The organism is Bacteroides sp., assembly GCF_029057325.1.
Classification (GTDB): Bacteria; Bacteroidota; Bacteroidia; order Bacteroidales; family Bacteroidaceae; genus Bacteroides.
This window is the reverse complement of sequence record NZ_JAICZW010000131.1, coordinates 1-45,431: the sequence shown is the minus strand read 5'-3', so window position 1 is coordinate 45,431 and position 45,431 is coordinate 1. Positions and strand designations below refer to the sequence as shown.

The window sequence follows — 45,431 nt, the reverse complement described above, 5'->3', positions numbered from 1 at the left end:
TTATTTAATAAAAAAAAATATGTCAGACGACTTTTTATTCTTTATTGACATTTACAATATACTTCTGGAGAAAGCCCCGAAGCAATCAAAATACATCCCAAAGTTCGTAGTTTCTTATTTGAAACACATCGTTCATCAGGAAGAATTGAATGTCTTCCTGCGGGAGTCGAAGGATAAGGTAGGCGTGGACTTCCTGGAAGCCTGTCTGGATTTTCTGGATGCCAAGCTGGTGGTAAAAGGAAAAGAGAATCTCCCCCAAGACAGGTTATGCACGTTTGTATCGAACCACCCCCTGGGCGGTCAGGATGGAGTGGCGCTGGGCTATGTTCTGGGAACTTTCTACAACGGCAAGGTGAAGTATATGGTGAACGACCTGCTGATGAACCTGCACGGGCTGGCTCCACTTTGTATTCCTATTAACAAAACGGGAAAACAGGCGAAGGATTTCCCGAAAATAGTGGAGGCCGGCTTCGCATCGGACAATCAACTGATCATGTTTCCTGCCGGGCTTTGTTCGCGCAGGCAGCATGGGGTTATCCGGGATTTGGATTGGAAAAAGACGTTTGTCGTGAAGAGCGTAGAAGCTCACCGCGATGTGGTTCCCATCCATTTCGAAGGGCGTAACTCCAACTTTTTTTATAATCTCGCCAATTGTTGCAAGATACTGGGCATCAAGTTCAACATCGCCATGCTCTATTTGGCAGACGAGATGCTGAAGAACCGTCATAAGACATTTACCATTACCATAGGGAAACCCATTCCCTGGCAGACTTTCGACAAGTCGAAAACGCCGGCCGAATGGGCGCAATATGTAAAGGATATCGTATATAATCTGTAGAAAGACTGAATTTATAGTAAGAAGAACTGCTAATAGAAGAATATGGAAGATGTGATTGCACCTATAAGCAAGGAGCTGCTGAAAGCGGAGCTGACAGAGGAGAAGCGCTTGCGCATGACCAACAGGAGTCATAATAAAATATATATTATTACAGCACAAGATTCTCCGAACACCATGAAGGAAATCGGGCGTCTGCGCGAAATAGCTTTCCGTGCAGCAGGAGGAGGAACGGGCAAATCCATGGATATCGACGAATATGACACCATGGAGAATTCCTATAAGCAGCTGATTGTCTGGAATCCCGAAGCTGAAGAAATCTTGGGGGGATATCGTTATATATTGGGAACGGATGTGCGCTTTGACGAACAGGGGGCACCCATTCTGGCGACTGCGCACATGTTCAACTTCTCCGATAAATTCTTGAAGGACTATCTTCCTACCACCATCGAGCTGGGGCGTTCGTTCGTCACGTTGGAGTATCAATCTACACGTACCGACAGCAAAGGATTGTTTGCTTTAGACAACCTGTGGGATGGGCTGGGTGCCTTGACGGTAATCATGCCCAACGTGAAGTACTTTTTCGGGAAGGTGACCATGTATCCCAGCTATCACCGCCATGGGCGCGACATGATACTCTATTTCCTCCGAAAGCACTTTGCCGATAAGGACAACCTGATTACTCCGATGAAGCCGCTCCTGCTGGAGTCGGACGAGCAGGAACTGGCTACCCTCTTCTGCAAAGATTCTTTCAAGGAAGACTATAAGATACTGAACAGTGAAATCCGTAAGTTGGGCTACAACATTCCCCCTCTGGTGAATGCCTACATGAACCTCAGTCCGACGATGCGTATGTTCGGCACAGCTATCAACTACGGTTTCGGCGATGTGGAGGAGACCGGCATCCTGATTGCTGTGGATGAGATTCTGGCGGAAAAGCGTATCCGCCACATCCAGTCGTTCATAGAGAGCGAACCGGAAGCGTACAAGCTCACATCAGGGGCGAACAAGGTGATTTTCTAATACCTTGTTCGTCCGCAGACATCAGTCAATGTATTTGATTTTCGTCGCGTTGCGTGGTTTGGCCTCAGGCGCTTCGTCCGGATATCCGAAGGCAATGCAGTAGAGCAATTGATAGCCTTCGGGGAAGTCGAGCCGTTTCAGGTATTCGGTCGCCGCCGGGTTGGAAGTCATGAACCGTGTAGGGCTGGCCAGGCAACAGGAACCTATTCCCATAGACCAGGCGGAGAGTATCATGTTTTCGCCCAGCAGTCCGCAGTCTATCTGCGAGCAGTCATACGAGGTGTCGTTGGCAATGAACACCACGGTGGGGGCGTTGCGGAACATGTTCTTGAAATTCGGGTCTTCCGCCATCTTGGGGTTCTCCTTCTTGAAGATTTCGCTGACGCCGTTGATGAACTCCGGGTTGTCCACCACGCGGATTTCCCATGATTGCTTGTTCTGCCCGTTGGGGGCGTTGATACCGCAATTCAAGATAATTTGCATGGTGTCGCGGTTTACTGCTTGCGGTTGATACCGGCGGATGCTGCGGCGTGACAGGATGGTTTCGATTACGGTGTTCTCTTTCTTCTCGCTTCCATCTGTGGACGAGGATTCCTGCTTGGCCGGTGCGTTGCAACCGCAAAGTAGCAACAGGGCTGCGCCGGCAAGCATTGTTCTGATTTGTTTCATTGTTTTGGAATATGATTTGATTGTTGTTCCCTGCAAAACTACAAAAAGTTTCATTAAATATTGTTTTTATTCTTCATTAATCATTCGGCAGATGGCTGCTCTTATATCATTTTTTCTACCTTTAGGCGTGAATAAAATCTTTTCAGAATATGAAAGCCGAAAGAATAATAGGAGTATGGCTGCTGTGCCTGTGTGCATTCGGGTTTGCGGGTTGCGGCAATGACGATGATGCCGGCGGGCAAGACCCCGGTGAGGTCATTGAAATGGAGTACGACTGGAAGTTGGTGGGGGACTGGGAACTTGAGCGGTTTGCTGATTCCCAACAAGAAAACCAGGCGTGGAAACTTTCATTGAAGGCGGATGGAACAGGCACATCGGATGACGGTGGGCTGAAGTGGCATACCGCTGACGGCAGGTTGGCGATTTCCTTTGCGGACGGTACGGAGCTGGACGCTGTGTATGCTACCCGTGGCTCTTTGCTCTCCATTAAGGATTATGCGGACTATGCGATGGAACTTCCTGTCGTGGGCAATTGGCACGCCTCGGAAGCGGGTAAGGCGTTTGCAGGGACAGACTTCTTGTATCGGATATACCCGGATGGCGTTATGAATATTTTCAGTTTCGGTTCAGACGGCTTTTTGAGATGCGAGGAGCTGCAATGGGAGCGTTCGCAAGAGGGCATCCGGCTCATCCGGCAGAACAAGGCACAGGATTGGGCATATCAGGTGACCGATGATGGCACGCTGTCTGTTGAGGGAAACGTTGTCAAGTATGTACACACGCCGTTGTCCTACGAAGGCGTGTGGAAGTCGGTCGCTTCATCGGAAGGAAGCATTCGTCCCGAAGATGTCTCTTTCTCTACGGTGGAGATTCGGAATACGTTCGGCAAGCCTCATTTCATCTGCAAGTATTTATCACAGAGCAATCTGAATTACCAGTATTATCCGGCCACGTTCGAAGCAGTGATACGCGAAACGCTTTTCAGCAAACAGCAGCAGCAATTCTTGTTGAAACCTGTCGATGGCGCTTTAGATGCCTGTTGGATGGACTTCCGCTTCTATTTTTCCAAGGAGGAGAAGAAGGTCTATCTTGATTTAAGTATGGAAAGAACTTTCAAAGAGTATGTGCGTTATGAGTACCAAGAGCAATCATAGTATGAAGAGTGTTTTTGTTTGCCTGCTGTCACTGCTGCTGCTTGCTGGTTGCGGCAATGATTCTGCTCCTTGGGCAGAAGAGCCTGAACAACCTGAACAGCCGGATAAGAAGGTGTTGCCATTTTCCTTGAAAGCGGATGTCACGGATGTTCATTTGCTGGAGATGATGAAGTTTTCTATTACATTCGATATAACGATGACGATGGCTGAAGTTCGCGACTGCTACGACCATCTGGAATGGGTAGTGACGGATGACGATGGAAAGGAATTGACCCACTCTCTGTTGGGCGAAAATAGTTTCATGTTTTCTTGGGGACATTGTTTCCATTATCCCGGCACATTCACTTCTTATCTGAGAGGAAGCAAGGAGGACAAAGTGGTCTATCAGAGCAAAACGCTCACCCTGAACGTTGCGGCAGACAGGGACTTCTTAGGCTGGAACTGGAATGAATTGCCCGGCAATACCAATGTTGCCAATGGGTATGTCAATATCCTGAATCCGGATTTCGAGTTGTGTTCCGTAACATTGGCGCAGGAGGGCAAGCAGGGAATTTACGTCTCCCTTTTCAATTCGAAAGCAGAAGAGGAAAATGCATTCTGCAAGCGCTCTTCCGAGAAGTTGTATCGGTATATGACGGACATCTATGGCAGTCCGGTTGTTGATAAGGACGGTGCGGATTTGGACGAGACCTATCGAGCCGAGTTTGCCTATTGCCTCTCCGATGCCAAGCCTTTGGCTATTTGGAAGACGGAAAGCAGCCGTATGGTACTGCTTGAAGTGCCAGTGGAGGATTGGAAGATGGCCCGGATATTTGCGGAGCCGTTGCTTTCTAAAGAATGAATTTATGACACGAGCAGGTGATAGAATTTTTGTCCGCATAATTGCGTTCACACCAGCGGGCATACAATATCTACTCTAAACCCAAGTGCGTCTATAATGCGGAAAAATAAGCCTACGCCCGGTTGTATCGTACTTTTTTCGATACGAGAGATGTAGGTTTTATCTAAAGAAACGCGAATTACACAAGGAACAAGCAAAAGAGTCACCGACAGCCGGTCGTTTCTTTCAATCTTGTTTGTGCAATTCGCGTAATCCTGTCCACGAATCTTTAGTTCGACTTTGCACATCCCTTTTCTGATGTGCTCTTAAGATTTAGATAAAAGGCGAAGAATCGTGCTTACTCATCCGCATCCGGAGCTTCCGGGTCTTCAATCGTGACGGAATAGAACTTGAATTCGGACATTGTCCAGAATACACTGCCGTTGTTGGTCTCATTCACCATGATACGGATTTGGCTGAAAGGTCTTTCCACACGATATACTTCCGAGGTGTACTCACCCGTAGAGGTAGTCGGTAGCCCATCGGCCTCTTTCGTGAAATTCTTTATCAGGAACCACTCATTGCCGTCTGTGCTTCCCATCAAATCAAAGTCCGTCGGCTTATTGTTTGCATTGTTGCGTGGGGCGTAGTAAAACTTGTAAGAGTCTGTAATCTCTCGTTTCAAGTTGGCCTGCAACCAGTGGGGACCCGGAATGCCCACACTCCATGCCGTATGGAAGAAAGTGCTTTTGTTTCCGTCCAGCAGGTTGGCAATGGGACCTTCACTCGGTTCCTGTGCGTTGGTAGAGAGGTCGGCCGCCGTCAGTGCAATCTGTGTGTTGACATAAGTCGGTTCTGCCGGTTCCGAAATCATGGAGATATTCTGCACGGCACTTCTGTCGCCTGTGGAGCTGACTGTTTGCACCGTAAAGTTATATTCTCCATATTTGCGTCGAGTATTCGGAATTTCAATGCTGTTTGCATAGGCGCTTGCGGCACGCATCACGTCCTTTTTCAACAATGGGTCGTAATAATTTACCTCGATATGATGAAAGTTGGCTCCCTCAGGAGTGTTCCAGTGCAGAATGATGCAACCTGGAGTACTTTCTGCTGTCAGACCGGTGATTTCGTCCGGAACAATACCGTTTTCGTCGTTGCACCCGGTGAGCAGGACTAATCCGGACAGGAGTATCCCGACCCAATATTTAACTGTATTCTTCATTTTTTCTGTTGTTGTTTGTTGTTAATAACCAGGGTTCTGAACCAAATTCTGATTTCGGTTGACATCTGTCACGGGGATAGGCATCAGGTATTGAGTCGGGCTTTCGAACTTACGCTCAAAAGTTACTTCTGTTTCTTGTGCAAACTCATCAATGTTCGTACCAAGAATGTTCATGCCTTTTGCCTTTACGCCGAAGTGACGTTCTGCATCCTTCCAGCGGCGCAAGTCCCAGAAAGTGTGGTTCTCCAGATAAAATTCGATGGTACGCTCCTGACGGACAATCTCACGCATCTTGTTTTGATCCAATGTGGCGATACCGTTCCAAGAAGTCTCCACGTCAGGTATGCCGGCGCGTTCGCGAATCTTGTTCAGATAAATTTTCGCTGTGGGCAACTCATTGCATTCCACACAAGCTTCGGCATATCCCAAATAGAGCTCCGACAGACGGATTACCGGCCATGGATAGAACGGGGGATTATATAAGGCTGTGCGTACATTATAACCCGGCACTACGCCTTTCTTGTTCAGGTAGCCGGTGGGAGAATAGTTGTTCGTGCGCAACGTGCTCCCTGTTGGCTGACGTGAGGTGTTGCCACCAATTACGAAGTCGCAGACCAGCTTGCCTTGGTTGACTGCCTGGTTGTATTTCTGGTAGCTTGCATCGTTGTCATAGGCACCGTTACCGTCTGTGGCGCTCATTATCTCATAAAAACCTCCTTGGAAAGCCACCCAAGCGTAGAAACGGGGTTCACGATTCAGGTTGAACCGGATGGTCTGCGCGTCCGGGTCGCCGATACTTGCATTTTCTTCACCTACGGTAGTCGATTCGTAGATGCTGTTGCCTTGTGGGAAATCCGGGTCTGCATCAATCGGCAATCCTCTCTTTGTATAGAAGCGCTTCAGCATGGTAAGTGTCGGAGACACGCCATTGTATGCCGAACCGTTGCAGAAAGGAAGCGACTTATTCTGTATGCTGTAAGCACCCTCCGAACGGCAATCGGCCCAGATTATTTCATTGTTGGCCGGTTCGATTACCGTGTAGCGCAGTGTGTGCTGCACCGGATCCACCGGCTCTACGTTGTCGTAGCCGTCCAGCATGTAATCCGTTGTCTTGTAAAGCCCATATCCGGCAGATTCTGCCAGGCGGATGGCTTCTTCGTATGCGCTTTTGGCTTTCTGCCATTTGCCGGCATCGTATGTGAGAGGCATCAGCGGATTTCCGTCCTTATCCTTGAAATTGGCATAGAATTCGTTGTTTCCGTTGAACAAGGGTGAGGCCGCATATAATAACATTCTGGCTTTGATGGACTTGGCAGCCACGCTGGTGGCCAACCCGTAATGCTCGTTGACACGGGTGGCAGGCAGTCCTTCTGCTGATTCGTCCAATATCCGGCATACATAATCCACGCATTCGTCATAGGAAGAACGGGCAGCATACTGGTCGGCGGGCGTAGTCAGCAAGGGCTCTTCCTTCACCAAGATGACCGGGCCATAGCTGCGAATCAGCAGGAAGTGGTAGTAGCCTATCAGGAACTTGGCCTGAGCGATGTAATCAGCCTTGACGGATGCTTCCAGTGCAGGCACATTGTCAATGTTGTTCAGCAGGATGTAGCACTGCTTGATGCCTTGGAACAGAGAGTTCCAATAAGAGATGACCGGATTGGAAGCGGAATAGTTTCCTTTCGGAAAAGCTGCAAATGTTTCGTGCTCAAATGCCGTTACCACTTCGTCGGAAGTGAAAAGGTCGAGGGAACTGGTGCCGTTTCTTGGGTTAGGGATATAGGCGTAGCATGAATAGATGAAACGCCGGGCCGCTTCCTTGTCTTCAAACGCATCTTTTTCTGTCGCTTTTTCATCGGGAACCACGTCCAGATAGTTGCAAGAAGACAAAACGCCTAATAGCGAGCACGCCATTACGATAAATATTTTATAGAACTTTTTCATATCTGTTCGTTTTATCAGGTTATTTAAATGACAATTGGAAACCTACGTTGAAAGTACGCTGTGTAGGATAGCTCAAGCCTTTTCCTCCACCCATTTCCGGGTCCCAAAGCTTAAACGGAGAGAATGTCAGCAGGTTGATGCCGCTGATGTAGAATCTGGCTTTCTTGTAGGTGTAGCCTATCTCCGCATTTTTCAGTTTCAGGAAAGCGCCGTTGCGCAACCAGTAGTCAGACGACTGTGTGTTGTGGTTGTTGTCATTCTTGGTCAGACGCGGATAGCTGGCATTCGGGTTTTGGTTGGTCTCGGACCAATAGTCGTCGGCAATCCAAGACAATACATTGCGGTTGTATTGGGTTCCGAAAGGCGCGAAGCCGGACATCATCAGTGAGGTATGCGCCACTCCCTGGAAGAAGAATGAGAAGTCCCAGTTCTTATAAGAGATAGAGGGACCGAAGCCATAGACTATTTCCGGTACTGTAGGATATCCCATGGCGACACGGTCGTCGCTGGTAATTTTCCCGTCATAATTGCCGTCTTTGTCGGGTTGGTCCAGATACTTGATGTCACCCGGTGCGATGGCGATATTGCCCAGTGTGGAGGTCGGGCTGTTTTCGATGTCTGCCCTGTCTATATATAATCCGTTGGAGACGTAACCGTAGATGGTGTTCAGTTTCTTGCCGATGTTTGAAAGTGCGGGACGCACGCCCGGTGCTTCGTCATACTCCAGAATCTTGTTGTGTGCGTAGGTAAACGTACCTTTGAACTGGATGGCAAGGTCTTTGTTGAACTGCTTTCCATAGTCTATCGACAGGTCGAAACCGCTGTTTTTTACCTTCGCCAAGTTACCGTAAACGGCAGTGCTTGCCGTACCGAGGTAGTTGGGGATGGAGTAGCGTTGCTGGAAAATGTCCCGGCGAATCTCCCGGAAGATGTCCATGTTGATATTCAGTGAATTGAACAGCTGCATGTCGAAGCCCACGTTCAGCTTTTCACCCACTTCCCAAGTCAGGTCATTGTTCTGATAGCGTGTATATACAGGACCGTTCAGGGTTGTCTGCTGCTTGTCGCCGGTGGTGAAGCTGGCCCCACTGCTCTGCAGCGTGATGTCCGACATATAGATGAAGCGGATGATTGCCCCACTTGAATCCAGTAGCTGGTCATTACCCACCAGACCGTATGAAGCGCGGAGCTTCAAGCTGGAGATAATATCTTTCATCGGTTCGAAGAAGCTTTCTTGGCTGACGTTCCAGCCCACGGCCACTGACGGAAAGAAGCCCCATTTATGACCCTTGGCGAAGTTCTCGGAACCGTTGTAACCGGCATTCACTTCCATCAGGTAGCGGCCGCCATAATCGTATGACAATCGTCCGGCGAAACCCATTTTGCGACGAGGAAGGGAGGCTACCAGGTCACCCGGTGCGTTGTTGTCGTATTGGTCGATGTTCCACAATGCCATTCCGCTGACATTATGGTCGCCGAATTTCTGATTATAGTCTAAGTATGACTGAAAATAGATACGGCGGTCTCCGGCTACTGATGACGAAGTGCTCAGCACCGGTTTGGTCGGATTGGATGAACCGAACGGAGAGATTACCAGGTTGTAAGTACCGTCCGGATTCTGCTCATATCCTGTCAGCGTATAGCGGTTGATGCCTTGGCTGCGGGAAGTGGTGGTCTTGTTATAATTCTTGAAGGAGAACAAGGCTTTGAAACGAAGTCCTTTCAGCAGGAAATCCAGTTTCTGTTCAAAGTCGATATTCGCCATCACGGTGCTCTCGAAGATGTCCTGATAACCATTGGTCAAACTTGCCATGGGATTCACCGCTCCCTGGTCGTTGCCGCCGGCGTATGCACCCCAGTACACCCAGTTGTTCACTCCATCTGCCGGATAGGCGATGGGGAAGTCCACCGGATTCGAGTTCATCACGGCTCCATACAAGTTGCCCACGGAGGTGTTCGGTTGTGTCAGGTCGTTCAGCTGTACGTTCAGGTGCAAGGAGATAGTAGAACTTTTGGACATGTGGAAGTCAATATTGTTTTGGAAAGTATATTTCATCAAGTCAATATTGTTCTTGTAGGAGAAATACTTGGATGCTTCGTTTTTCAGCATACCGGTTTCGTGGTTCACGCCTACGTTCATGAAGTAAGTAATCTTTTTCGTACCACCACGAATGTTGAAGTTGGCTTTTTGGTTGAAAGCCAAATCGTTGAATAGTGATCCGTACCAATCTACATTCGGCCAGATATAGGGATTCACGCCATTGCGCGTATTGTTAATCTGCTCTTGCGTGTACAGGATATTTCCGGTCTGTTCGCTGGTTACGGCTTCATTGTAGAGTTCCATGTAGCGGTATCCGTCCACAAAACTTGGAATCTTGGTTGGGGTAGTGATGTTTGTTTCCACGCGTACGCCAATGATGGGCTTTTCCGTGTCCGCACCGCTTTTGGTGGTGACAATCATGACACCGTTTGCACCGCGCGTACCATACATGGCCGTGGCCGTAGCGTCTTTCAGGATAGAGAACCCTTCGATGATTTCAGGGTCGAGAGCATTGAGGTCGGCGGAGCTGACTTCCACACCGTCCAGAATAATCAGCGGTGAGGTCATACCACTCAGGGTGGAGATACCGCGAATGTAGAAATCGGAGCCGTTGCTGCCCGGCTGTCCGCTACGCTGGTAGGCAATCACACCGGAGAGACGGCCGGCAAAAGAGTTGGACAAGTTGGACGACGGTACTTTCAGGTCCGAAGGGCGTACGGTCTGTATGGAGCCTACCACACTCTCCTTTTTCTGTCCTGTTCCAAAAGCTGTCACTACTACTTCGTCCAGCATCTCATTGTCTTCTTTCAGTTTGATGCTGAGCAACGTCTGGTTTCCCACTTTGATTTCCTGCGTCACGAAACCGATGAACGAAACTGTCAGGACATCTTTCGGAGAAACATTGATAGAGAATTTGCCGTCAACATCGGTAATGGTGCCCAGATTGGGCTTGCCTTTTACTTGAATGGTTACGCCGATTATCGGCTCTCCTGTCTCATCTACCACCGTACCTTGTATTTTGCCTGCTTGTTGTACAATGGCTGATTCGTTGATAACAGGAACTTCTACTGCTTGTGTCCCAAGGAAATATCCTCCTAAAAGGGCCACCAATAGTGTTTTTTTCTTCATAATACTTCTTGCTAATTCAAAGTTTTGCTTAAAAAATGTTTTGCTAAACTGGTTTACTTTTCACGTGTGCATCAAGATGTTTCCATTTTTTTGTAATTAGGGTTAATAAAAAATGTTACTATTAATTTAAAGTTATTGGAATTTATCTTCTAAGTCCTGCAGGAACTTAGTAAGATTGTTATAAGAACATTTCATTAGATACCAAAAACTTTTCAAATATATGCACGATTATTTTTAAAAAACGACAAAAGGTGTCTTTTTTAAAAAAGATTAACTATCATGGGCTATATGGAAAATCAATAGGGAACTCACCCGAAAAAAATTTTCTTTTACATATTTAACGTGAATTCGATATAACTTAAAACTATATCAGTTGCCCGTCATTGACAAAACTGACATCAATGAAAGGTTTCTTCTCAGAAAAGCAATATGCCGCAATTGCGGATTTAAATATCGTCCCTCCCATCCCAGTTTTTATTTTGTAACGTTTTTTTCAAAGAACCATCCATACCATTTCCCCGTCCGTTCCTTCAACGTCAATCCCCCATTCAGAATACCTTCTGGCAGGGGGGTATCTAAGTCATATACTTAGGGTACCTTAGTCGTATAATGAGGGTACCTTAGTCGTATAATAAGATACCCTAAGTATAGACTCACTACGGAAGTGTGGAACGATGTCTCCTGACGGCTCCACAGAAGGAAAAACAAATCATTCTTTTTTTGTACAGATATTTTAATAATAAAGCATTTGAATCTTTCGACATTTGGGGTGATGGCATACGGTCATACGGTAAACGAACAACGATATCGTTTATATCGAACTCGCGTTATTTACGTTTTGTGTGGGATGAGTCTGAGCATTGCCGGTGTCGGACGGAAGACAGACAGAGCGCTCTTCATGATGTTATATCAGGCATATACACTTTATATAACTTACTGATTATAAACAAACAACAAATATCATTCTTCAATCGTATAGTGAAGCGCCTTAGTGGAACAGCCGCTATTCATAACAAATAATTTGTTACATGAAAGAATGCCATGCCCCACCATCTCATCCTAATACGGCAGGCGAAAGAATAAGTTCCTGCAGAACTTAGTACATGAATTCTTCCAATTTCGAATATAGATAAAAAAAGGCGGCTCCCGAAACGGGAGCCGCCTTGCATGTAATCAATCGATAGGGTTTAGAGCTTCGGACCAGCAGCAACCAGAGCCTTACCGGCTTCGTTGCCTGTGAACTTAGCAAAGTTCTTGATGAAGCGGCCAGCCAAGTCTTTGGCTTTCTCTTCCCACTGGCAAGCACATTCGTAAGTGTCGCGCGGGTCGAGGATTTTCGGGTCAACACCCGGCAACTCTGTCGGAACAACGAAGTCGAAGAAAGGAATAACCTTTGTCGGAGCCTTGTCGATAGAACCGTCGAGGATAGCATCGATGATACCACGAGTATCTTTGATGGAGATACGCTTGCCGGTACCGTTCCAACCGGTGTTCACCAAGTATGCCTTAGCACCTACTTTTTCCATCTTCTTAACCAGCTCTTCTGCATATTTAGTAGGATGCAGGCTCAAGAAAGCAGCACCGAAGCAAGCAGAGAATGTCGGAGTCGGTTCAGTGATACCACGTTCAGTACCTGCCAACTTAGCGGTGAAACCGGACAGGAAGTAGTACTGAGCCTGGTCGGGGTTCAGGATAGATACCGGAGGCAATACACCGAAGGCATCAGCAGACAGGAAGATTACCTGATGAGCGTGAGGACCTTTGGAAACCGGCTTAACAATGTTGTTGATGTGGTAGATAGGATAAGAAACACGAGTGTTTTCAGTCACGCTCTTGTCAGCGAAGTCAATCTTACCTTCTGCGTCAACAGTTACGTTCTCCAAGAGAGCGTCCTTCTTGATGGCAGCGTAGATATCGGGTTCGCTTTCCTTATCCAAGTTGATAACCTTAGCGTAGCAACCGCCTTCGTAGTTGAATACACCTTCGTCATCCCATCCGTGTTCGTCGTCACCAATCAGCAGACGTTTCGGGTCGGTGGACAAGGTAGTCTTACCTGTACCGGACAGACCGAAGAAGATAGCGGAGTCAGTACCTTCCATGTTAGTGTTTGCAGAGCAGTGCATGGAAGCGATACCGCGCAACGGGTTCTTGTAGTTCATGATAGAGAACATACCCTTCTTCATTTCACCGCCGTACCAAGTGTTCAGGATAACCTGTTCGTTGGTCTTCAGGTTGAATACGGTAGCTGTTTCAGAGTTCAGACCCAGCTCCTTGTAGTTGTCAACCTTAGCTTTGGATGCGTTGAAGCATACGAAGTCGGGTTCACCGTAGTTGGCGAGTTCTTCTTCCGTGGGGCGGATGAACATGTTAGTCACGAAGTGAGCCTGCCATGCCACTTCCATGATGAAACGTACTTTCATACAAGTAGCGGGGTTGGCGCCACAGAAAGTATCAACAACGAACAGACGCTTTCCGCTCAGCTGGTTCACAGCCTTAGCCTTCAGGTCAGCCCAAGCCTCTTCCGAACAAGGTTTGTTGTCGTTTTTGTACTCTTCAGAAGTCCACCATACAGAATCCTTGCTGGCTTCATTCATAACGAAGAATTTATCTTTAGGAGAACGTCCGGTATAGATACCTGTCATTACGTTTACAGCACCCAGTTCAGTTACCTGACCTTTTTCGTAGCCTTCCAGCTCCGGTTTGGTCTCTTCTGCGAACAATACATCATAAGACGGGTTGTGGAGAACTTCCTTCACGTCTTTGATACCGTACTTGCTTAAATCTAAATTTGCCATTTTTTTTAATGATTTAAAATGTTGGTATTTGGTTTATAATCTCTTTCTAACCTTTAATTGGCAAGGGGAAAGCGGGAACGGAAAAGTTTTTCTCCTCTATTTCCGACAAGTCCCTTGTCTTTCGCTTACAAAAGTAATACTTTACTTTTTAAAGAAAAGCTCTATTAGAGAAATTTTTCTGCAATAAGAAACCTTTTATAATACGGTAACAATATCTGCTAACTGAATGTTGCAAATTGGGGGTATTGACGTAACAAGTGTACAAATAAACAAGTGTACGAGTAAACAAGTGAACAAGTGTGCAAGGCCCTTCTGTCTGCTTTTTTGCGAATGGGATATCGGTCGGAATCCGAACCGCTTTTCCTTGCACCCTTGTCAACTTGTTCACTGAAAGCAAGTTCAAGAACTTGCGGAACATGGGTCAGTGCTTTACGACCCCTTGAATCTCTTCCAACGTGAGCCGGCCGTTGAGCAGGATGATGGTGAATTCGTCCGGTTCATCAACCAGCAGTACGTATTCGTTCTCTTTTGCTCCTTCTTTGGTGTAGATGGTGACGCGCTCGCTCTCTTCCTTGATGCGCATCAGCTCTTCGTAGCCGTTGTCGCGCCGGATGTGGGCGGTCTCCTTGCGCAGTTCGTCGGCCACGGCCTTGTTTTCGCACGAGAGGATTTGCAGGCTGTTTATCTTGTCGGCTATGCCGGCAAGGTTGATTTCCTCGTTGTCGATGTTCTTCATCATGCTGAACATCTTTTTGGAGATATAGACGGAGGTGACTCCTTTGCGGTCGGCAAATTTATCGAAGAAGCTCTCTTGTGCATGCAGTCCTGCGCTTGCCAGCAGGACGATTATCGATATGATAATTGTTTTTTTCATAATCAGTTTGTTTTTTTTGAGTGTTATGGTTTTCGGTTTTTGGGGGTATCGGCAAGGGTGTTGCGACATTTGTCCAGTTGCTCCTTTATGCGCAGTGTCTGGCTTTCGGCCTTTGAGAGTTGGTTTTGCCCTTTGTTCAAGGCCGTGGCGAATCGTTGCAGGGCTTGTTGCGCTTCCACATACGCCAGTTGCGGGTTGTCGAAGGTGTCGTGCGGCCGGTCGGTGGTTTTCTGTATGTACAGTCCGGCACCGGTGGCTATGAGCAGTGCGGCGGCTATGCCTGTGCACCATCTCGTGAGGCGGAAAGCGGGCTTGCCGGCTTTCGGGCGCGGTTGCCGCGTGTCGGCTGCTTCCCATCGGCTGATGCTTTCCGCGAGGCGTTCTTGCAGGCCCGAAGGGAGGGCGGTCTCCTGTTGGGACAGGTCGGAAAGGAAGAGGAAGGTCTTGCGGTCTTCCTCCAGCTCTTCCGGCACGTCGTTCTGCAGGAGGAGGCTTTTCAGCAGTTGTTCTTCCGGCAACGTGGTTTCTCCGCGATAGTAGCGTTCCAGTAATGATTTCAGTTCTTCTGTTCTCATCATTCTATTTTGTTTCTTTTCCGGTTATGCGATTGAATTGTTCTCTGATTCTTTTGCGTGCCCTCGAGAGGGTGACGCGGATGTTGACGGCGTTCAGCCCGGTGGCCTGTTCTATCTCCTCAAACGAGCATTCGTTGACATCGCGCAGCCACAGCACCTGTCGTTGTTGCAGGGGCAGGCCGGTGATGAGCGCCTTGAGCTGTGCCTGTTCGTCCCGCTTCTCTAGTTGCAGTTCCGGGTTGTCGGCCTCGCTCCGGTCAAGGTGGTCGGGCAGCGGCTCTTCCGATTGGTAGCGCTTGGTCTGCATCAGGTTGAGGCAGAGGTTGCGCACGGTGGCCACGCAGTAGGCGGCGGCATTGCTGCGGATGTCCAGTTCGTCCCGCTTGTTCCACAGCCTCAGGTATGTCTCCTGCACCATGTCTTCGGCATCCTGGGCATTTCCCAACAAGGCGTATGCGGCTCGGTACAAGCGTGCGTGCAAGGGAAGGAAGGCCTGTTTGAATTCGTCGGCGTTCATTCTTTCCTTTGTTTTTCCGCTTGTTCCACTAAGGCTTCGATGTCGCTCTCCTTGAAGTTGCCTTTGAACTGTATGAGTGCGCAGTCTGCGGAGCCGCTGCATACAATGAGTATTTCTTTGATGCTCTCTTTCTCTTCGCGAATCAGTATTTTTACCTTGTCGTCTGCATCGCTGACGCGCATCAGGGTTTCGTACTGGTCATCTTTGAGGGCGTTGATGCGTTTCATGAACTTCTGCTTCACGCTGTCGCTGCATCTTTCCAGGTCGAGCACCTTCATGGAGTGGACGCTGTTCATCAGCTGCCCTGCCTCGGCGACTTCATCCTTATCGACGAACATCATTCCCAGTTTCATCAGGAACCGTGGAATGGAGACGTATTCGGCGTTCCGGGCTTCCTTGAATTCATTGAACACTTGTTTGGCGTCGATAGCCCACGCTGTCTGTATGGCGGCGAGCAGCAGGCATATTGCAATCATCTTTTTCATTTTCGTTCTGTTTGATTAGGGTTGTTTTTATCTGTTTTTCGATGCGCATTCTGTAAGGAAGACAAGAGGAGGGCGGAGATTGTTACAGATTGTCTCAAAAAAAAGGAAAAAATTTCGGATGCGGCTATCCGCTGCGAGGAAATGGGAAAAGTCCGGAGGGGGCAATCCGCTCTTTATGAACAATATAAAATAGGCACGGGATTCGCTAATCCCGTGCCCTACTATGAAAACAAAATTACTCCTTGTCAGTGTTTTATTTCGTTTCCCAAGTATCGTTTGTCATCAGCAGTTCCTCGAAGTTGTGATACTTCTTCTTGGCTGATACTTCTTCGATTTGCGCATGTACGGCATCGTCGTAAGTGGGGGCTTCCACGTCACGGATAACGCCGAGGGCAATCGGGAAGTCGGGGCCTTCCATCAGGGCGAGCTTCAGTTGCAGGGTGTTGTCCTCGCAGTGGGCGTCGTGGACGAGGATGTCCTTCTCCGTGATGCCGTTTTCGCCCAGTTTCACTACTTTCAGGCCGAATCCTTCCTGCATCAGTCCGAACTCGTTGTTCTCGCCGAAGAGCATCGGCTTGCCGTGTTGCAGGTAGATGGCATTCTTGGCGCGGTCTTCCTTCTTGGCTACGGCATCGTGTGTGCCGTTGTTGAAGATGACGCAGTTCTGGAGAATCTCGCAGACGCTGGCGCCCTTATGGTTGTAGGCGGCTTTCAGGATTTCTACGGTTCCGGCTGCATCCGTGGCTACGGCGCGGGCGAAGAAGTGTCCGCGTGCGCCGAAGCAGAGTTCTGCCGGATGGAAGGGGTCTTCCACCGTGCCGTAGGGCGATGACTTGCTGACGAAGCCGCGGGGAGAGGTCGGGGAGTATTGTCCTTTCGTCAGTCCGTAGATGCGGTTGTTCAGCAGAATCATGTTCAGGTTGATGTTGCGTCGGTTGGCATGGATGAAGTGGTTGCCGCCAATGGCGAGTCCGTCGCCATCGCCGCTCACTTGCCATACGGCGAGCTGCGGATTGGCCACCTTGCAGCCGGTGGCGATGGCCGCGGCGCGTCCGTGGATGGTGTTCATGCCATACGTGTTCATGTAGTGGGGCAGACGGCTGGAGCAGCCGATACCCGAGATGACCGCCGTCTGATGGGGCGGTACGCCGATTTCTGCCATGGCCTTGTGCAGGGAGGCAAGGAAAAAGTGGTCGCCGCAACCCGGACACCAGCGGGGTTGCCCTTTCTTGAAGTCTTTTGCTGTATATTCGCTCATAATTGTTTTTCGTTTTAATGGTTGATTGTGGGTTACGGGTTACTTGTTCAATATCTCTTCAAATGCCTGTACCAGTTCGTTTACCAGGAAGGGCTGGCCCTTTACCTGATTGAATTGGTAGGGAACGAAGTCGTCCACCTTCATGCGCAGGTATCCGGCGAATTGTCCCATATTCTGTTCGGCAACGACTACCTTTTTGTAGCGTTTCATCACTTCCGCCGTGTTCTTGGGCAGCGGGCTGATGAACCGGAAGTGGGCGAGGGCCACCTTCTTGCCTGCCGCGCGCAGCTCGTCCATGGCGGCGTGCAGGTGTCCGTAGGTGCCTCCGAAGCCTACAATCAGCAGGTCGGCATCATCCTTGTCGCCTTCCACTTCCACGTCGGGCACTTCGATGCGGGCAATCTTCTCCGCACGCAGGCGGGTCATCAGGTCGTGGTTTTCGGGGTCGGTGGAGATGGCGCCGGTCTTGCTGTCCTTCTCCAGACCGCCGAGGATGTGGGTGAATCCTTCCGTGCCGGGAACGGCCCAGTAGCGGCTTCCGGTCTGCTCGTCACGCTGGTAAGGTGTCCAGGTGCCTTGCATTTCGGGGCGGACGTAGGGCGGATTGATGGCCGGATATTCAGCGAGCTTGGGCAGCTTCCAGGCGGCGGAGCCGTTGGCTACGAAGGCGTCCGTCAGCAGCACGACGGGGGTCATGTGTTCCAGCGCTATCTTGGAGGCCATGTAGGCACACTCAAAGCAGTCGGTTGGTGAGGTGGCGGCCAGTACGGGCATGGGGCTTTCGCCGTTGCGTCCGAAGAGCACTTGCAGCAAGTCGGTCTGCTCGGACTTGGTGGGCAAACCCGTTGCGGGACCGCCGCGCTGTACGTCGAGCACCACCAGAGGCAGCTCCATGATGACAGCCAGATTCATGGCTTCCGATTTCAGGCAGATGCCAGGTCCGGAAGTGGAGGTGACTGCCAGCGCACCCGCAAAGGAGGCTCCGACGGCGGAGGCGCAGCCCGAAATCTCGTCTTCGCACTGCACGGTCATCACGCCCAGCGACTTGTGCTTGGAGAGTTCGTGCAGCACGTCGGTGGCGGGGGTGATGGGGTAGGAGCCTAAGTAGAGCTTCAGGCCGGCTTTCTCGGCGGCGGCTATGAAGCCATAGGCGGTAGCCTTGTTTCCCGTGATGTCCATATAACGTCCGGGCGTTTTGGTTTTGCTCTCAATCTTGTAGGTGTGGGCCACGGAGGCGTGTGTGTTGTGTCCGTAGTCATATCCGGCGCGGATGACCTTGATGTTGGCATCGGCGATGGCGGGCTTCTTGGCGAATTTCTCACGGATGAAGTCTTCCGCAATCTTCAGGTCACGGTTGAAGAGCCAGCACACCAGTCCCACGGCGAACATGTTGCGGCATTTCAGCATGGATTTGTTGTCCATTCCGCTGTCGGCCAGGCAGTCTTTCACCATCTGCGAGATGGGGGCGGCGATAACGTCCTGCTTGATGCCCATCTCCTCGATGGGGTTGTCGGTCTTGAAGGCGGCTTTCTCGAGGTCTGCTGCCTGGAAGGCATCTGTATCGATGATGATGCAGGCGGTTGATTTAGCAAACTTGTATTGAGTCTTCAGTGCGGCGGCGTTCATGGCTACCAATACGTCGCATTTGTCACCCGGTGTATAGACTTTGTCCGCACCGATGTGTACTTGGAAACCGGAGACACCTGTCAGCGAGCCTTGCGGGGCGCGGATGTCTGCCGGGTAGTCGGGGAATGTGCTGATGTCATTGCCCACGGTAGCCGAAACTGTAGAAAAGATGTTGCCGGCGAGCTGCATACCGTCGCCGGAGTCTCCGGAGAAGCGGACTACCACTTGCTCCAGTTCTTTGACCATCATGTCATTTGCCATAATTTGCGAATTTCTTATAGATTAATGTTTAAGGGGTTCATATCCTTCATCAGGCGACAAATTTCGCAAAGTTAATCGGATTAGCAAAACTTTTTTTTCGGAAAATCAGCAAAATGAATTATCTTTGCCCCCGGAAACGGCCGGACAGGGCTCTGTTTCCTTACAATTTGCCTTGGTAGTTCAACGGATAGAATAGAAGTTTCCTAAACTTTAGATAGGGGTTCGATTCCCCTCCGAGGTACCGGTAAGATGTAGTACGGCCTCCTCCGCTTCTCTCCTCTTTGGGAAGGATGAAGCGGGGGAGGCTGTCGTTTTTTTAATTTGCTTGTAATGGTCGCAAAAGATTCTGACTTCTACAAATTAGAGGGCAAGAAAAACAAAATCGTGAGCGGAAATTCATAATTATTTACATGTGTTTTCTCCCTCCCGAAAAAACGTCCTCTTCTACCTTTTCAGTCCGCGTCTTTTCAAGGTCTTTTCTGCTCCATAGTTTCTTCGGTGTTTCTTCGGACGTTCTTCGGACATTCTTCGGTCCTAGGGAGTGGAGTTTGTCCGAAGAACGTCCGAAGCCGAATAGGTCCTGATAGGGGTCAGCCAGGGAGCAGATAGGGAGAACGAAGCGGAGAAGAGGAAAGGACGTTTTTTCACCGGGATGTGCAGGCTGCGGAAAGAGGAGAGGAAAACATTTTACATTTAAGGGGATGGAATGCTTGGCTTGATACCATTTTTACGCCTGTTGGGTAATTGGGAGCGGAATCAAATGCGTTCTTTTGAAGCATTTCCCTTATAAGCGAGGTTTCCGCTGATTGTACTTCCCCTGTAGTAGCGGCATTGAACATATTCCATCTTCTTCTTGTTATCTCAGAAAAAAGAAGTATGAAAAAATCTATTTTATCGATGAGTTCATTGGTGCTTGCGGGAGCGTTGGCGGTCCCGTTTCCTACAGATGCTTGTACGGGCATCACGTTGAAGAGTAAAGATGGTGTTACGGTTGTGGCGCGTACCATAGAGTGGTCGGGCGGTAATTTGAACAGCCAGTATGTCGTGGTGCCGCATGGGCATGTCCGGCGCTCTTATACACCAGACGGAGGCATGAATGGCATGCGCTTTAAGGCTCGCTATGGTTATGTCGGTTTTGCGGTGGAGCAGGAAGAGTTCATTGCCGAGGGACTGAACGAGGCCGGGCTTTCGGCCGGATTGTTCTATTTCCCCAAAGCCGGCGAATATCAGCCTTACGATCCTGCCGAGCAGAGCCGGAGCATTGCCGACCTTCAGCTTGTCTCTTACGTGCTGGGCGAGTGCAGCACGGTGGATGAAGTGAAAGCGGCGGTGAGCAAAGTGCGTATCACGACCATAGACCCACAGGCTTTGACGGTGCATTGGCGTTTTGCAGATACTTCGGGGCGGCAGTTGGTGCTTGAAGTGATAGAGGGAGTTCCCCGTTTCTATGAAAATCAGCTGGGGGTGCTTACCAACTCTCCCGGTTTTGAATGGCATCTGACGAATCTCAATAACTACGTGAACCTCTTTCCCGGCAGCGCTCCCGAACATCCGTTCGGCAATATCGGGTTGGCTCCTTTGGGAGGTGGAAGCGGATTCCTGGGGTTACCCGGCGATTTCACGCCGCCGTCACGCTTTGTTCGTGCCGCCTTCTTCCAGACTACCGCTCCGCAGCGTGCCACTGCTTTTGAGAGCGTCTTGCAGTGCTTTCATATCTTGAACAATTTCGACATCCCGATTGGCGTGCAGTATGCTGAAGGAGAGACTCCTGCCGATATTCCGAGCGCCACCCAATGGACGGCGGCCACGGATATGACGCACCGGATGCTCTATTATCGCACGATGTACAACAGCACTATCCGCAGCATAGACCTTCGTTCGATAGACTTCTCGAAAGTGAAGTATCGGGCAAAGCCGTTGGATGCGGTGAAGTCGCAAGCGGTAGAGGCTATCGTGGTGGAGTAAATGACGAACGAAGAGGGCGTATCGAAATGAGAATTTGTGTGCTGATTCTCATCTCGATACGCCCTCTCTCTTTTTTTTATACCTTCTTCTTATAATCAGTTTTTGTTGTCCTCGGCTGATGGGGTCGCGGCGAAGATGCCTACTTCGGCCACTGAGGTGCACGACTTTCCGTCGATTTCAGCAAGAGGGGTCAGGCGGAAGTAACGTCCGCGGTAGCTTTGTTCAAACTTCACAAAGCAGGTCACCGGATTGTGCATGATGTTGCTGAACTCTTCCGGGGTAGTGCAGGTGGTCCATTCCGTGCCATCCATGCTGACCTCAAAGCGATATTTGTAGATGGTGCCGGCCAGGTAATCGTCTTGTGCCGGTGTATAGCTGAATCCCTGGATGTCGGTCGCCTGTCCCATGTCCACGGTCAGCGGTTTCAGTCCTTCGGTGCGCCATACGGTCTGTGTGTTGCCGTCGAAAGCCTTGCGTATATCCTCGTTGGCATCAAGGAAGCGCCATGTGTCTGTGGGTACGTTGCCCAGTTTCACTTGGGTGCTTTGGTTGGCGATCGGACGGGCATAGAATAATCCTACACGTAGGAAGTGTGCCTCGTTGCGTGTGGAATGCACCGTCAGGCGAATCTTTTCCGGACGGCATTCGGCAAAACGTACCAGGCGTTTGTAGCCCACGGTGGTTCCTTCGGCCAGTGTCTGCCAGCTTCCTTCCAGATAGCCTTCCACTGTAAAGTTTTCTACCCGTTGTCCTTGGGCGATGTCCTCTTGAAGCAGAAACGTGTTTACCAGAGCGCCTTTCTGTACGGCGTACACTTTCGAGTCACCGGCCTGTGCGTTCCACCGCTTTCCTCCCTGTTTCAGATAGTCTTTCCCGAAGGTCTCTTTCAGGTAGGCGGAGAACTCTTTCAGTCGCTGGCAGTCGTTCTCGTGAATCAAGCCTCGCCGGTCGGGCGGAATGTTGAGCAGCAGAACCGAGTTGTAGCCTACCGACTTGAAATAGATATCCGTCAGATGGGCAAGTGATTTCACGCGGTCGTCCTCGTTGGCATGGTAGAACCATCCCGGACGAATGGAGACATCCACTTCCGAGGGGAACCAGAACAACTCCTTGGCACGTGCCACTATCTCGCGGCTTCCCAGGTCCTTGGATGTTGAGGATATGCCGAGTTCTTTCTTCTGTTGTTCGGCACGAGTGTATATGTTCGGGGTCGCTACCGTGGCACTCCATTCCGTCTTGCGTCCGATGCCTCTTTCGTTACCCACCCAGCGTACGTCGTCGCCCATGATGGCGGTGACGGCTTTGGGTTGCAGGCGGCGAATGGTGCGTTCCACGGCTTCCCAGTCATAGATTTGCTTCTTGCCGTTCGGCCCTTCGCCGTTGGCACCGTCGAACCACACTTCATGTACTTCGCCGTAGTTGGTGAGCAGTTCCGTCAGCTGTTCGATGAAGAATTTGTTATAGGCATCGCCTTGTCCGTAGCATTCGGCGTTGCGGTCCCAGGGGGAGAGATAGACACCGAACTTCAATCCATATTTCTTGCAGGCGTCGCGCAGTTCGCGCACCACGTCGCCCTTTCCGTCTTTCCAAGGTGACGAGACTACTGAATGCCGCGTGGTCTTGGTGGGCCACAGGCAGAAGCCGTCGTGATGCTTGGCGGTGATGATGGCCATTTTGAAGCCGCCCTCTTTTAAGGCACGTACCCATTGTTCGCAGTCCAACTCGGTGGGGTTGAACAGCGCAGGGTCTTCCTTGCCGTCTCCCCATTCACGTCCTGTAAAGGTATTGATGCCGAAATGCAGAAAAGCGGTCAGCTCCATTTGTTGCCATTCTAATTGCTGCGGAGTAGGCACCAGGCGCGAAGCCATATCGATTTTTTCTTCTGCTGTTGCTTGTGGTGGAAACTGCAGCTGTTTCTCGTAATACTTCTGTGCACCGGACGGTGCTGCACACCCCAGCAGTATCAGAAGAGAGAATAAAGTTTTTTTCATGTTTCTAAGTATTAATGGTTCAACAATATTTAGTTGCATTATTTATAAGAAGGGGTTATCACTCCTTCTTATATACTTTCAGGTTCGTCACTTTGCTCTTGAACTGTCCTGCTTTCTGCAAGGGGAATACCAGTGTGCGAGTGTAGTTCATCTTGGCTTTTCCTTCGTCGAAGAGTTGTTGTTCTATGTTCAGCTCTTCCACTACTTTTCCGTTTATTAGCAGGCGAGTAGCTTTGTTGTCGCCTTCGATGCCAATGTTCATGCGTTTGCCTTCGTGGATGCGATAGCTGAATGTGTTCAGGTAGCCGTCGCGTGCAAAGCCCAACATCCCACGGATGGGATCGGAGAGGTAGAATACCGCATCCGGTGAGCTGAACAGAACCGTGTTCGGTGTTTCGGAGGCTCCTTCGATGTCGAAGCTCACCAGGTAGTCGTAGCCTATTTCGCGGTGGGGTGTTTCGCTCTCCGGAGCTACCATGGCCTGTTCATAGACCAGTCCGGGCTTGTTGCCGATGCGTCCCAGCTGGTTCACGCCGGGCGCTTCGCTCAGCAGGTGGCGTTGGCGGTCGAACTCCTCATAGGGCAGGGCGGTCTTTGCGCCCGTCCAGGTCTTGACGGCCAGTGTCTGCATGGCAGGGAACACGCGGTGATGGATATCCTTGGTGGAGATGCCGTTGCCCACGTGGTCGTTCCACACGGCAAACATGCCGCCCAGTACGGAGGGGTCTTGTTCCTCGAACACCTCCTTGCCGATGTGGGCAGGGGTCCACTTTTCATAGAGGTATTTGGTGTTCAGGTAGTCGTAGTAATAACCTGCGGCAGGCACGATATATACCATTCCGTCGGGGATGCTGATGAGTTTGTATCCCTGCTTCACCATCTCCTTGGGCTGGGCATAGCCGTTGTACCAGGCGCTCATGATGACGTTTTCCGACTTCACCGGAGTGTCGCCGTTGGCGTGAGTCAGTGCGCCCCACACGCAGGCTTGCTTGCCGAAGCTTTCCACGTAGCGGATGTAGTGGTCGGTGAAGGCGCGGAATTTCTCGACCACATCTTTCTTTTTGTTGGAGTATTCATCGGTACCGATGTGCACTTTCTTGCCGCGGAACACCGGTTCATCTCCTTCCAGGTATTCTTTGAAGAGCCCGTCCATGAAAGTGTAGGTTTCGGGATTAAAGAGGTCCAGATGGTCCATGCCATACTCCTGGCTGCCTATTTCAGGCTTGTAATGGGTGAACGCCAGTGTATGGGCAGGTGCATCGATTTCCGGGATGATTTCGACGAAACGGTTCTCTGCCAACTTCTGCAGGTCGATGAACTCGGCTTTGGTGTAGTAGCCGTCTTCGGCAGCCAGACCGGGATAGGTATCCGACTCCAGGCGGAAAGCGGCGTATGTCTTCGACCAGTCATGTTGGAAGAATTGCTTGAACCCGTTGTCGTTCAGGTGAATCTGTAAGGTATTCATCTTGTAGTATGCCATGATTTTGACATAATCTTGCAGGAAGTGCAGAGGGATGAACTTGCGTCCGCAGTCTATCATGAAGCCGCGTATGTCATAGTCGGGATAGTCGCGCAGTGTGCCTTTGGGCAGTTGGCGGTCGGCGGTCTGTTCGGCTATTTGGAGCAGGGTCCGGGTGCCCCAATAGATGCCGGCAGGTTGGGGGGCGCTGAGCTGTACGCGGTCGGTCACCTTGATGCCGTAGCCCTCCTTGCCCAGTTTTTTGTCGGGCTGCAATGCCAATACGAAGTCGCCTGCAGTAGCTTTGCCTTGGGCCACCTCCAGCTTGCGGCCGAACATCGTTTCGTAGTCTTCGGCAAAGAGACGGGCAATGCGCAGCAGTTCCGGCTGTCCGGACGGGCAGACGATTCTTGTTTTCTCGGTGGGGACGAATGTACCTTCGGTTCCTTTCCACTCTTTCAACTCGGGGATTACAAACGGTTTGGGATTGACGGCAGCGTTCAGCTGGTTGCCGGTCAGCAACCACAGCAGAAGGCAAGCCTTGAAAAGCAGATTAATGGTTTTCATGAATGTTGTTTCTTGAAGTTTGCGGTAAAGATAGTGTAAAACACGGGAATTGTGAAAGAAAGTGAAGCTGTTTTTTCGGTTAGGGGATAAAATAACCGAACCTTTGCCTATGGGTACGATTGGCCGAATGAAGAGACCGTGGGGGAGGAGGTGTTTTTTTTGAATGGGAGAGTCAAGACAAAATAAGGAATACCCATTACACGGATTGCGCAAGAAATCGGATGAAAGAATTGCTGATTATCAGATTCTTTATAAAGTTCTATTCTTGTGTAGTTCGTGTAATGGGTATTCCCATTCTCATTCAGTGGTTTACTCGGCTTTTGTTATCCTGACAGCATATCCGCCTCCGGCAGCTGTCCAGATTTTCAAGTAGGTTTTAGGAGTCACTTTCTGGCTGCTGATGGTATAGGTCTGCGGATTCTCCTTATAGTGGGCATTTTTTCCGTCCTTGTAGATGGTGGCAACGTACTTGCCTGCAGGCAGGAAGCTGAGGTCCACTTGCGAGGTGCGCGGCTGTTCGCCGTTGGTGCCGCCTACATACCATTCGTCTTTGCCTTTTGCCTTACGGGCAATGGTCACGTACTCCATCGGTTCGGCTTCCAGGTACCAGCTCTTTTCCCAATCGATGGCTACATCCTTGATGAACTGGAAAGCATCAAGGAACCGGTCGTAGTTCTCCGGCAGGTCGGCAGCCATCTGCAACGGGCTGTACATGGTGACGTAGAGCGAGAGCTGGTTGCACAGCGTGGTGTTAACCCAGGAATGATTGTCGGGATTCAACTTTTGGATGTCGTTCTCGAAGATACCCGGCGTGTAGTCCATCGGGCCTCCTATCAGACGGGTGAAGGGAAGGATGGTAGTATGGCCGGGCTTGCTGCCGCCGAATGCCTGATACTCGGTACCCCGTGCGGACTCGTTGCCGATGAGGTTGGGCCAGGTGCGGCAGAGGCCGGTGGGGCGCACAGCTTCGTGGGCGTTGACCATGACTTTATAGTCGGCTGCTTTCTTCACGGCATAGAGGTAATGGTTCACCTGCCACTGGTTGTAGTGGTTCTGGCCGTTGGGGATGATGTTACCCACGTAACCGCTCTTCACGGCGTCATATCCGTTCTCCTTCATAAAGCGGTAGGCATCATCCATGCAGCGCTCGTAGTTGCGGATAGAAGCGGAAGTCTCGTGATGCATAATCATCTTGATCCCCTTCTGCTTGGCATAGTCGCGTATTTCGGCTACATTGAAGTCGGGATAAGGGGTAACGAAATCAAAGACTTCATCTTTGGAGTTGCCGAACCAATCTTCCCAACCGATGTTCCAGCCTTCGACCAACAGGGCGTCGAAGCCGTGCAGGGAGGCGTAGTCGATGTAGCGTTTCACGTTGGCAGTAGTGGCACCGTGACGGCCGTGGGGCTTCAGCTTGCCGTAGTCGGTTTCGCCCAGATGGACATTGGGTACGTCCCACGTGTAGCTCCAGTCACTCTTGCCGGTAATCATTTCCCACCATACACCCATGTATTTGCAGGGCTTTATCCAAGAGGTATCGGCAATCTTGCATGGCTCGTTCAGGTTCAGCGTGAGGCGTGAGGCAAGGATGTCGCGTGCGTCGTCGCTTACGATGACCGTGCGCCACGGGGTGTGGCAGGGCGACTGCATGTATGCCTTGTCACCGTTAGGGTCGGGCGTGAGCCAGGAGGTGAAGACGAAGTTCTTGTCGTCCAGATTGAGGTGCATGCAGGGGTAATTCACCAGAGCGGCTTCATGCAGGTTGATGTAGAGGCCGTCGTCGGTCTTCAGCATCAGGGCTGTCTGCACGCCTGTGAGCGAGAAGGAGGTCTGCGACAGGTTGTCGGTGATGGAACCGTCCATGTAGCGGCGTATCTCGGAGAGGCGCGAACGGGTGTAGTCGTACTCCTGTGTGTCGTAGTCGCCCGGAATCCAGTAGGCGGTGTGGTCGCCGGTCATGGCAAACTGTGTGCATTCGTCGGTGATGACGAAATAGTTTAGCTCGCGCTGCATGGGAAATTCATAGCGGAATCCCAGGCCGTCGTCGAAGAGGCGGAAACGGATGTCCACCCGGCGGTTGTGGCGGTCTTGCTTGAGGTGCACCAGCAGTTCGTTGCAGTGGCTGCGGATGGCACTTTCCTCGCCCCAGACGGGTGTCCAAGTCTCATCCTGCGAACTGCGTTCCACATTCTCCACGTGCAGGCCGTCGCAGAGGTTGGTGTTATCCTTGAAAGTCATGCCCAGGGCACTCGGCTTGATGACGGTCTTGCCTTTGTAGGTCAGCGAATAGACGGGGCGTCCGCCATCCTGCACTTCGAAGGTCATTGCCAGTGAGCCATTGGGCGATAGAAGTTCCTGTGCCTGCACTCCGTTCAGGGAGAAAGCGATGCAGCAGGCGGCACAGAAAGTTTTGAATAGATGTTTCATGTTGTCTCTAAATTTTATGAATTTATTGGAATTTATTTTTGTTCTCAGGGTTGCATCTGTCTTTTCATTATGGCTGATGAATGAGGTTTATCTATCTTTATTTCTCAGTAGCCGTGAGTCACATGCCGGTTAGCTTTACTATTTTGCAGGCATGCGGTTCCAACCGTACTTCCAGCCGGTCTGCCTCTCCCTCATCGGCATGTTTCCAGAGGTCACGCACCTGGCACTTTCCCTTGATGCCCAGTTCGCTGAACGTTACGGAACGTGTCTGCGCACTGTTTTCGCGGTTGAACAGTCCCACAATCCAGTTGCCATCCGACAGTTGACCATACCAGATTTGGTTCTTGGCATCCAGCAGATTGCCGGACAAGGGCTTGCCTGCAAAGCGATCTTCGTTCAGTGCCAGCAACTCCCGGTTCTGATAGAAACGGAGATTGTCGCCTATGGAATGATACTGGTCGGCCACGGTCACCGGACCACCTGCCAACAGTTGAAGGGAGATGACCGACTCTTTCTCGGCATCGGTGGCAAAGGTGTTCAGACGAATGAAGTCGCCGTCCATGATGACCTTGCTGCGTCCGGACACTTTGGACCAATAGACAAAGCCGTCAAACATGTTCATGCAGTTGGGCCAAGTGCCGTAGGACTTCCGCCGGTCGTTATCCGAAAAGTGCGCCCAGCCTCCGTTGCCCGTATCCGCCACGATGCGCACCATGTGCCCGTATCGGCTTTCCAGTTCGGCGTTCCGGTAGAGATGGGGCATCACCAGCGAAGTGAATACTTCGTAGCGGGCGGCCGACTCGCAGATGTACTTCAATGCCTGCTCGTAGTTGTCGCGTCCGTAGCCTCTGCCCACTTTGCCCATTCCGCGGTCCTGACCGTCCTCATACCAGCTGAGGAAGTCCATGCGTATGTAGTGGATGCCCATATCGGCAAAGTGCTTGAAGAAGCCGTCGATGTACTCTCGGGTACCCTTGTGCGAGGCAACGGCCCAAGAGAACCAGCGGTCGCTCTCCCCGGGATTCAGCACCGTATCTTCCTGTTTGTACTTCAGGTCGCCGAAGGTGACGCCCTCCGCTCCCTTCACCGGTGTGTTGTCCGCCCCGTGTATCCACAGCGGATTGTCGTAGATGCCCAGTTTCAGTCCTTTGGCACGGCACTTCTCCACAAGTTTCTTCAGCGACATGCTGCCGTAACGCGTCATGTAGCCGGACGCGTCGTCGGCAATCATGGGGATGAATCCGTCCGTGCAGAGCATGTCGTAGCCATAAGGCTTCAGGTCGCGCGCCACCCAGTCGATGATGCGGTCCCATTCGGCTTCCGTGATGTCCATCTGTTCGGCTGGCACTCCTTTCTGTTCCAGCAGCCAGCAATATTCATAGACGCTCCAGTAGAGGGGAGCCTTATAGGTGTGTATGCCTTCCTCCGGTTTCGGCTCTTCCCCGGAGGTGTCCGGGTCGGAGTCCGAGCAACTCTGGCAGCCGGTGCATGCCAGCACCGTGAGCAGTAGTTGGAAGAGGAGGGCAGGGAATAGTGTAAGTTCTCTTTTCATAATCTATGTTGATGTGTTTGATATGCTGAACGGGTTATTTTCCTAACAGTTGGGCGGCAATGGTCCAGTTGCGCAGGTCGAATGTCAACCGGTAGTTTCCGGCTTCGGTCACTCTCCATTTGTTGTCCGGGTCGCCGGCATACATGATGAAGGTGGTCTCCTGCACACCGCTTCCGGAAATCTCACATCCGTTGGTGACAGGCCTTACGAAGGGTGCTCCCCAGTCGCCGGTCTTCAGGCAGCATTTCATCTCGCCGCTGTTCAAATGGCCTTCGTAAACGAAGACCAGCGGATCTTCCTCGGTCGGTGTCAAGGCCGTGGGGTTGCCGATGTCCCATCCGGCAGGAGTGGCATCGCCCACCATATAGAAGGCGGAAGTCTTGATAGGCAGATTTCCTTCGATGACAATCAAGTCTTTCTCGCCCTCGCAGGCTGCGAGCGCAAAGGCGAGTGACAATATAATCAAGCTTGTAAGTATGTGTATTGCTTTCATGATGTTCTTCTTTTTTCTTGTTGTTTTTGGGTTGATTATCAGGGTTTAACAGACACTTGTGTTCAGCGTGACAGGGACTTGTGTCTGTCGCGACAGAGACTTGTGTTTGAGACGACAAACACTTGTGTCTGTCAAACAGGAGTATATTGGTGGTAATTGCCACCAATTCCTCATTACTTGTTATAGCCCGGGTTCTGTACCAGATTATGGTTGGCGTTCAGGATGTCGCGCATGACGGGGAAGATTTCGGTATGCGTATCTGCATCGGCAGACTTGTCCCACCATGTGCCGCTGCTGAACTTTCCGAAACGTATCAGGTCGATGCGTCGGCGGCTTTCGGCAAAGAACTCACGTCCCCATTCGGCCAGCATTTCCTGCATGTCCAGCTGCGCGGCGCCTTCGGGGGTATAAAGGTTTTCTGCCCATTTCTCTTGCGGATAGTTGCGTTTGCGCACGCTGTTCAACAGTTTGGCGGCGTTTTCCGTATCACCCTTGCGCAGCTTGCATTCTGCCAGCGAGTAGATGATTTCAGCCAGGCGGATTTCCGTGTAGTCGGCCTCCAGTTGTCCCGGGTCGTCATTGCTGTAGAAGGGGTACTTGCAGAAGTGCCATCCCGAATTGTGGTCGCCGTTCTGCAGGTTGCTCACCTTGTCATCGGGCCACCGGTCGGGAGCCATTCCCTGGAACTTGCCCACGGCATCGCGGATGTAGAGGTCGTAGGGCTGTTCCGGGGCACGTACTCTCTTTTTCTCCCCATTCTCGTCGGTGTATTCCAGATAGCCGTAAAGGAAGAGGCCCTCGCGGCGGCTGTCGCCCAGGTTACGATAGAGCTTCATACGTTCGTCTCCCTCATATTTGCGGAAGTTCTGGACGGGCATGCCCAGTTCGTAGGTATAGAGGTTGCCGTTCAGGTCGTAGCTGGGCGAGGCGGCATACTTGCAGTTGTGGTCGCCGGCTTTGGCCTTGTTGTCGTCGAAGTAGTAGCGCGCACGGGCAGGGACGGTCCACCAGTAGGTGTCTCCCTGATAGTGCCAGTACGAATAGCCCTGCGAGGCAGGGAAACCGAAGATAACCTCGTCGCACGTCTCGTTGTTCCAGTCGAACGGTGCGTCCCAGCGGTCGGCTGTCCGGTAAGGACCGTATTCACCGTCGATGATTCTCTGTGCATAGCTTTCGCAGTCCGCATAGCGGTCCTCGCCTACGTATTTTTCAGCATTCAGGTAGAGGCGTACCAGCAGGGCGGCGGCACCGGCTTTGGTCCACTGTCCTTGCAGGTTGCCGTTTCCTCCCAACGACTCCTTCTTCGTCAGCAGGTTGATGCACTCCTTCAGCTCCTCTTCGATGAACTGGAAGATGACTTTGGGCTCTACCTGCCCTTCGCTGTTCTTAGACACGTCGTTGAAGCTGACTGCCAGCGGCACATTGCGGAAAGCGTCGAGCAGGCGGATATAGAACCAAGCGCGCAACGCACGGCATTGTCCCTGGAAGTTGTCGAACTCTTCGCGGCTGAAACCGAACTTCTCCGGTGAGAGCATGGCCAGGTCTTCGATGACGTAGTTGGCCTGCATGATGCCTTGGAAACAACCGTTCCATTCGGTCTGTGGGTCGCCGCCGTCGTCCACGTTCCAGGTGTGGTAGTGCAGGCGCCGCCATTTGCCGCCGTCGTCCCACCAGCCGTCGCGTGTGGGAGTAATCAGTTGGTCGGCTGTCAGCTCGTTCAGTACGTGACGTGCCTGGATGCTCCAGAACGCATGTTCGAAGGGACGGAAGGTGGCACGCACCACGTCCATCTTGGTGTTGTAGTAATTCTGTGTCCCGACCTGGTCGTAGAGTGTCTCGTCCAAGTTCGTGCAGGCAGTGGCCAGGGTGGCGGCCAACACGGTTCCTGTTATGTATTTGAATATCTTCATAAGTCGTTTCTTGATTAAGTTGTTGAAATCTTTACTTCTTCCTTAAAAGTCCAGCTGTACGCCGAGGATGAACTGGCGGCTCGACGGATAGTAGGTACGTGAACCGGTAGCTCCCGGATTCAGTCCGTTCACCTGATAGGTGGAGGGATCTACGCCGCTGAACTTGGTCAGGGTGAACACGTTCTTTGCCGTGCCGTAGAGGCGGACCTTGCTCAGGTACTTGCAGTCGAGGTTGAGCGTATAGCCTAGAGTCAGCATGTCCAGCTTCAGGTAATCGCCGCGCTCCAGGAAGTAGTCCGACACCACGGGATTGGCATTGGCCGAGATGCGGTCGTTCTTGCCGTAGGCTTTCTTCAGGACGTTGCCTGTGAAATTCTTCGTTCCGTAGTAGAAGTCGTGGATGTTGAAGATGTCATAGCCGAAGGCACCGCGGAAGAAGAGCGAGAGGTCGAACTGCTTGCAGCGGAAGTTGTGTGTCATGGAGCCTGTGAACTTGGGGAGTCCGTTGCCCACTACCTGGCGGTCGTCGTCCGAAGCTTGTGTGGCCTTGATGATGTCGCCGTCGCGGTCGTACACCAGCCAGTCACCGTTGCTGTCTATGCCGGCGTACTTCCACATGAAGAAGTTGCCCAGGCGTTCACCCTTCTGGATGCGTTGCAGGTTGTAGAAGGGGTAAGGGTCTTCCGTACCGCATACGTTGTAGAAGTCCTGCCCCACGTATTGGGAGTTGCTGAAGTCCACGAACTCGTTGTTCATCGTAGAGCCCACGATGCCTACCGTATAACCGAAGTCTTTCGTGTTGACGGCATTCCAGTTCAGGTCGAACTCAAAGCCCGTGTTCTTCATGGTACCCACGTTGACGAACGTTTCGTCGAAAAGGTAAGGAGGAACGGACACCTTGTAGCTACCTAACAGGTCCTGCTGGCGGCGGCTGAAGTAGTTCAATGAACCATATACGCGGTTGTTCAGCAGCGAGAAGTCGATACCTACGTTCCAGTTCTTGCCTTTCTCCCATTTCAGGTCGGGATTCACGTTCTTTGACGGACCCCATACTTGGAAGTAACGTCCGTTGTAGCTATAGTAGCCGAAGCCGGTCATGGTGTTCAGCGAGTTGTAGCTGCCGAAGTCCTGATTACCTGTTACACCGAAGTCGCCGCGTAGTTTCAGGTCGTCGATCCAGCGAATGTCCTTCATGAAGGACTCTTCGGAGATGCGCCATCCGGCAGACACGGCAGGGAAGTTACCCCACTTGTTGTTGGTGCCGAATTTGGATGAACCTTCGTGGCGCAGCGAGGCTGTCAGCAGGTACTTGCCCTTGTAGTCGTAGCTGATGCGGCCGAAGAAGGCAATCAGCTTGGCATCGTTCTTGTAGCTGCCCATGCCAATCTCGCCTTCGTCCTTGGCAAACTCGCCGGTGCCCAGGTTGTTCGAGCCCAGACCGTCGTTGGGGAAATCCTTGTTGGAGGCGTTCATGCCCGAATATTGGGAGTATTGGTAAGAGTAGCCTACCATGGCTTTCAGGTTGTGCTGCCCGAAGGAAGTCTGGTAGTTGGCAAGCCACTCCAGAATGGACTGGCGTTCCTTGCTATAGTCGCGTGAGGCTTCTCCTTCACGTCCGGCATTGATGGCCTGCGTGCTGGTGGAGGGGCGGAACCAGCTGTTGAAGTTGTCATATTGATGGTCGGCAAAGGTAATCTGCGTGGTCAGCGAGTGACGGGACGTCTTGTCCTTCAGCAGCAGGGGGAAGAGGTTCAGTTTGGCGGTAGCATCCCAATCGAGCAATTTGGTTTCGCCCTTGCTCTCTTCTATCTTCAAGGCTTCTACCGGGTTGTAGCTCACTACCTGTCCTTGGAAGTTGTAGTAACGGCTCGGGTCTTCCGGGTCCATGATCGGGGTGGTAGGATTGGCCTCGATGGCGTTGCGGAAGGCGTTCCAGTCCGACTGGTCGCGGTAGGCGATGCGCGGCGCGAGGTTTGCCGTGAAAGTTAGCAGACCGCTGGCTGTGGTATGATTAAAGGAGGCACGGGCACCGTACTCTTCGCGTCCCGAACGGCGGTCTATGCCTTTGGCATCCCGGTAGTCGGCACTGACACGGTAGTTTGTCTTGTCGTTGCCACCGCTCAGAGTCAGCGTGTGCTGCATGGTGAAGCCGGTGCGGCTTACGGCATCCAGCCAGTTGTCGTTACCGCCCAGGTCCACTCCCTTGCCGTCGGCCAGACGGAGGTCGCGATACTCCTGTGCGCTGAGCATATCCAGTTCTTCTTTCATCACATCGAAGGCAAACGTGCCGTTGTAGGAAGTGCGTACAACACCGTCTTTCTGTCCCTTCTTGGTGGTAATCAGGATGACACCGTTAGAACCGCGCGTGCCATAGATGGCCGATGCCGCACCGTCTTTCAGGATGTCGAAGCTGGCGATGTCGTTGGCATTGAGGTTGGTCAGGTTACCGCCCGGCACACCGTCTATGACAATCAGCGGACCCAGTCCTGCCGAACGCGACGATACGCCGCGAATCTGGATGCTGGCCTGGTTGTTCGGGTCGCCTGCCCCGGTGTTCGTAATGGAGACACCCGGCACTTTGCCCTGAATCATCATGGTGGGGTCGATACTGCTGATGCTGAGGAAGTCTTTCTCCGATACGTGCGAGATGGCTGAGGTGAGTTCCTTCTTGTCCATCGTTCCGTAGCCGATGACTACCACTTCGGCCAGCAGTTCGCTGTCTTCTTTCATCACGATGTTCAGTTGCGACTGCCCATTCACGGGCACTTCCTGCGTAGCGTAGCCGATGGACGATACCACCAGTACGGCTTTTGCATTGACGTTGCTAAGGCTGAAGTTGCCGTCGATGTCGGTGATGCAGCCTTGTGTAGTACCTTTGACTTTGATATTTGCACCGATAAGGCCTTCATGCGTAGAAGCGTCGGTCACGGTGCCTTTCAGATTGAGTGTCTGCGCTGCAACTGGCAGTGAGAATGCCCAGAGCGTGCACAGCAGAACTAGAAAAAGCATTCTATGAATTTTTTCTCTCATAGCTTTGACATTTAAAGTTTAACATTCGATTTAACTACCGCAAAGTTAGAGGAGAGGGAAGATTCCGAAAAGCGATTAATGCCTATTTAAGTATTGATAAGTATTCAATATATTGGAAATCAAAAGAAAACGCAAAAGAGAAGCAAAGAAAATTAAGGTAGCTTTAAGGCTTCGGTATCTGCATGATATAGTGGTCGAAGTCGTCTTGCGGTACAATGGCCTTGGCTTTCACTTTGCTTTTATATACATAAATGGTGTTGAGCGACAGGTTTAGGTAATGGGCTATCAGATTGTTATCCTCGATGCCCAGTCGCATCAGGGCGAAGATACGCACTTCAGTGGGTAAGACGCCGTTGCTTCCCAGCTTGATGTGTTGTTCTATGGGAAAGAGCTGGTTGTATTCGTCCAGGAAGTTGGGGAACAGTTTCAGGAAAGCCTGGTCGAAGGTCGAGGCCATCCGTTCCCGTTCCTGCTTGATGCCCATGCTGGTGAGCATGGAGGGGAGGTCGGTGTATTGCTTGGCCTTGAGTTTGCGCTCGAACAGCTTGCATTTCTCCTCCACCAGGTTGACGAAGTCCGAGTTGCTGTAGAGCGACTGGACGATATACTGGTCCTTGATTTCATTGGCCTCCTGCAACTTGTGGTTGACGGTGGAAAGGGTACTGTTGGCTTCATTCAGTTGCTGTGCCTGCTGTTCTATCTCTTCGTAGGCGGTTGCTATCTTTTTGCGTGCCTCCTGCAGGTTGCGGTTCCGCTTCCGGGTACTGATGACTACTATTGTAAGCAAGACCACCGACAGGATGGTGATCGCCGTGATGCTGAGTATGATGATGCGCTGTCGGTTGGCCGCGTTGTATCGTTCGTTATCGATGATGGGCAGCAGCGTGTTGATTTCTATCTTACGCAGGTTGGTGTTATAGAAGTTGGCATCTTTCTGAGCTGCGCGAATGTACCTCAGGGCGCGGTCCGTCTCCTTTCGGTCATACATGTAGGAGGCCAGTAGCTTGGTGGCCAGCGTTTCACGGGTATTCGACCGGATGTCGGCTATAGCCGAAAGTGCTGCGTAGTAAATAGCTTCTTCGTGTTTGCCCAAGGCATCTGAGTTCTCACTTAGGATGCAGTATTGCACAGCCTGTTCATGCAAGGACAGGTCATACTTGGAAAGCAGCCGGATGCGCTGCTCTATACTTTTCTCGATGGATACTCCGTCAATACGGAGCATGTCTTCCGTCTGCGTACGATAGCCGTCATCGGCGAGTAAAGTTCCGTTTTGCAGGGCCAGCTCATAATACTTCTGCTTTTCCTTTTGATATTTCTGCATCAATTTGTCCGTCCCCATGGCAAACGTGATAAGGTTCTGGTAAAAATAGACGCAAGTGGAGTAGTATTCGTGCAACTCTTCGGGTGACAGCCCCTCGATGGAAAAACCGGACATCACCTCTTCCGCTTCCTTGAAGAAGCCCACGGAGATATAGCAGTAGAGCAGGTGGCATTTGCCCCATGCCACTAAGGAATTGTCTTTTATCTTTTCTGCCGTTTCGAGTGTACGGAGGGCATACACGTATGCGGAGTCGTATTGATAATGCTTGTATTCATTGAAGAGGTTTTCGCAGATAGTGAATTGTTGCCGCATATCCTTGGTCTGTACCAGCGTCTCCTTTAGGAACCGGAGCTTCTGTTCTTTTTGAGAAACATACGTGTCACGTTGTTCTATCTCCAGGTCCAGTACCCTTAGGATAGAATCAATGTTCATTCCGGAATTCTGCTTGGGTGTGGCGGCTGAGGCTGCACAGATGACAAGCAAAAAGGAAAGTAGGTGCCACTTGATACAGGTATTTTTCATAGATGGCAAAGATAGTCTATTTATTGGAAAAACCAATTGAAATCTCCAGAAAACCTATTGAAGCCAATCGTTTCGCTTGTTGAAACTGATAGTTTTCCTTCCTGACCACAAAAAAAGCCGACCTATCCGGTGGGACGAATAGGTCGGCTCTGTTATGTAGTCAGGAAATTATTCCTCTTGGTCGGGCTGCTTATGCAGCTTGCTCTTCCGTGTTCTTTTTCTTCATCAGCGTGTAGGCGATAGGAGAAGCAACGAACAGAGAAGACAGGGTACCGAATACAACACCCAGAATCATGGCGAAGGCGAAGCTACGGATGGAATCACCACCAAGGATGAAGATACACAGCAACACAATCAACGTACTTACAGAAGTGTTGATGGTACGGGCCAATGTCGTATTCAGTGATTCGTTGAACAACTGCATCTTGTTGCGCTTCGGATAGAGACCGAAGAACTCGCGTACACGGTCGAAGATTACCACCTTATCGTTGATAGAGTAACCGATGGCCGTCAGGATGGCGCCGATAAATGTCTGATCAATTTCCAGAGAGAACGGCATCCAGCCCCAGCAGATGGAGTAAAGTCCCAATATGATGATGGTATCGCAAACCAATGCTGCTACAGAACCGATACTATATGCGATGTTGCGGAAACGGATCAGGATGTAGATACCAATGGCAATCAAAGCAAGTACAACAGACCAGATGGCAGAAACCTTGATGTCGTCTGCGATGCTCGGACCTACCTTCTGTGAGCTGACAATGCTACCACCGGTGTGGTTGTCGCGGTCGATGAAGGTCTCCAGGGTGATGTTCTGGGTCAATACCGGTTTCAGTGTTTCATACAGATATGCTTCGATTTCAGAATCAACGTTGTTGCCTTCTTCTTCGATGCGGTAGTTGGTGCTGATGCGTACAGTTTTGCCGTCTGTACCGATGGCAATGACGCTGACGTTGGCGTCACCAAACTTCTGGGAAATCAGTTCACGGATTTGTTCGGGTTCTACCTTGTTCTCGAATTGTACCTTGAAGTTACGTCCGCCGGTGAAGTCGATACTTTGGCTCAAACCGCGTGTCAGCAAGAAGCCGAGGCAGATGACAATGGTCACACCTGCAATAGTAAGCCATTGCTTGCTCTTGCCCATGAAGTCGAAGTGTACGTTCGTCATCATGTTCTTGGCGATGCCGGAAGAGAATGTCAGGTTCAGCAGTTTGTCTTTGCTCATGAAGTGGTCGTAGAACAAACGCGTCATGAATACGGCTGTAAAGAACGAAATCAAGATACCGATAATCAACGTTGTGGCAAAACCACGGATAGGACCTGTACCGAAGTTGAACAGGATGATACCGGTGATGATAGATGTCAAGTTAGAGTCGAAGATAGCGGAGAAGGCGTTAGAGTAACCGTCGGCCAACGCTTTCTTTACACCCTTGCCCGAGCGCAACTCTTCCTTGGTACGTTCGTATATCAACACGTTGGCGTCCACAGCCATACCCAATGACAATACCATACCGGCAATACCGGACATCGTCAAGGCCGCCTGGAAAGAAGAGAGGATACCCAGCGTGAAGAACAGGTTCAGAATCAAGGCGCAGTTGGCAACCATGCCCGGAATGAAGCCGTACATGGAGCACATGTAAATCATCAGCAGAACCAGTGCCACGACGAATGACATGATACCTGCGTTGATGGAAGCCTGACCCAGTGACGGACCTACGATGTCTTCCTGTACGATGTGTGCGGGAGCCGGCATCTTACCGGACTTCAATACGTTTGCCAAGTCTTTGGCCTGTTCGGGAGTGAAGTGACCTGTAATCTGTGAACGTCCGCCGGTGATTTCCTGATTTACGTTCGGGGCGGAATATACATAATCGTCCAATACGATGGCGATGCTGCGGTTGATGTTCTGCTTGGTAAGCTGTGCCCAACGGCGTGCGCCATCGGTATTCATGCTCATGCTGACGGCCGGTTTGCCATATTGGTCGAATTCGTCTTTGGCATCCACTACCACATCACCCTCCAACGGAGCCTTGCCGTTGCGTTCGGTTGACTTGATGGCATACAGCTCGAATGTCTGTGCTTTCGGGTCATATTCAAAAGCGGATACACCCCATTTCAGGCGGAGGTCTTTCGGCATTTCGGCCTTAACTTCCGGCATGGAGAGGTATCTGTTGATTTCGGCAGTATCCTTGTAGTTGGCATATCCTACTACCGGACCTTGCGCACCTGCGTTGACTTGCAGGATGGCCAGCAACGGATGTTCTTTCTTAATCTGTGCCAGGTCGGCGGCTTGTGCTTTGCTTTCACCCTTCAGGGCTGCGGCAAGGCTGTCGGCGGTGCTGGTAGCTTGCGCTGTCTCAGCAGCGGCTTCTTCTGCATTTTCTGTCTCCTCAGCCGATATCTCATTGGCCAGGATGCTGCGCAGTCTGGCATCGGCAGCTTGCAGATAGGGAGCGGCGTCTCTTGCAGTGTAAGTTTCCCAGAATTCCAGGTTGGCAGAACCTTGTAGTAATTTTCTTACACGTTCGGGTTCTTTGATACCGGGAAGTTCCACCATGATACGTCCCATTTTGTCTTCCAGACTTTGGATGTTGGGCTGAACCACACCAAAGCGGTCGATACGTGTACGGAGTACGTTATAGGAGTTCTCAACGGCGGCCTTTACCTCTTCGCGCAATACCTTTTCCACTTCGGCATCGGACGATTTCTGATTGACTTTGTCTTTCAGCTGTTGGGTCGCAAACAATTGTGACAGCGGAGCATTCGGAGCAATCTTGTGATACTCTTTTACAAACAGGGTGATGACGTCATCCTGGCTTGTTGTAGCTTGTTTGGCGGCAGTTGCCAGCGCTTGGTTGAATGCTTCGTCAGTCTTGTTGTCAGCCAATACTTTGATGACATCGGGTACGGACACTTCGAGGATGACGTTCATACCACCCTTTAAGTCCAGACCTAAACTGATTTCCATTTCACGACATTGTTTCAGCGTCCAATTGCCGAAATACACTTTCTCATTTGCCAGAGAATCGAGGTAGTCCTGTTCTACTTTCACATCGCCTTTTGCAAACTCTTTCGCCTTATTGGTGTAATGGCGGGTCACAAAAGAGAAGGAGAGATAGAACACACACACCAGTGTGAGCAATATCGCAAAAACCCTTACAAATCCTTTGTTTTGCATGTTACTTTTAGTTTATTATGATTACTTTTTTAATTAATTCTATGGTGTACAAGGCTGCAAATATAGCTTTTTTTTCACAAAAACTTACTTCATACCTCTATTTTTTAACATCGGGTCTAATTGAGGCTCAGCACCTCTAAAGTTTTTATAGAGTGTCATCGGGTCTTCGCTGTCTCCTTTTTCTAAGACATTTTCACGGAACAGGTCGGCTGTCTGCTTGTCGAAGATGCCGTGTTCTTTGAAGGCTTCGAAGGCATCGTTGTCCAACACGTTTGCCCAAAGGTAGCTGTAGTAGCCTGCCGCATAGCCGCCGATAATGTGGTTGAAGTAGGTGGTGCGGTAGCGGGGAGCGATTTCGGGAATCAGTCCCAACTTGTCCATTGCCTCTTTTTCGTAGGCCACCACTTCAATTCCTTCGGTGCTTGTCAGGTTGTGCAGGTTCATGTCGAGGATGGCGGCAGCCAGCAGCTCGGTGGTCATAAAGCCTTGGTTGAAGGTCTTCTGGTTCAGAATCTTCTCGATCAGGCTGTCAGGGATGACCTCGCCGGTCAGGTAGTGCTTGGCATACATCTTCAGCACTTCGGGTTCGGTAGCCCAATGTTCGTTGATCTGGGAGGGCAGCTCTACGAAGTCGCGTACGACATTGGTGCCCGCAGTTCCCTTATATTGGCATTGTGTCAGCAAGCCGTGCAGGGCGTGGCCGAATTCGTGGAACAGGGTTTCCACTTCGTCGATGGTCAGCAAGGAGGGGGTGTCGCCTACGGGCTTGGTGAAGCTGCATACGTTGCATACCAACGGACGTACGCCTGCCTGCTGTTCGCGGTAGTTGCTCATCCATGCGCCGCCGCTCTTGCCGGGACGGGGGAAATAGTCCACGTAGAAGATGCCCAGTTGCGAGCCGTCCGCGGCTTTTACCTCAAACACTTCCACATCGGGATGATAGACGGGGATGTCGTTTAGCTTGGTCATGGTGATGCCGTAGAGCTTGTTGGCAACGGCAAAGGCTCCTTCGCGTACATTTTCTAATTTGAAGTAGGGTTTAATCTCCTCTTCTTCCAGGTTGTATTTCTCTTTGCGCAGTTTTTCGGTATAGTACCACCAGTCCCACGCTTCCAGCTTCTCGCCTTTACCTTCCTTATCCATTATCTTCTGCAGTTCGGCGGCTTCGGCTTTGGCCTTTGGCAGGGCATATTCCCACAGGTTGTTCAAGAAATCCATGACGGCGGCTGAATTCTTTGCCATCGTGTTTTCTAACACGAAGTTGGAGTAGCAGTCGAAACCTAACAGACGGGCTGTTTCAAGGCGGAGTCTGACGATATCGGCGATGATTTTCTTGTTATCGTTTTTATCGTTGTTGTTGCCGCGGTTGATGTAGGCTTTGTATATCTGCTCGCGCAATGGGCGGTTGTCGGAGTATTGCAGGAAAGGCAGGCGGCTTGCGTTGTGCAGGGTGAAGAGCCATTTGCCCTCTTGTCCGGCGGCCTTGGCCTCTTCGGCGGCGCTTTGGCGGAACCATTCGGGCAGACCGGCGAGATCTTCCTCTTTCTCCACAAAGAGCTTGAAGTCGTTGTTCTCGTTCAGGATGTTGTTGCTGAATGTGATTCCGAGGGTGGAGAGTTGCTTGTTTATTTCGCGCAAGCGTTCTTGTGCTTCAGCAGAGAGGTTGGCACCGGAGCGTACGAAGTCTTTATAGGTGTTTTCCAACAATCTTTGCTGTTCGCGGGTCAGGTTGAGGTTCTCCTTTTGTCGATAGACGGCATCTACCTTCTTGAAGAGTTCCTGATTCAGGGAGATATTGTCTGAGTGTTCTGCCAAGAGGGGGGCCAGTTTGATGGAAAGCTCGGTCAGCTCATCGGTGGTTTCGGCTTCCGTCAGGTTATAGAATACGCCTCCTACGCGGTCCAGTAGGGGAGAACTGTTGTCAAGGGCTGCAATCACGTTGTCGAAAGTCGGCGCTTCGGCGTTGTTGATGATTGCTTGGATGTTGGCATTCTGCTCCTCCATGCCTTTCAGGAATGCAGGTTCATAGTGCTCTAACTTGATTTGGTCGAAGGGGGGCACGCCATTAGGCGTTTGGAATTCGGTCAGAAACGGATTGCTTTCCGTCTGAGTGGTACAAGAGTACATCATACAGCTTGCTGCTAAAATTAGAATACTTCTTTTGAACATTGTTTTTTTAGGTATTAAATGCTAAGTATTAATTATTAATTGTCATGTAGCACCATATCGGATAATGGTCTGAATCTTTGATGGAACGGTCCACGGTGCAGTTGTAGGCTTTCAGATTCTTGCTTATCAATATGTTGTCTATCCGAAAATAGAATTTGTTCTGGTTGTACGAGATTCCCGGCCCGCATCCTGATTCGGTGAATGCGTCGTCCAAGTCTTTGGCAATGACGCGGTGAGTGTATGAGATGGGAGTGTCGTTGAAATCGCCGCAGACAATGACTGAAGGATGTGGCGAACGGGCCACCTCGTCGGCCACCGCATCGGCTTGCGGGGCGCGGATGGCGGATGCTTCTGCCAATTTGTGCAGGATGAGGCGGGCGCCGCTTTTTACTTTTTCTTTTTCAGGAGATTTCAGTATGTCGTTATACACATCCTTGTCGGTTTTGGTGAGTTTGTTCGACTCCAAATGATTGTTTATCAGGGTGACGGTGTCTTTGCCTATCTTGATCTCATAAACTACGGAACCATTGTACCGGCTGTCATAATCTACGGTGTGGGCCGATAGGATGGGAAATTTGGAGTAGCATGCCATCTTGTTGGCATACCCTTTGGTGTTTCCTATCATGCTGATGTGGTGGTAGGGGTATGCTTTGAGTGTCCGTTCCACATCTTTTTGAGAGATGTGTTTGGGTGACTCTGCCGTTGCATACTCTTGCAGGCAGAGGATGTCGGCGTTGCTCTCTTTCAGGTAGGAGAGTATCGGGTTCTTCCCCTCTTTCTTGACAGCTCCGTCAAAACCCATGATGTTGTAGGACAGTAACTTGAAACTATTTTCAGGCAGCTTCTTGGTATGAAAGTTGACGGGAAGGTAGGTGCGTATCTGTCCGTAGCACAGCAGGAAACCTGCCAGTGGAAGCAGTGCCGACCGGTAGCGTTGGATAATCAGCCAAAAGAGCAGGAAGCCAGCATTTATCAACAGGAAGATAGGGAATGTCAGCCCCATGCACGCCTCCACCGGATGCACTGTCGGCTGGATGTGCGGGCTGTAGGCAGTGAGCAGCAGTGCACCGATGAACAATGCGTTGAGCGCCAGAATCAGGAAAGCGATAAAGTTACCGAAATGCTTCACTTCTTTTTTCAATTGATAATTGACAATTTTGTAAGTGTACTCTTTACTCTTTTTTTTAATTTAGTTCTCCCTATCTTTTGCTTGCATCGAACAGGCTTTTCTTTTCCTCTGTGCTCAGGCTGTCGTAGCCGGACTTCCTCAGTTTATCAAGGATGCGGTCTATCTCGTCGGATTGGGCTTTCTTCCGGGCGTTGTAATCGTAGTCTTGTTGTCTGCCTGTGCCGTAATGCACTTTCATTTTGGGTTTTCGGGGTTTGTCGCTGAAGAGGGAGGTCATTGCATCCACGGCTTTGTTAATCCACCGGACGATGTCCGTTCCCTTGCTAAGGGCGTAGGCAAACCACAATCCCGCCAATGCACCGCCCAAGTGGGCAATGTGTCCGCCGGCGTTCTTAGAGGTGACGAACAGCAGATCGGTACCTATCACTATCAGTGCCAAGTATTTCAGTCGGATGGTTCCCAGCAGCAGTAGCCGTATCGGGTAGTCGGGCTCGCGATAAGCGGTGGCGGCCACGATGGCAAGCACAGAGGCCGAGGCTCCCAACATGAAGGAGTAGTCTGTCAAGGGGCGGAAATAGGGGAAGACGTTGTAGGCGACCATGTAGAGCAGGCCGCCGCAGATGCCTCCCAGCAGGTATATCCCGCGCAGATGCTTGGCCGAGAAGAATTGGAGGAACAAGGTGCCGAACCAATAGAGCCACAACATGTTGAAAAGAATGTGCGTCACTCCTGCATGCATGAACATGTACGTCAGCAACGACCAAGGTTGCAGGATGAAGCGGGAAAACGAAGCGGGCAACTCAAACCACTCGAACGCCTCTGCCATGCTCCGGTTGAAGAGCTGGAGCAGGATTTCTGTCAGCGAGGTGAGGATAAATGCCGCCACGTTGATGTAAATCAGTTGGATGCAGATGTTTCCTTTGCGGAAGTTCTCTTTCAAATCAGTTATAATAGTAGCCATTTCCTTTGTTCTTATTTCTCCAATACATAATAAGGATAAAGCCGAATATCATGCCGCCCAGATGCGCGAAGTGTGCCACGTTGTCGCCCGGGTTGTTCGCCAATCCTGCATAAAGTTCGATGATGGCATAGCCGATGACGAAATACTTGGCCTTGATGGGGAATGGCAGCGGGAAGATGAACATCTGCTGGTTGGGGAACAGCATGCCGAATCCCAGCAGGATGGCATATACGGCACCCGATGCGCCTACGGTGGTCATCATATTGAGATATTCTGTCATCGGGATGATGGATATTCCCGTATTTACGCTGTCGTATGCGGAAAGCACCGTTTCATAATGGATGTATTGCACCACTTCTTGTATGAGCCCTGCCCCGATGCCGCAAGCTAAGTAATAGAACAGAAAGCGCTTTGGCCCCCACACCTGTTCCAGAATCCGTCCGAACATCCATACGGCAAACATGTTGAAGAACAGGTGCGTGAATCCCGCATGCATGAAGGTGTAGGTAATCAATTGCGCCGCATTGAAGTCTTTGGCAAGGAAGAAGTGCAAGCCTAAGTATCGTTCCAGTTCAATGCCGTAGCTTTGGGCGACAACCGTGCCCAGAAACATCAGCGCGTTAATGATGAGAAGGTTTTTGGTGACAGTAGGTATATTGTTCATAATCTGTTGTTTCGTTTCAGGATTATCAGAAAAATAATGTAAACCGAAAATGAAAGCTCTCTCGTCCCTTTGCATCGGAAACGGGATGCTTCCGTACTTTTTCGGGCAAAAGTACGAATTAATTCTGTTCTATAACAGAAAAAGTCGTTCTGATTCTCTCTTTTTCGCTGTTTTCCAATATCTTTTTAATGTTTTTATTTGATGTTCAGAATTATTGCTCTACTTTTGTGTGAGTGAACGGTAGGGAGATAGGCATGTTTTCTCTGTAATATATCAACGACCAATTAAAAAAACTATGAATAAGGCAGAACTTATTAGCGCTATGGCAACGGAGTCCGGTTTGTCGAAAGCTGACTCAAAGAAAGCATTGGATGCGTTTATTGCATCTGTAGGTAAAGCAATGAAAGCCGGTGAGAAAGTTTCATTGGTAGGTTTCGGAACCTTCAGTGTGGCGGAAAGAGGAGCCCGTGTAGGTATCAATCCTTCTACCAAAAATCCTATTGAGATTGCCGCAAAGAAGGTTGTCAAGTTCAAACCGGGAGCAGAACTGACTGCCGAATAAGCGCAACGACAGTTCTATTTCATCAGAAGAGGCGGTTTCAGGATGTTTTTTCATCTTGAAGCCGTCTCTTTGGTGTTTATGCCTTCGGTGAAAGATGGAAAAACGGATTGCAATGGGCTTTCACTCCTAAACCGATTGGGCGGCTGCTAATCTCTCTAAAAAGAATCGATAATCATAAATGTTTACATGGAGCGAACTCCTGCCGAAAATTCCGTCACGCTCTGTTTTTCCGGTTCGCGTCTTGTCAGGCCCTTACCCGCTCCGTAGTTTCTTCGGTGTTTCTTCGGACGTTCTTCGGACATTC

At 50.7% G+C, this 45,431-nt stretch carries 30 protein-coding genes and 1 tRNA gene; 7 read left to right on the top strand and 24 right to left on the bottom strand.

Annotation, left to right across the window (positions count from 1 at the left end; translation table 11 throughout):
- The first annotated feature begins 19 nt into the window (after window positions 1–19).
- Both K2G43_RS07820 and K2G43_RS07815 read left to right on the top strand, forming a co-directional pair.
- Window positions 20–838 (top strand): 1-acyl-sn-glycerol-3-phosphate acyltransferase, encoded by an 819-nt coding sequence (locus K2G43_RS07820; RefSeq protein ID WP_300153954.1) that lies wholly within the window; start codon window positions 20–22, stop codon window positions 836–838.
- A gap of 42 nt (window positions 839–880) precedes the next feature.
- Window positions 881–1,858 carry a GNAT family N-acetyltransferase gene (locus tag K2G43_RS07815; RefSeq protein WP_297643164.1) on the top strand — a complete coding sequence of 326 codons (978 nt, stop codon included), beginning with the start codon at window positions 881–883 and terminating at the stop codon, window positions 1,856–1,858.
- Window positions 1,859–1,879: 21 nt separating this feature from the next.
- On the opposite strand, the gene K2G43_RS07810 is transcribed toward K2G43_RS07815, so the two are convergent.
- Entirely contained in the window at window positions 1,880–2,527 is a 648-nt protein-coding gene (locus K2G43_RS07810) for a nitroreductase family protein (RefSeq protein ID WP_297643166.1), read from the bottom strand.
- 149 nt (window positions 2,528–2,676) lie between these two features.
- Between K2G43_RS07810 and K2G43_RS07805 the strand changes: the two genes are divergently transcribed.
- The gene (locus K2G43_RS07805) at window positions 2,677–3,681 is read left to right on the top strand and encodes a hypothetical protein (protein ID WP_300153948.1); all 1,005 of its coding nucleotides are present in this window, start codon (window positions 2,677–2,679) and stop codon (window positions 3,679–3,681) included.
- A gap of 1 nt (window position 3,682) precedes the next feature.
- A complete protein-coding gene (locus tag K2G43_RS07800; protein WP_300153947.1) occupies window positions 3,683–4,522 on the top strand; it encodes a hypothetical protein in 840 nt (279 codons plus the stop codon).
- Window positions 4,523–4,859: 337 nt separating this feature from the next.
- On the opposite strand, the gene K2G43_RS07795 is transcribed toward K2G43_RS07800, so the two are convergent.
- From K2G43_RS07795 to K2G43_RS07750, 10 genes are all read right to left on the bottom strand, one after another.
- Window positions 4,860–5,723: a discoidin domain-containing protein gene (locus tag K2G43_RS07795; RefSeq protein WP_300153945.1), complete on the bottom strand. Its 864-nt coding sequence runs from the start codon at window positions 5,721–5,723 to the stop codon at window positions 4,860–4,862.
- A gap of 21 nt (window positions 5,724–5,744) precedes the next feature.
- On the bottom strand, window positions 5,745–7,667 hold the full coding sequence (locus K2G43_RS07790; protein ID WP_300153943.1) for a RagB/SusD family nutrient uptake outer membrane protein: 1,923 nt from the start codon (window positions 7,665–7,667) through the stop codon (window positions 5,745–5,747).
- Window positions 7,668–7,686: 19 nt separating this feature from the next.
- Window positions 7,687–10,836, bottom strand: a complete 3,150-nt coding sequence (locus K2G43_RS07785; protein WP_300153941.1) for a TonB-dependent receptor — start codon at window positions 10,834–10,836, stop codon at window positions 7,687–7,689.
- Window positions 10,837–12,023: 1,187 nt separating this feature from the next.
- Window positions 12,024–13,631, bottom strand: a complete 1,608-nt coding sequence (gene pckA, locus K2G43_RS07780; protein ID WP_300153939.1) for a phosphoenolpyruvate carboxykinase (ATP) — start codon at window positions 13,629–13,631, stop codon at window positions 12,024–12,026.
- Between the two features lie 421 nt (window positions 13,632–14,052).
- The gene (locus K2G43_RS07775; protein ID WP_300153937.1) at window positions 14,053–14,505 is read right to left on the bottom strand and encodes a DUF4252 domain-containing protein; all 453 of its coding nucleotides are present in this window, start codon (window positions 14,503–14,505) and stop codon (window positions 14,053–14,055) included.
- A 23-nt stretch (window positions 14,506–14,528) separates the two neighbouring features.
- Complete coding sequence (locus K2G43_RS07770; RefSeq protein ID WP_300153935.1) at window positions 14,529–15,083, bottom strand: hypothetical protein; 555 nt, start codon at window positions 15,081–15,083, stop codon at window positions 14,529–14,531.
- A gap of 1 nt (window position 15,084) precedes the next feature.
- The gene (locus K2G43_RS07765) at window positions 15,085–15,597 is read right to left on the bottom strand and encodes a sigma-70 family RNA polymerase sigma factor (RefSeq protein ID WP_297642223.1); all 513 of its coding nucleotides are present in this window, start codon (window positions 15,595–15,597) and stop codon (window positions 15,085–15,087) included.
- Window positions 15,594–16,082, bottom strand: coding sequence for a DUF4252 domain-containing protein (locus K2G43_RS07760; RefSeq protein ID WP_297642222.1), 489 nt, complete (start codon window positions 16,080–16,082; stop codon window positions 15,594–15,596). Before K2G43_RS07760 ends, K2G43_RS07765 begins: the two co-directional genes overlap by 4 nt.
- A 253-nt stretch (window positions 16,083–16,335) precedes the next feature.
- The gene (locus K2G43_RS07755) at window positions 16,336–17,340 is read right to left on the bottom strand and encodes a 2-oxoacid:ferredoxin oxidoreductase subunit beta (protein ID WP_297642221.1); all 1,005 of its coding nucleotides are present in this window, start codon (window positions 17,338–17,340) and stop codon (window positions 16,336–16,338) included.
- 39 nt (window positions 17,341–17,379) lie between these two features.
- On the bottom strand, window positions 17,380–19,227 hold the full coding sequence (locus tag K2G43_RS07750) for a 2-oxoacid:acceptor oxidoreductase subunit alpha (RefSeq protein ID WP_300153932.1): 1,848 nt from the start codon (window positions 19,225–19,227) through the stop codon (window positions 17,380–17,382).
- Window positions 19,228–19,396: 169 nt separating this feature from the next.
- Between K2G43_RS07750 and K2G43_RS07745 the strand changes: the two genes are divergently transcribed.
- Together K2G43_RS07745 and K2G43_RS07740 are read left to right on the top strand one after the other, a co-directional pair.
- Window positions 19,397–19,468: transfer RNA gene (locus tag K2G43_RS07745), tRNA-Arg, on the top strand.
- 656 nt (window positions 19,469–20,124) lie between these two features.
- The gene (locus K2G43_RS07740) at window positions 20,125–21,192 is read left to right on the top strand and encodes a linear amide C-N hydrolase (RefSeq protein WP_300153952.1); all 1,068 of its coding nucleotides are present in this window, start codon (window positions 20,125–20,127) and stop codon (window positions 21,190–21,192) included.
- A 95-nt stretch (window positions 21,193–21,287) separates the two neighbouring features.
- Here the strand turns inward: K2G43_RS07740 and K2G43_RS07735 are convergent, their stop codons facing one another.
- From K2G43_RS07735 to K2G43_RS07675, 13 genes are all read right to left on the bottom strand, one after another.
- Entirely contained in the window at window positions 21,288–23,183 is a 1,896-nt protein-coding gene (locus tag K2G43_RS07735; protein WP_300153930.1) for an alpha-L-fucosidase, read from the bottom strand.
- Between the two features lie 58 nt (window positions 23,184–23,241).
- A complete protein-coding gene (locus K2G43_RS07730; RefSeq protein ID WP_297642218.1) occupies window positions 23,242–25,209 on the bottom strand; it encodes a family 20 glycosylhydrolase in 1,968 nt (655 codons plus the stop codon).
- Window positions 25,210–25,518: 309 nt separating this feature from the next.
- Entirely contained in the window at window positions 25,519–27,636 is a 2,118-nt protein-coding gene (locus K2G43_RS07725; RefSeq protein ID WP_300153928.1) for a glycoside hydrolase family 97 protein, read from the bottom strand.
- 118 nt (window positions 27,637–27,754) lie between these two features.
- Complete coding sequence (locus K2G43_RS07720) at window positions 27,755–29,188, bottom strand: glucan 1,6-alpha-isomaltosidase (protein ID WP_300153926.1); 1,434 nt, start codon at window positions 29,186–29,188, stop codon at window positions 27,755–27,757.
- Between the two features lie 34 nt (window positions 29,189–29,222).
- Window positions 29,223–29,681, bottom strand: coding sequence for a SusF/SusE family outer membrane protein (locus K2G43_RS07715; RefSeq protein WP_300153924.1), 459 nt, complete (start codon window positions 29,679–29,681; stop codon window positions 29,223–29,225).
- Between the two features lie 173 nt (window positions 29,682–29,854).
- On the bottom strand, window positions 29,855–31,591 hold the full coding sequence (locus tag K2G43_RS07710) for a RagB/SusD family nutrient uptake outer membrane protein (RefSeq protein ID WP_300153923.1): 1,737 nt from the start codon (window positions 31,589–31,591) through the stop codon (window positions 29,855–29,857).
- A gap of 42 nt (window positions 31,592–31,633) precedes the next feature.
- Window positions 31,634–34,600: a TonB-dependent receptor gene (locus tag K2G43_RS07705; protein ID WP_300153921.1), complete on the bottom strand. Its 2,967-nt coding sequence runs from the start codon at window positions 34,598–34,600 to the stop codon at window positions 31,634–31,636.
- Window positions 34,601–34,784: 184 nt separating this feature from the next.
- On the bottom strand, window positions 34,785–36,374 hold the full coding sequence (locus tag K2G43_RS07700) for a DUF6377 domain-containing protein (protein WP_300153919.1): 1,590 nt from the start codon (window positions 36,372–36,374) through the stop codon (window positions 34,785–34,787).
- Window positions 36,375–36,654: 280 nt separating this feature from the next.
- Window positions 36,655–39,642, bottom strand: coding sequence for a protein translocase subunit SecDF (gene secDF / locus K2G43_RS07695; RefSeq protein ID WP_300153917.1), 2,988 nt, complete (start codon window positions 39,640–39,642; stop codon window positions 36,655–36,657).
- 84 nt (window positions 39,643–39,726) lie between these two features.
- Window positions 39,727–41,811 (bottom strand): M3 family metallopeptidase, encoded by a 2,085-nt coding sequence (locus tag K2G43_RS07690; RefSeq protein ID WP_297642210.1) that lies wholly within the window; start codon window positions 41,809–41,811, stop codon window positions 39,727–39,729.
- 28 nt (window positions 41,812–41,839) lie between these two features.
- Window positions 41,840–42,940, bottom strand: coding sequence for an endonuclease/exonuclease/phosphatase family protein (locus tag K2G43_RS07685; RefSeq protein WP_300153950.1), 1,101 nt, complete (start codon window positions 42,938–42,940; stop codon window positions 41,840–41,842).
- 70 nt (window positions 42,941–43,010) lie between these two features.
- A complete protein-coding gene (locus K2G43_RS07680; RefSeq protein ID WP_297642209.1) occupies window positions 43,011–43,901 on the bottom strand; it encodes a rhomboid family intramembrane serine protease in 891 nt (296 codons plus the stop codon).
- On the bottom strand, window positions 43,882–44,565 hold the full coding sequence (locus tag K2G43_RS07675) for a rhomboid family intramembrane serine protease (RefSeq protein WP_297642208.1): 684 nt from the start codon (window positions 44,563–44,565) through the stop codon (window positions 43,882–43,884). The genes K2G43_RS07680 and K2G43_RS07675 overlap by 20 nt, the downstream gene beginning before the upstream one ends.
- A gap of 295 nt (window positions 44,566–44,860) precedes the next feature.
- Here K2G43_RS07675 and K2G43_RS07670 point away from each other — a divergent pair, with 295 nt between their 5' ends.
- Window positions 44,861–45,127 (top strand): HU family DNA-binding protein, encoded by a 267-nt coding sequence (locus tag K2G43_RS07670; protein ID WP_297642207.1) that lies wholly within the window; start codon window positions 44,861–44,863, stop codon window positions 45,125–45,127.
- Window positions 45,128–45,431 lie beyond the last annotated feature (304 nt).

Bases quoted from the DNA above. Each gene is read 5' to 3' on its own strand.
- K2G43_RS07820 (WP_300153954.1), top strand. From the start codon at position 20: ATGTCAGACGACTTTTTATTCTTTATTGACATTTACAATATACTTCTG.
- K2G43_RS07815 (WP_297643164.1), top strand. From the start codon at position 881: ATGGAAGATGTGATTGCACCTATAAGCAAGGAGCTGCTGAAAGCGGAG.
- K2G43_RS07810 (WP_297643166.1), bottom strand. From the start codon at position 2,527: ATGAAACAAATCAGAACAATGCTTGCCGGCGCAGCCCTGTTGCTACTT.
- K2G43_RS07805 (WP_300153948.1), top strand. From the start codon at position 2,677: ATGAAAGCCGAAAGAATAATAGGAGTATGGCTGCTGTGCCTGTGTGCA.
- K2G43_RS07800 (WP_300153947.1), top strand. From the start codon at position 3,683: ATGAAGAGTGTTTTTGTTTGCCTGCTGTCACTGCTGCTGCTTGCTGGT.
- K2G43_RS07795 (WP_300153945.1), bottom strand. From the start codon at position 5,723: ATGAAGAATACAGTTAAATATTGGGTCGGGATACTCCTGTCCGGATTA.
- K2G43_RS07790 (WP_300153943.1), bottom strand. From the start codon at position 7,667: ATGAAAAAGTTCTATAAAATATTTATCGTAATGGCGTGCTCGCTATTA.
- K2G43_RS07785 (WP_300153941.1), bottom strand. From the start codon at position 10,836: ATGAAGAAAAAAACACTATTGGTGGCCCTTTTAGGAGGATATTTCCTT.
- pckA (WP_300153939.1), bottom strand. From the start codon at position 13,631: ATGGCAAATTTAGATTTAAGCAAGTACGGTATCAAAGACGTGAAGGAA.
- K2G43_RS07775 (WP_300153937.1), bottom strand. From the start codon at position 14,505: ATGAAAAAAACAATTATCATATCGATAATCGTCCTGCTGGCAAGCGCA.
- K2G43_RS07770 (WP_300153935.1), bottom strand. From the start codon at position 15,083: ATGATGAGAACAGAAGAACTGAAATCATTACTGGAACGCTACTATCGC.
- K2G43_RS07765 (WP_297642223.1), bottom strand. From the start codon at position 15,597: ATGAACGCCGACGAATTCAAACAGGCCTTCCTTCCCTTGCACGCACGC.
- K2G43_RS07760 (WP_297642222.1), bottom strand. From the start codon at position 16,082: ATGAAAAAGATGATTGCAATATGCCTGCTGCTCGCCGCCATACAGACA.
- K2G43_RS07755 (WP_297642221.1), bottom strand. From the start codon at position 17,340: ATGAGCGAATATACAGCAAAAGACTTCAAGAAAGGGCAACCCCGCTGG.
- K2G43_RS07750 (WP_300153932.1), bottom strand. From the start codon at position 19,227: ATGGCAAATGACATGATGGTCAAAGAACTGGAGCAAGTGGTAGTCCGC.
- K2G43_RS07740 (WP_300153952.1), top strand. From the start codon at position 20,125: ATGAGTTCATTGGTGCTTGCGGGAGCGTTGGCGGTCCCGTTTCCTACA.
- K2G43_RS07735 (WP_300153930.1), bottom strand. From the start codon at position 23,183: ATGAAAAAAACTTTATTCTCTCTTCTGATACTGCTGGGGTGTGCAGCA.
- K2G43_RS07730 (WP_297642218.1), bottom strand. From the start codon at position 25,209: ATGAAAACCATTAATCTGCTTTTCAAGGCTTGCCTTCTGCTGTGGTTG.
- K2G43_RS07725 (WP_300153928.1), bottom strand. From the start codon at position 27,636: ATGAAACATCTATTCAAAACTTTCTGTGCCGCCTGCTGCATCGCTTTC.
- K2G43_RS07720 (WP_300153926.1), bottom strand. From the start codon at position 29,188: ATGAAAAGAGAACTTACACTATTCCCTGCCCTCCTCTTCCAACTACTG.
- K2G43_RS07715 (WP_300153924.1), bottom strand. From the start codon at position 29,681: ATGAAAGCAATACACATACTTACAAGCTTGATTATATTGTCACTCGCC.
- K2G43_RS07710 (WP_300153923.1), bottom strand. From the start codon at position 31,591: ATGAAGATATTCAAATACATAACAGGAACCGTGTTGGCCGCCACCCTG.
- K2G43_RS07705 (WP_300153921.1), bottom strand. From the start codon at position 34,600: ATGCTTTTTCTAGTTCTGCTGTGCACGCTCTGGGCATTCTCACTGCCA.
- K2G43_RS07700 (WP_300153919.1), bottom strand. From the start codon at position 36,374: ATGAACATTGATTCTATCCTAAGGGTACTGGACCTGGAGATAGAACAA.
- secDF (WP_300153917.1), bottom strand. From the start codon at position 39,642: ATGCAAAACAAAGGATTTGTAAGGGTTTTTGCGATATTGCTCACACTG.
- K2G43_RS07690 (WP_297642210.1), bottom strand. From the start codon at position 41,811: ATGTTCAAAAGAAGTATTCTAATTTTAGCAGCAAGCTGTATGATGTAC.
- K2G43_RS07680 (WP_297642209.1), bottom strand. From the start codon at position 43,901: ATGGCTACTATTATAACTGATTTGAAAGAGAACTTCCGCAAAGGAAAC.
- K2G43_RS07675 (WP_297642208.1), bottom strand. From the start codon at position 44,565: ATGAACAATATACCTACTGTCACCAAAAACCTTCTCATCATTAACGCG.
- K2G43_RS07670 (WP_297642207.1), top strand. From the start codon at position 44,861: ATGAATAAGGCAGAACTTATTAGCGCTATGGCAACGGAGTCCGGTTTG.